The 56,281-nt window shown below is 76.8% G+C and carries 54 protein-coding genes and 1 riboswitch (2 of these 55 running past the window's edge); of the genes, 39 read left to right on the top strand and 15 right to left on the bottom strand.

Translation table 11 applies throughout. The annotated features are described in order from the left end of the window. Positions 1-624: the 3' portion of an FKBP-type peptidyl-prolyl cis-trans isomerase gene (locus tag AC3WUG_RS01470; protein ID WP_492326008.1), read on the top strand. 306 nt of this gene lie to the left of the window's left edge; 624 of the gene's 930 nt are visible here — the last part of the coding sequence; its start codon lies off the left edge, out of view; its stop codon occupies positions 622-624. A 124-nt stretch (positions 625-748) separates the two neighbouring features. Then, on the top strand, positions 749-2,830 hold the full coding sequence (locus AC3WUG_RS01465) for an elongation factor G (protein WP_492326007.1): 2,082 nt from the start codon (positions 749-751) through the stop codon (positions 2,828-2,830). Between the two features lie 13 nt (positions 2,831-2,843). Here the strand turns inward: AC3WUG_RS01465 and AC3WUG_RS01460 are convergent, their stop codons facing one another. Both AC3WUG_RS01460 and AC3WUG_RS01455 read right to left on the bottom strand, forming a co-directional pair. Next, entirely contained in the window at positions 2,844-3,260 is a 417-nt protein-coding gene (locus AC3WUG_RS01460; RefSeq protein ID WP_492326006.1) for a MerR family transcriptional regulator, read from the bottom strand. Between the two features lie 19 nt (positions 3,261-3,279). Next, complete coding sequence (locus AC3WUG_RS01455; RefSeq protein ID WP_492326005.1) at positions 3,280-4,302, bottom strand: aldo/keto reductase; 1,023 nt, start codon at positions 4,300-4,302, stop codon at positions 3,280-3,282. A 107-nt stretch (positions 4,303-4,409) separates the two neighbouring features. Between AC3WUG_RS01455 and AC3WUG_RS01450 the strand changes: the two genes are divergently transcribed. The 4 genes from AC3WUG_RS01450 (at position 4,410) to AC3WUG_RS01435 (ending at position 7,071) form a co-directional block, all read left to right on the top strand. Beyond that, the gene (locus AC3WUG_RS01450) at positions 4,410-4,874 is read left to right on the top strand and encodes a hypothetical protein (RefSeq protein ID WP_492326004.1); all 465 of its coding nucleotides are present in this window, start codon (positions 4,410-4,412) and stop codon (positions 4,872-4,874) included. A 163-nt stretch (positions 4,875-5,037) separates the two neighbouring features. Further along, on the top strand, positions 5,038-5,637 hold the full coding sequence (locus tag AC3WUG_RS01445; RefSeq protein ID WP_492326003.1) for a class I SAM-dependent methyltransferase: 600 nt from the start codon (positions 5,038-5,040) through the stop codon (positions 5,635-5,637). Between the two features lie 58 nt (positions 5,638-5,695). Next, the gene (locus tag AC3WUG_RS01440; RefSeq protein ID WP_492326002.1) at positions 5,696-6,316 is read left to right on the top strand and encodes an L-threonylcarbamoyladenylate synthase; all 621 of its coding nucleotides are present in this window, start codon (positions 5,696-5,698) and stop codon (positions 6,314-6,316) included. Then, positions 6,313-7,071, top strand: a complete 759-nt coding sequence (locus AC3WUG_RS01435) for a uracil-DNA glycosylase (RefSeq protein WP_492326085.1) — start codon at positions 6,313-6,315, stop codon at positions 7,069-7,071. The genes AC3WUG_RS01440 and AC3WUG_RS01435 overlap by 4 nt, the downstream gene beginning before the upstream one ends. Positions 7,072-7,153: 82 nt before the next feature. Here the strand turns inward: AC3WUG_RS01435 and AC3WUG_RS01430 are convergent, their stop codons facing one another. Further along, a complete protein-coding gene (locus AC3WUG_RS01430; protein ID WP_492326001.1) occupies positions 7,154-8,047 on the bottom strand; it encodes an SDR family oxidoreductase in 894 nt (297 codons plus the stop codon). A gap of 226 nt (positions 8,048-8,273) precedes the next feature. Between AC3WUG_RS01430 and AC3WUG_RS01425 the strand changes: the two genes are divergently transcribed. From AC3WUG_RS01425 to AC3WUG_RS01365, 13 genes are all read left to right on the top strand, one after another. Further along, positions 8,274-8,534, top strand: a complete 261-nt coding sequence (locus AC3WUG_RS01425; RefSeq protein WP_147794986.1) for a hypothetical protein — start codon at positions 8,274-8,276, stop codon at positions 8,532-8,534. A gap of 97 nt (positions 8,535-8,631) precedes the next feature. Further along, positions 8,632-9,984 (top strand): tripartite tricarboxylate transporter permease, encoded by a 1,353-nt coding sequence (locus AC3WUG_RS01420; RefSeq protein ID WP_492326000.1) that lies wholly within the window; start codon positions 8,632-8,634, stop codon positions 9,982-9,984. After that, on the top strand, positions 9,981-11,003 hold the full coding sequence (gene mvk, locus AC3WUG_RS01415) for a mevalonate kinase (protein WP_492325999.1): 1,023 nt from the start codon (positions 9,981-9,983) through the stop codon (positions 11,001-11,003). The genes AC3WUG_RS01420 and mvk overlap by 4 nt, the downstream gene beginning before the upstream one ends. Continuing rightward, the gene (gene mvaD / locus AC3WUG_RS01410) at positions 11,000-11,995 is read left to right on the top strand and encodes a diphosphomevalonate decarboxylase (protein WP_492325998.1); all 996 of its coding nucleotides are present in this window, start codon (positions 11,000-11,002) and stop codon (positions 11,993-11,995) included. The genes mvk and mvaD overlap by 4 nt, the downstream gene beginning before the upstream one ends. Next, on the top strand, positions 11,992-13,116 hold the full coding sequence (locus AC3WUG_RS01405) for a phosphomevalonate kinase (RefSeq protein WP_492325997.1): 1,125 nt from the start codon (positions 11,992-11,994) through the stop codon (positions 13,114-13,116). The genes mvaD and AC3WUG_RS01405 overlap by 4 nt, the downstream gene beginning before the upstream one ends. Further along, positions 13,113-14,243: a type 2 isopentenyl-diphosphate Delta-isomerase gene (fni, locus tag AC3WUG_RS01400; RefSeq protein ID WP_492325996.1), complete on the top strand. Its 1,131-nt coding sequence runs from the start codon at positions 13,113-13,115 to the stop codon at positions 14,241-14,243. The genes AC3WUG_RS01405 and fni overlap by 4 nt, the downstream gene beginning before the upstream one ends. A gap of 69 nt (positions 14,244-14,312) precedes the next feature. Further along, positions 14,313-14,588: a hypothetical protein gene (locus AC3WUG_RS01395; protein WP_492325995.1), complete on the top strand. Its 276-nt coding sequence runs from the start codon at positions 14,313-14,315 to the stop codon at positions 14,586-14,588. Beyond that, positions 14,585-14,953 carry a type II toxin-antitoxin system PemK/MazF family toxin gene (locus AC3WUG_RS01390; protein ID WP_492325994.1) on the top strand — a complete coding sequence of 123 codons (369 nt, stop codon included), beginning with the start codon at positions 14,585-14,587 and terminating at the stop codon, positions 14,951-14,953. The genes AC3WUG_RS01395 and AC3WUG_RS01390 overlap by 4 nt, the downstream gene beginning before the upstream one ends. A gap of 92 nt (positions 14,954-15,045) precedes the next feature. Continuing rightward, positions 15,046-15,327 (top strand): metal-sensitive transcriptional regulator, encoded by a 282-nt coding sequence (locus AC3WUG_RS01385; RefSeq protein ID WP_147794991.1) that lies wholly within the window; start codon positions 15,046-15,048, stop codon positions 15,325-15,327. A gap of 32 nt (positions 15,328-15,359) precedes the next feature. Continuing rightward, positions 15,360-15,593, top strand: a complete 234-nt coding sequence (locus AC3WUG_RS01380) for a heavy-metal-associated domain-containing protein (RefSeq protein WP_492325993.1) — start codon at positions 15,360-15,362, stop codon at positions 15,591-15,593. A gap of 74 nt (positions 15,594-15,667) precedes the next feature. Further along, entirely contained in the window at positions 15,668-18,145 is a 2,478-nt protein-coding gene (locus AC3WUG_RS01375) for a heavy metal translocating P-type ATPase (protein WP_492326084.1), read from the top strand. A gap of 124 nt (positions 18,146-18,269) precedes the next feature. Further along, on the top strand, positions 18,270-19,022 hold the full coding sequence (locus AC3WUG_RS01370; protein WP_492325992.1) for a copper homeostasis protein CutC: 753 nt from the start codon (positions 18,270-18,272) through the stop codon (positions 19,020-19,022). Positions 19,023-19,111: 89 nt separating this feature from the next. Further along, complete coding sequence (locus tag AC3WUG_RS01365) at positions 19,112-19,999, top strand: CPBP family intramembrane glutamic endopeptidase (RefSeq protein WP_492325991.1); 888 nt, start codon at positions 19,112-19,114, stop codon at positions 19,997-19,999. Between the two features lie 4 nt (positions 20,000-20,003). Here AC3WUG_RS01365 and AC3WUG_RS01360 read toward each other — a convergent pair whose 3' ends face one another. Further along, positions 20,004-20,609, bottom strand: a complete 606-nt coding sequence (locus tag AC3WUG_RS01360; protein WP_492325990.1) for an HdeD family acid-resistance protein — start codon at positions 20,607-20,609, stop codon at positions 20,004-20,006. 190 nt (positions 20,610-20,799) lie between these two features. On the opposite strand from AC3WUG_RS01360, the gene AC3WUG_RS01355 reads away from it, so the two are divergent. Continuing rightward, positions 20,800-23,367 (top strand): lysylphosphatidylglycerol synthase transmembrane domain-containing protein, encoded by a 2,568-nt coding sequence (locus AC3WUG_RS01355; RefSeq protein WP_492325989.1) that lies wholly within the window; start codon positions 20,800-20,802, stop codon positions 23,365-23,367. A 109-nt stretch (positions 23,368-23,476) separates the two neighbouring features. Here AC3WUG_RS01355 and AC3WUG_RS01350 read toward each other — a convergent pair whose 3' ends face one another. Both AC3WUG_RS01350 and AC3WUG_RS01345 read right to left on the bottom strand, forming a co-directional pair. Next, positions 23,477-23,647 (bottom strand): hypothetical protein, encoded by a 171-nt coding sequence (locus AC3WUG_RS01350; protein ID WP_168216933.1) that lies wholly within the window; start codon positions 23,645-23,647, stop codon positions 23,477-23,479. 13 nt (positions 23,648-23,660) lie between these two features. Continuing rightward, positions 23,661-23,736, bottom strand: a riboswitch (cyclic di-GMP riboswitch). Between the two features lie 173 nt (positions 23,737-23,909). Continuing rightward, positions 23,910-25,820 carry a penicillin-binding transpeptidase domain-containing protein gene (locus AC3WUG_RS01345; protein ID WP_492325988.1) on the bottom strand — a complete coding sequence of 637 codons (1,911 nt, stop codon included), beginning with the start codon at positions 25,818-25,820 and terminating at the stop codon, positions 23,910-23,912. 328 nt (positions 25,821-26,148) lie between these two features. Here AC3WUG_RS01345 and AC3WUG_RS01340 point away from each other — a divergent pair, with 328 nt between their 5' ends. From AC3WUG_RS01340 to AC3WUG_RS01330, 3 genes are all read left to right on the top strand, one after another. Continuing rightward, positions 26,149-27,489: a hemolysin family protein gene (locus tag AC3WUG_RS01340; protein ID WP_492325987.1), complete on the top strand. Its 1,341-nt coding sequence runs from the start codon at positions 26,149-26,151 to the stop codon at positions 27,487-27,489. 86 nt (positions 27,490-27,575) lie between these two features. Continuing rightward, positions 27,576-27,983 (top strand): ATP-binding protein, encoded by a 408-nt coding sequence (locus AC3WUG_RS01335; RefSeq protein ID WP_492325986.1) that lies wholly within the window; start codon positions 27,576-27,578, stop codon positions 27,981-27,983. A 57-nt stretch (positions 27,984-28,040) separates the two neighbouring features. After that, the gene (locus AC3WUG_RS01330; RefSeq protein ID WP_492325985.1) at positions 28,041-28,628 is read left to right on the top strand and encodes a potassium channel family protein; all 588 of its coding nucleotides are present in this window, start codon (positions 28,041-28,043) and stop codon (positions 28,626-28,628) included. Positions 28,629-28,656: 28 nt separating this feature from the next. On the opposite strand, the gene AC3WUG_RS01325 is transcribed toward AC3WUG_RS01330, so the two are convergent. Continuing rightward, on the bottom strand, positions 28,657-29,106 hold the full coding sequence (locus AC3WUG_RS01325; RefSeq protein WP_492325984.1) for an SHOCT domain-containing protein: 450 nt from the start codon (positions 29,104-29,106) through the stop codon (positions 28,657-28,659). Positions 29,107-29,290: 184 nt separating this feature from the next. Here AC3WUG_RS01325 and AC3WUG_RS01320 point away from each other — a divergent pair, with 184 nt between their 5' ends. Then, the gene (locus AC3WUG_RS01320; protein ID WP_492325983.1) at positions 29,291-30,214 is read left to right on the top strand and encodes an NADP-dependent oxidoreductase; all 924 of its coding nucleotides are present in this window, start codon (positions 29,291-29,293) and stop codon (positions 30,212-30,214) included. A gap of 105 nt (positions 30,215-30,319) precedes the next feature. Here the strand turns inward: AC3WUG_RS01320 and AC3WUG_RS01315 are convergent, their stop codons facing one another. The 4 genes from AC3WUG_RS01315 to AC3WUG_RS01300 are packed head-to-tail and all read right to left on the bottom strand — an operon-like array spanning position 30,320 to position 35,719. Beyond that, the gene (locus AC3WUG_RS01315) at positions 30,320-32,080 is read right to left on the bottom strand and encodes an ATP-binding cassette domain-containing protein (RefSeq protein WP_492325982.1); all 1,761 of its coding nucleotides are present in this window, start codon (positions 32,078-32,080) and stop codon (positions 30,320-30,322) included. Beyond that, complete coding sequence (locus AC3WUG_RS01310; RefSeq protein WP_492325981.1) at positions 32,077-33,003, bottom strand: ABC transporter permease; 927 nt, start codon at positions 33,001-33,003, stop codon at positions 32,077-32,079. Before AC3WUG_RS01310 ends, AC3WUG_RS01315 begins: the two co-directional genes overlap by 4 nt. 5 nt (positions 33,004-33,008) lie before the next feature. After that, positions 33,009-34,070, bottom strand: coding sequence for an ABC transporter permease (locus AC3WUG_RS01305; protein ID WP_492326083.1), 1,062 nt, complete (start codon positions 34,068-34,070; stop codon positions 33,009-33,011). Then, positions 34,067-35,719 carry an ABC transporter substrate-binding protein gene (locus AC3WUG_RS01300; RefSeq protein WP_492325980.1) on the bottom strand — a complete coding sequence of 551 codons (1,653 nt, stop codon included), beginning with the start codon at positions 35,717-35,719 and terminating at the stop codon, positions 34,067-34,069. The genes AC3WUG_RS01305 and AC3WUG_RS01300 overlap by 4 nt, the downstream gene beginning before the upstream one ends. 143 nt (positions 35,720-35,862) lie before the next feature. Between AC3WUG_RS01300 and AC3WUG_RS01295 the strand changes: the two genes are divergently transcribed. The 5 genes from AC3WUG_RS01295 to AC3WUG_RS01275 all read left to right on the top strand — a co-directional run bounded on the left by AC3WUG_RS01295 (position 35,863) and on the right by AC3WUG_RS01275 (position 39,580). Then, positions 35,863-36,453, top strand: a complete 591-nt coding sequence (locus tag AC3WUG_RS01295) for a TetR/AcrR family transcriptional regulator (protein ID WP_492325979.1) — start codon at positions 35,863-35,865, stop codon at positions 36,451-36,453. A gap of 174 nt (positions 36,454-36,627) precedes the next feature. Beyond that, on the top strand, positions 36,628-36,885 hold the full coding sequence (locus AC3WUG_RS01290; protein ID WP_492325978.1) for a hypothetical protein: 258 nt from the start codon (positions 36,628-36,630) through the stop codon (positions 36,883-36,885). Beyond that, positions 36,882-37,163: a hypothetical protein gene (locus AC3WUG_RS01285; RefSeq protein WP_158376127.1), complete on the top strand. Its 282-nt coding sequence runs from the start codon at positions 36,882-36,884 to the stop codon at positions 37,161-37,163. The genes AC3WUG_RS01290 and AC3WUG_RS01285 overlap by 4 nt, the downstream gene beginning before the upstream one ends. 87 nt (positions 37,164-37,250) lie before the next feature. Then, a complete protein-coding gene (locus AC3WUG_RS01280; RefSeq protein WP_492325977.1) occupies positions 37,251-38,630 on the top strand; it encodes a UTP--glucose-1-phosphate uridylyltransferase in 1,380 nt (459 codons plus the stop codon). A gap of 26 nt (positions 38,631-38,656) precedes the next feature. Continuing rightward, positions 38,657-39,580 (top strand): cation efflux transmembrane domain-containing protein, encoded by a 924-nt coding sequence (locus tag AC3WUG_RS01275; RefSeq protein WP_492325976.1) that lies wholly within the window; start codon positions 38,657-38,659, stop codon positions 39,578-39,580. 11 nt (positions 39,581-39,591) lie between these two features. Here AC3WUG_RS01275 and AC3WUG_RS01270 read toward each other — a convergent pair whose 3' ends face one another. Continuing rightward, the gene (locus tag AC3WUG_RS01270) at positions 39,592-43,284 is read right to left on the bottom strand and encodes a hypothetical protein (protein WP_492325975.1); all 3,693 of its coding nucleotides are present in this window, start codon (positions 43,282-43,284) and stop codon (positions 39,592-39,594) included. A gap of 114 nt (positions 43,285-43,398) precedes the next feature. Between AC3WUG_RS01270 and AC3WUG_RS01265 the strand changes: the two genes are divergently transcribed. The 4 genes from AC3WUG_RS01265 (at position 43,399) to AC3WUG_RS01250 (ending at position 46,947) form a co-directional block, all read left to right on the top strand. Then, positions 43,399-43,755 (top strand): DUF6916 family protein, encoded by a 357-nt coding sequence (locus tag AC3WUG_RS01265; RefSeq protein WP_492325974.1) that lies wholly within the window; start codon positions 43,399-43,401, stop codon positions 43,753-43,755. Positions 43,756-43,770: 15 nt separating this feature from the next. After that, the gene (locus tag AC3WUG_RS01260; RefSeq protein WP_492325973.1) at positions 43,771-44,268 is read left to right on the top strand and encodes a phage tail protein; all 498 of its coding nucleotides are present in this window, start codon (positions 43,771-43,773) and stop codon (positions 44,266-44,268) included. Between the two features lie 9 nt (positions 44,269-44,277). Further along, entirely contained in the window at positions 44,278-45,312 is a 1,035-nt protein-coding gene (locus AC3WUG_RS01255) for a phage tail protein (RefSeq protein ID WP_492325972.1), read from the top strand. A gap of 339 nt (positions 45,313-45,651) precedes the next feature. After that, entirely contained in the window at positions 45,652-46,947 is a 1,296-nt protein-coding gene (locus tag AC3WUG_RS01250; protein WP_492325971.1) for an MFS transporter, read from the top strand. A 94-nt stretch (positions 46,948-47,041) separates the two neighbouring features. On the opposite strand, the gene AC3WUG_RS01245 is transcribed toward AC3WUG_RS01250, so the two are convergent. Then, complete coding sequence (locus AC3WUG_RS01245; protein WP_492325970.1) at positions 47,042-47,530, bottom strand: nucleotidyltransferase domain-containing protein; 489 nt, start codon at positions 47,528-47,530, stop codon at positions 47,042-47,044. Positions 47,531-47,678: 148 nt separating this feature from the next. Between AC3WUG_RS01245 and AC3WUG_RS01240 the strand changes: the two genes are divergently transcribed. Together AC3WUG_RS01240 and AC3WUG_RS01235 are read left to right on the top strand one after the other, a co-directional pair. Then, complete coding sequence (locus AC3WUG_RS01240; protein ID WP_492325969.1) at positions 47,679-48,944, top strand: APC family permease; 1,266 nt, start codon at positions 47,679-47,681, stop codon at positions 48,942-48,944. A gap of 49 nt (positions 48,945-48,993) precedes the next feature. Next, complete coding sequence (locus tag AC3WUG_RS01235) at positions 48,994-49,614, top strand: mycothiol transferase (protein WP_492325968.1); 621 nt, start codon at positions 48,994-48,996, stop codon at positions 49,612-49,614. Positions 49,615-49,623: 9 nt separating this feature from the next. Here the strand turns inward: AC3WUG_RS01235 and AC3WUG_RS01230 are convergent, their stop codons facing one another. Continuing rightward, positions 49,624-50,616, bottom strand: a complete 993-nt coding sequence (locus tag AC3WUG_RS01230; RefSeq protein ID WP_492325967.1) for a Gfo/Idh/MocA family protein — start codon at positions 50,614-50,616, stop codon at positions 49,624-49,626. 10 nt (positions 50,617-50,626) lie between these two features. Beyond that, the gene (locus tag AC3WUG_RS01225) at positions 50,627-52,927 is read right to left on the bottom strand and encodes an ATP-binding protein (protein ID WP_492325966.1); all 2,301 of its coding nucleotides are present in this window, start codon (positions 52,925-52,927) and stop codon (positions 50,627-50,629) included. 159 nt (positions 52,928-53,086) lie between these two features. On the opposite strand from AC3WUG_RS01225, the gene AC3WUG_RS01220 reads away from it, so the two are divergent. The 4 genes from AC3WUG_RS01220 to AC3WUG_RS01205 form a co-directional block, all read left to right on the top strand. After that, positions 53,087-53,908 (top strand): alpha/beta fold hydrolase, encoded by an 822-nt coding sequence (locus AC3WUG_RS01220; protein ID WP_492325965.1) that lies wholly within the window; start codon positions 53,087-53,089, stop codon positions 53,906-53,908. Between the two features lie 90 nt (positions 53,909-53,998). Next, entirely contained in the window at positions 53,999-54,856 is an 858-nt protein-coding gene (locus tag AC3WUG_RS01215; protein WP_492325964.1) for an LppM family (lipo)protein, read from the top strand. A gap of 32 nt (positions 54,857-54,888) precedes the next feature. Further along, on the top strand, positions 54,889-55,725 hold the full coding sequence (locus AC3WUG_RS01210) for a PhzF family phenazine biosynthesis protein (protein ID WP_492325963.1): 837 nt from the start codon (positions 54,889-54,891) through the stop codon (positions 55,723-55,725). A 79-nt stretch (positions 55,726-55,804) separates the two neighbouring features. Then, a protein-coding gene (locus tag AC3WUG_RS01205) for a hypothetical protein (RefSeq protein ID WP_492325962.1) crosses the window boundary here: on the top strand, positions 55,805-56,281 show its 5' portion. 243 nt of this gene lie beyond the right edge of the window; only the first 477 of its 720 coding nucleotides appear in the window; the start codon lies at positions 55,805-55,807; its stop codon lies off the right edge, out of view.

Below are 56,281 nucleotides of genomic sequence, written 5' to 3'. Positions count from 1 at the left end.
AGCGGCGAGGACGGCAGCACCCTCGGCGGCACGTACGGCGCCGAGCCGCAGCAGTACCTCGCGACCAGCGACAACCTGCCGCCGGTGCTGCTCGACGAGCTCGTCGGCCAGCAGACCGGCGCGCGCCTGCTGTTCGCGAACCCCGCGAACGGCATGACGTCGCTGCTCGCCGTCGAGGTGGTCAGCACCGAGGCGGTCCCGACCCGCGCCGAGGGCACCGCGGTGACCCCGCTGCCCGAGGGCCTGCCGACCGTCACCCTGGACGAGGACGGCGCGCCGTCCATCGAGCCGCTCGACACCGACCCGCCGACCGAGCTCGTCGTGCAGCCGCTGATCCAGGGCGCCGGCGCGGCCGTCGAGGCGGGCCAGACGCTCACCGTCCAGTACAGCGGCTGGCTGTGGGACGGCACGTCGTTCGACTCGTCCTGGGAGCGCGGCTCGGCCACGACCTTCCCGCTGACGAACGTCATCCAGGGCTGGCAGCAGGGCCTGGTCGGCCAGACGGTCGGCAGCCAGGTGCTGCTGATCATCCCGCCGGAGCTGGGCTACGGCGACCAGGAGTCGGGCAGCATCCCGCCGAACTCGACGCTGGTCTTCGTGGTGGACATCCTCTCCGCGTCCTGACCGCACCCGGCGGGGACACGCGCAGCACAGGGACCTCGGCCGCACCAGCGACCGAGGTCCCTGTCGTTCCCGCGACCCGCGTGGTTAGCCTGGCCGTCCCGGCACCGATCCAGAAGGACGTGCGATGGACGCGGCAACGACGCCGACGGTCCGGAACGTGGCGCTCGTCGGCCACGCCGGATCCGGCAAGACGACACTCGCCGAGGCCCTGCTGCTGCGCGCCGGGGCCGTCCCCCGCGCCGGCCGGGTCGAGGACGGCTCGACGGTGTGCGACCACGAGCCGGAGGAGGTGGCCCGCGGCTCCTCCGTGGCGCTCGGCGTGGCCGACCTCGACTGGACGTGCAGCCAGGACCGCCCGCACCGCATGACCCTCCTGGACACCCCGGGGGCGCCCGACTTCGCGGGCGCGGTGGACGCGGCCCTCGCGGTCGCGGACCTCGCGGTGGTGGTGGTGAGCGCCGTCGACGGGGTCCAGTCCGGGACGGAGGCGGCGTGGCGCCGGTGCGACGAGGCGGGGATCCCCCGCCTCGTCGTCGTCTCCCAGGAGGACCGCGCCCGCGCCGACTTCCACCGCGTGCTCGACCAGGTCCGCGACCTGGCGGTCCGCACCGGGCACGACGCCGCCGCGGTGCTCCCGCTGGAGCTGCCGCTCGGCGAGGAGCAGGCGCTGCACGGGGTCGCCGACGTGCTGTCCGACCGGGGGTTCGACTACGGCGCCGACGGCCGGCACCGCGACTGCGACCTGCCCGCCGACGTCGCCGACGAGGAGCACCGGCTGCACGGCGAGGTGACGGAGGAGATCGTCGCGCACGACGACGACCAGCTGGAGCGGTACCTGTCCGGCGACGAGCCCGGTCCGGTCGACCTCGAGCGCACGCTGGCCCGCGAGGTCGCGTCCGGCGGGGCCGTGCCCGTGCTGGTGGCGTCCGCGGCGACGGGGGTCGGGATCGACCGGCTCGCGGACCTGGTGTGCGAGATCGGCCCCGCGCCGACCGACCGGCCCGCGCGGCTGCGGGTCGGGGGCGGCGGCCCCGACGACGGCGCGGAGACCGAGCTGCCCGCCGACCCGGCCGGCGAGACGGTGCTGCAGGTGTTCCGCACTGTGGCCGACCCGTTCGTCGGCCAGGTGTCGGTGTTCAAGGTGCTGTCCGGCACGGTCCGCTCGGGCGACCGGCTGGTGACCACCGGAGGCGCCGAGGAGCGGCTGCACGGCCTGTTCCGGCTCCGGGGCCGGGAGCACCTGCCGGTCGACGCGGTCGCCGCCGGCGGGATCGCCGCCGTCGCCAAGCTCGGCTCCGCGCCCACCGGCACGCTGCTCGCGGCGCGGGCGCAGCCGGTCCGGCCCGCGACGCTGCCCGCCCGGCCGCCCGTGCTCGGCCTCGCGCTGGTCCCGGTCAGCCAGGCCGACGACGACAAGCTGTCCGGCGCGCTCACCCGGCTCGCCGCCGAGGACCCGACCCTGGTCGTGGAGCGCACCGCGCACCAGGCCGTCCTCCGGGGCCTCGGCGACGCGCACCTCGCGGTGGCCGTCGAGCGGCTGGCCCGGGTGTTCGGCGTGCACGTCACGACCGAGCCGGTGCGGATCGCGTACCGCGAGACGATCGCCCGTCCCGCCGAGGCGGAGGGCCGGCTCAAGAAGCAGTCCGGCGGGCACGGGCAGTTCGCCGTCGTGCAGCTGCGGCTCAGCCCGCTGCCCCCGGGGTCCGGCTTCGCGTTCGTCGACTCGGTGGTCGGCGGCGCGGTGCCGCGGTCCTACCTGCCCGCTGTCGAGCGCGGCGCCGCAGAGGCGCTGGCCGCCGGCGGGCCGCTCGGCCACCCGGTCGTCGACGTCCAGGTCGAGGTGCACGACGGCAAGGCGCACGCCGTCGACTCCTCGGACATGGCCTTCCGCACGGCCACCGCCGCCGGCGTCCGCGCCGCGCTCGCCTCCGCCGGCACCGTGCTGCTGGAGCCGACGCTGCGGGTCACGGTCCTCGTGCCGCCGGAGGCGCAGGGCGACGTGCTCGGCGACCTGTCCGGGCGGCGCGGGCGGATCAGCGCGAGCAGCACCACCGACGACGGCCGGGTGCGGATCGAGGCCGTCGTGCCCGAGGCCGAGGTCGTCCGGTACGCGCTCGACCTGCGGGCGCTCACCGGCGGGCGGGGCGAGGTGGTGCTGGAGCCCGGCGACTACGAGGTCCGGCCGGGGCACCTGGCGCCGGTGTGACGCGAGGCGCCGGTCAGCCCGCCGCCGCGGCCGCCTCCGGCACCGGGACCCCCGATCCCAACCGCCCCGCGTAGACGTCGATCTTCATCTCGATCGCCGCGAGGTGCTCGGTCACCTCGGCCAGCTGCGCGCGCACGGCGTCCCGGTGCGCCTCGAGGAGCGCCATGCGCTGCGGCTCGGTGCCCTCGCCCTGCCGGACCAGCTCCGCGTACTCCCGGATCTCCCGGATCGGCATGCCGGTGGCCCGGAGCCGGGTGAGCAGGTGGATCCAGCCGAGGTCGCGCTCGGTGTACCGCCGGTGCCCCGACGACGCGCGCTCGACCGCGTCCAGCAGCAGCCCGTCGCGCTCGTAGTACCGGAGCGTGTGCGGGGTCAACCCGGTCGCCGCGGCGGCCTCGGCGATGGTGAGGGTGCGGCTCTCCTCGGTCACGCCCCTCAGCATGCGCCGCTCACCGCCCGATGGTCGACATGTCGGGGTACCGGTCGCCGACGACGGCCTGCGGCGGCACGGCGTCCGCGAGCGCCGCGAGGTCCTCGGCGGTGAGCCGCACGTCGGCGGCCGCCACGTTCTGCTCCAGGTAGCGGACCCGGCGGGTGCCGGGGATCGGCACGACGTCCTCGCCCTGGGCCAGCACCCAGGCGAGCGCGAGCTGCGCCGCCGTGACGCCCCGCTCGGCCGCGAGCGCCTGCACCCGCTCGACGAGCGCGCGGTTGGCGTCGAACGCCTCCCCGGCGAACCGGGGGTTGGCGCGCCGGAAGTCGTCGGGCGCGAGGTCGTCCCGCGCCGCGATGGCGCCGGTGAGCATGCCGCGGCCCAGCGGCGAGTACGGCACCAGGCCGATGCCGAGCTCGCGCAGCGTCGGCAGCACCTCCGCCTCGACGTCCCGGGTCCAGAGCGAGTACTCGGTCTGCACGGCGGTGATCGGGTGCACGGCGTGCGCGCGGCGGATCGTCGCGGGTCCCGCCTCGGACAGCCCGAGGTGCCGCACCTTGCCCGCCTGCACGGCCTCGGCGAGCGCGCCCACGGTGTCCTCGACGGGGACCTCCGGGTCCATCCGGTGCATGTAGTACAGGTCCACGTGGTCGACGCCGAGCCGCTGCAGGCTCGCGTCCAGCGCCGCGCGGACGTACTCGGGGCGGCCGTCCACGCCGCGGCTGGTCACCGTCGGGTCGGGGTCGCGGACGATGCCGAACTTGGTGGCGAGCACGACCTCGTCCCGGCGGCCGGCGATCGCGCGGCCGACGAGGCGCTCGTTGGTGTGCGGTCCGTACACGTCCGCGGTGTCGAGCAGCGTGACGCCGAGGTCGAGCGCGCGGTGGATCGTGGCGACCGACTCGCGCTCCTGGTCGGAGCCGGGCGCGGAGGTCGCGCCGTAGAACTCGGACATGCCCATGCAGCCGAGCCCGAGGGCGGAGACGGTGAGGGCGGTGCCGTGCGCGGCGCTGCCCAGGGTGCGGGTGGTGAGGCTCATGTCCCCGACGCTCCTCCTTGGAGCGCGCTCGAAGTCAAGGCGTCGCCCTGCGGGCCGCGGCCCGCGGTCGTAGCGTCGAGGGACCATTCACCCCCGAGGAGGACCGCGTGAAGCTCCGCCACCTGCCGCTGCGCCTGGGCGCCGGCGCGTACATCCTGAACTCCGGCCTCGACAAGCTCGGTGCCGACGAGGAGACCGCGAAGGGCCTGCACGGCACCGCGGCCGGCGCGTACCCGTTCCTGTCCGGCGTGGACCCGAAGACGTTCACGACCGGGCTCGCCGCCGCCGAGGTCGGCCTCGGCACCGCGCTGCTCGTGCCGGTGCTGCCGCGCGTCGTCGTCGCCACCGGGTTCACCGCGTTCTCCGCCGCGCTCGTCGGCATGTACCTGCGCACGCCGGGCCTGCACCGCGGCGAGGGCGACCCGCGGCCCAACCCGGACGGCGTCGGGATCGCGAAGGACGTCGTCATCCTGGGCGCCGCGGCGTCGTACCTGATCGACACCCTGACGTCGTCGGCCAAGAAGGCGGGGGCGAAGGCGGCCAGGAAGGCGACGAAGGCCGTCCACCGCTGAGGCCCGGCGGCCCCACCTACGCTCTCCGGCCCCGCCCGCCACGATCGTCGCGGGTCGGGCCGGAATGCGTAGGCGGCGTGCTGACGCCCGGCGGTCCCGGACGGCGGGGCGGCCCGGCCCTAGGCTCGGTGCCGCCCGCGTCGTCCGCGTCCGAAGGAGCGTCATGCGCCAGCCCACCCGGTGGGAGCAGATCGGCCGGCAGAACCCCGACCGGTCCGCCTGGTACGTCGAGCGGTTCCGCACGATGGCCGCCGAGGGCGCCGACCTCGCCGGCGAGGCGCGGATGATCGACGCGATGGTGCCCCGCGGGTCCCGCGTGCTGGACGCCGGCTGCGGCCCGGGCCGGGTCGGCGGGGAGCTCGCGCTCCGGGGCCACACCGTCGTCGGGGTCGACGTCGACCCGCTGCTCGTCGAGGCCGCGCGCGCCGACCACCCCGAGGGCGACTGGCACGTCGGCGACCTCGCCGAGCTGGACCTCCCCGCCGTGGGCGTCGCCGAGCCGTTCGACGTGGCGGTCATGGCGGGCAACGTGCTGACGTTCGTCGCGCCGGGGACGGAGGCCGAGGTGCTGCGGCGGATCCGCGCGCACCTCACGCCCGGCGGGCGGCTGGTCGTCGGGTTCGGCGCGGGGCGCGGGTACGCGTTCGAGGCGCTCGACGCCGACGCCGCGGCCGCGGGGTTCGTCGTGCAGCACCGGTTCGCGACCTGGGACCTGCGACCGTTCGGGCCGGACGCGGACTTCCTGGTGGCGGTGCTGGGCTGAGCCGCGGCCGCCGATCCCGGGGTGGTCGGCGCGCGGGCGGCGTGCCACCCTCGTCCGCATGGCCCGGTTCTTCGACGTCCACCCCCACGACCCGCAGGCCCGGTCGATCGGCCAGGTCGTGCAGCTGCTGCGCGACGACGCCCTGATCGCCTACCCCACCGACTCCGGGTACGCGCTCGGCTGCCGGATGGAGAGCCACACCGGCGCCGAGCGGATCCGCGCGATCCGGCACCTGACGGACAAGCACCACTTCACGCTCATGTGCACGGACTTCGCCCAGCTCGGGCAGCTCGTGCGGCTCGACAACGCGCCGTTCCGGGCGATCAAGGCCGCGACGCCGGGGCCGTACACGTTCATCCTCCCGGCGACCAAGGAGGTCCCCCGGCGGCTCGCGCACCCCAAGAAGAAGACCGTCGGCGTCCGGATCCCCGACTCCCGGGTGGTGCAGGCGATCCTGCACGAGCTCGGCGAGCCGCTGCTGTCCTCGACGCTGATCCTCCCGGGCGACACCGAGCCGCAGACCGACGGCTGGACGGTCAAGGAGGAGCTGGACCACGTGGTCGACGCCGTGATCGAGGCCGGCGAGGTGTCCGCGGAGCCGACGACGGTCGTCGACTGGTCGGAGGGCTACCCCGAGGTGGTCCGCGCGGGCGCGGGCGACCCGGACCGATTCGCCTGACGCGCGTGGTCCCGCCCGACCTGCCCGACGACCCCGGGTTCCCCGCCGCCACCGCCCCCGGCGCGCGCGACCTCGTCGAGCTCGACGGCGCCGTGGTCGAGTGCCGCGCGTGCCCGCGGCTCGTCGCGTGGCGGGAGCACGTCGCGACCGTGAAGCGCGCCGCCTACCGGGACCAGGAGTACTGGGCCCGGCCCGCCCCCGGGTTCGGCGACCCGCAGGCCCCCGTGCTGGTCGTGGGCCTCGCGCCCGCGGCCCACGGCGCCAACCGGACGGGCCGGATGTTCACCGGCGACCGGTCGGGCGACTTCCTGTTCGCCGCCATGCACCGCGTCGGGATGGCGTCGCAGCCGACGTCCGTGCACGCCGGCGACGGGCTGACCCTCACGGGGGTGCGGATCACGGCCCCGGTGCACTGCGCTCCGCCCGACAACAAGCCGCTGCCCGAGGAGCGGCACCGCTGCGGGCCGTGGCTGGCGCGGGAGCTGGAGATCGTGCGCCCGCGGGTCGCCCTGGTGCTGGGGGCCTTCGGCTGGGACGCGCTGCTCCGCACGCTCGCCGAGCAGGGGTGGGCGGTGCCGCGCCCGCGCCCGCGGTTCGGCCACGGCGCCGAGCAGGTGCTCGACCACCCCGGCACCGGCGAGCGCCTGACCCTGCTGGGCTGCTTCCACGTCAGCCAGCAGAACACCTTCACCGGCCGCCTGACCCCGGACATGCTCGACGCGGTCCTGCTCCGCGCCCGCGCCCTGGCCGCCTGACGCCGAGGTCGAGGGTTTCGGCGCGTGAGCCGGTCGGAAACCCTCGACCTCGGCGGAAACGCTCGACCTCGGCGGACCGGGCTCAGGCCAGCGAGCGGCCGCCCGTCACGCCGATGCGCTCGCCGGTGATGTAGCTGCTCTCCTGGCTCGCGAAGAACACGTACGCCGGGGCGAGCTCCGCCGGCTGGCCCGCGCGGCCCAGCGGGGTGTCCGCGCCGAACTCCTTGACCTTCTCCGCCGGCATCGTCGCGGGGATCAGCGGGGTCCAGATCGGCCCGGGCGCGACGGCGTTGACCCGGATGCCCTGCTCGGCGACCTGCTGCGCCAGCGCCTTGGTGAAGTTGAGGATGCCGGCCTTCGTGGTGGCGTAGTCGATGAGCTGCGGGCTGGGCTCGTAGGCCTGCACCGACGTGGTGTTGATGATGCTCGACCCCGGCTGCAGGTGCGGGAGCGCGGCCTTGGTGATCCAGAACATCGCGTACAGGTTGGTCTTGAAGGTGCGGTCCAGCTGCTCGGTCGTGAGGTCCAGCAGCCCGTTCTCCTGGGACATCTGGAAGGCCGCGTTGTTGACCAGCACGTCCAGCCCGCCGAGCTCGGACACGGTGCGCTGCACGAGCTCGGAGCAGAACGCCTCGTCGCGGATGTCGCCGGGCAGGGTCAGCGCGCGGCGGCCGGCGTCCTCGACCAGCCGGACCGTCTCCTGCGCGTCCTCCTCCTCGTCCGGGAGGTAGGAGATCGCGACGTCCGCGCCCTCGCGGGCGAACCCCAGGGCGACGGCGCGGCCGATGCCGGAGTCGCCGCCGGTGATCAGGGCGCGCTTGCCCTCCAGCCGGCCGGAGCCGACGTACGACTCCTCGCCGTGGTCGGGCTGCTGCTGCATGTCGTCCGTGAGGCCGGGGTGCGGGATGTTCTGCGCCGGCTGCTCGGGCTCCGGGTGCTGGGTCTGCGGGTCCTGGGGCGTCGTCTGGTCGCTCATGCTCACCCATCGTCCGCACCCCGCGGCGGACCGCCACCGGAGCGGGTGAACCTCGGCGTGTCGGCTCCCGGCGCGTCGTCCCGAGTTGCCGCCGCGGGCCTGGTCACCCCACAGTGGCCGTCGGCCACCCGCGCTCCGACCCGCACGTCCACGTCGCGCGCACAACCGCAGCACAGGCTCCCCGCAGCGGGAGTCCTAGGGTGGCGGTCCGGACCTGAGGAGGAACGTGAGCCAAGGCGACGAGCAGTACGTCGAGATCTGGGGCGACCGCGTGTCGATGCGCGACCTGCTGCTGGCGCTCGCGGTCACCGCCGCCGCGACGGTCGGCGCCGTCGTCGTCGGGCGCGCCCTCGGCTCGTCCGAGTTCTTCTGGGGCCTCGGCGGCTCCGTCGTCGGGTTCGTCGCCGCGGTCGCGCTGATCCGGCCCAAGCGGGACGTGCGGATCGTGGCCGACGAGGACGTGGACGCGGGGCCGCCACCGGCCTGACGCCGCCCGCACCCCGCCGCGCGCCGCACCCCCCGCGCGCCAGCCGCCGCGCCCGCCGCCACCCATCCGGACGGGCGCCCCGCACCGAAAGACCTCCGTGGACCTCTCCCTGCTGCTGCCGATGGTCGCCGCCGCCCTCGCGGCCGTCGCGCTGTACACGCTGATCGGGTTCATCCCCGGCACCGACGAGACCTCGGTGCTGCTGCCCGTGACGCTCGCGCTCGTCCTGGCGGGCACCGACCCGCAGGTCGTGCTGGCGTTCTTCATCGCCGCGGTCGTGACCCTCAACCTGACGAACTCGATCCCGACCGCGCTCGTCGGCCTGCCCGGCGGGGTGCTGTCCGCGCCGATGATCGACCACGCCCTGCTGCTCAAGCGGGAGGGCCGGGCGGCGGAGACGATCCGCAAGATGGCCGCCGGGTCGGTCGTCGGCACGCTGATCTCGGTGCCGCTGGCGCTGCTCATCGCGAGCGCCATCACGCCGTTCGCCGACCAGCTCCGGGAGTACGGGGCGCTGCTGTTCGTCGGCGGCGCGGTCGTCCTGGCGCTGATCGGGAAGAACAAGGTGCTGTCGCTGCTGGCGATCGTCCCGCTCGGCCTGCTGTTCCAGGGCGTGCAGGCGCTGTACCGGCAGACGGGCGTGCTGCCCGAGGACGGCACGATCACGGTGTCGTTCTTCCTGTCGATCACCGCCGGCCCGCTGCTGCTCAGCCTGGCCACGCTGCTCAACCCGACGCTGCGCGCCGCGCTCCCCCGCGCCGGCCGGACGCCGGTCGTCATCACGCGGTCCGAGCTCAAGGGCGCGCCGCTCAGCCCGCGCCGGCTGCTGACCCGCGCCGAGCTCGGGGCCTCCGCGACGGTGTCCGCCGCGTCGACGCCGCTGTTCTTCCTCAGCCCGGTCGCGCTGACCCTCCTCATGGGCGAGGCGTCCGGCGCCCGCGCCCAGCAGCCCGTCGAGCGGTCGTCCCGGGCGATCACCTCGATGGCCGCGCTCGCGCACTCGACCTACCTGGCCGGCGTGATCATCCCGCTGCTCGCGGTCGGGCTGCCGCTGTCCCCGGTCGCCGTCGGCCCCGCGAACGCGCTGTTCAACGCGCCGCCCGTGCTGACCCTCGACAACAACCTGCACCAGCTGCTGTCGACGTCGCAGTTCGTGGTGGCCGTCGTGGTCGGCGGCGCGCTCGCGCTGGTGCTGTCCTACGTGCTGGCGGTCCGGTACTCGTTCCGGCTCACCGCGCTGGTGACCCGGTACGTGCCGCACGAGGCCGTGCTGGCGCTGTTCATCGTGTTCGTCCTGCTCCTCGCCTACCTGGACGCGGGGCTCGTCAACGTCTTCGCCGTGCTGCTGGTCGGGCTGACCTGCGGCACGCTGAACCGGTTGGGCGTCAACTTCGGGGTGCAGTTCATGTCGCTGTACGCGGCCCCGTGGTTCGTGGCGCACCTGATGTGAGGAGTCGGACCATCTCGAGCTCGAACCCGCGCAGCACCGGCCCGGGCGCCCCGCGCGCCACCGGGACGGGGCACACCCGCGCGAAGGCGATCCTGGTCGGCGAGCACGCCGTCGTGTACGGCGAGCCCGCCATCGCGCTGCCGCTGGCCAGCCTGCCGATGCGCGCCGTCGCCCGGCGCGAGGAGGGCCCGCTGGCGCTCGAGTCCGTGCTCTACTCCGGCGCGCTGTCCGACGCCCCCGAGCAGCTCGCCGCCCCGGTCGCCGCCGTCGAGGCCACGCTCGACCACCTGGGCCTGCCGCACCGGGACGTCGTGCTGTCCACCGAGTCGACCATCCCCGCCGCCCGCGGGCTCGGCTCCAGCGCCGCCACCGCCGGGGCGCTCGCGCTCGCGCTGGCGGACCTCGCCGGGCGCACCCTGACGCCGCAGGAGCACTTCGACCTGGTCCAGGTCGGCGAGCGGGTCGCGCACGGCAACCCCAGCGGGCTCGACGCCCGCACCACCGCCTCCACCGAGCCCGTGTGGTTCCAGGCCGGGGAGATCCGGCCGCTCGACCTCGCGCTGCGCGCGCACCTCGTCGTCGCCGACACCGGCGTGCACGGGCGGACCCGGGTCGCGGTCGCCGACGTGCGGTCGTTCCGGGACCGGCACCCCGCGCGGGGCGCGGAGCTGATCGCGGAGCTCGGCGCCATCACCCGGGACGTCGTCGACGACCTGGCCCTCGACCGCCCCACGGAGCTCGGCGCCCGGATGACCCGCGCGCACGGCGCCCTCGCGGAGCTCGGCGTCTCCTCCCCCGAGCTGGACCGCCTGGTCGGCGCGGCCCTCGCGGCCGGCGCCCTGGGCGCCAAGCTCACCGGCGGTGGCCAGGGCGGATGCATGCTGGCGCTCGCGGCCGACGCCGCCTCCGCTGGTACGATCGCCGCTGCCCTGCGCCGCGCGGGAGCGGCGCGCACGTGGCTGCACCGGACCGACGCGCGGCGCCCCGTCGCCCCCTCCGCCCAGGTGCCCCTCGGATGACTGACTCCGCGACCGCCGTCGCGCACGCGAACATCGCGCTCGCCAAGTACTGGGGCAAGCGCGACGAGGCCCTGGCGCTGCCCGCGACGTCCAGCCTGTCGCTGACGCTCGACGCGTTCCACGCCACGACCACGGTGACGCCCGACCCCGCCGCGACCGAGGACACCGGCACCCTCGACGGCCGGCCGATGTCCGACGGTGAGCTCGTCCGGGTCCGGCGGTTCCTCGACCTGGTGCGCTCGCTCGCCGGGTCCGCCGTGCACGCGTCGGTCACCTCGGTGTCGACCGTGCCGACCGGCGCGGGCCTGGCCTCGTCCGCGAGCGGGTTCGCCGCGCTCGCCGGGGCCGCCTCGGCCGCGTACGGGCTGGACCTCGACCCCCGCGCGCTGTCCCGGCTGGCCCGCCGCGGCTCCGGCTCGGCGGCGCGCTCGGTGTTCGGCGGCCTCGTCGTGTGGCACGCCGGCACCGACGACGCGTCGTCGTTCGCGGAGCCCGTCCCCGGCGGCGAGGCCGGCGGCGCGCTCGACCCGGCGATGGCGGTGGTCGTGCTGGACGCCGGCCCCAAGTCGATCTCGTCGCGCGAGGCCATGCGCCGCACCGTCGAGACCTCCCCGTTCTTCCCGTCCTGGACCGAGTCGACCGAGGTGGACGTCGCGCTAATGCTCGACGCCGTGCGCGCCGGCGACCTGCCGACCCTGGGCGCGCTGGCCGAGTCGAACGCCCTGCGGATGCACGCGACGATGCTCGGTGCGCGCCCGCCGGTCCGGTACTGGACCGCGCACACCGTCGGCGTGCTCGACCAGGTGCAGGCGCTGCGCGCCGACGGCCTGCCCTGCTGGGCGACCATCGACGCGGGACCGAACGTCAAGGTGCTGTGCGCCGGGCGCCACCTGGCCGCCGTCGCCGGGGCGCTGTCCGAGGGCGGCACCCGCCGCGTGGTGACCGCCCGCCCCGGGCCGGACCTGCGCGTGACGACCGGAGGTGCCGCGTGACCGCGCCCGACGCCATCGAGGTCAGCGCCCCCGGCAAGCTGTTCGTCGCGGGCGAGTACGCCGTCGTCGAGGCGGGGTACCCCGCGGTGCTCGTCGCCGTCGACCGGCACGTGACCGTGCGGCTGGCCCGCGCCGAGGGCGCCGGGTCCATCGCGTCCGACCAGTACGGCCGGCTGCCCGTCGTCTGGCGGCGGGACGGCGGCCGGGTCGTGCTCGACCACGACAGCCGCCCGTTCGACTACGTGCTCGCGGCGATCGACGTCGTGGAGCGGTTCGCCGCGGAGCAGGGCCGCGAGCTCGGCTTCTACGACATCACGATCACCTCCGAGCTCGACGACCAGTCCGGCCGGAAGTTCGGCCTCGGGTCGTCGGCGGCCGTCACCGCCGCGACCGTGCGCGCGCTCGACCGGTTCTACGCGCTCGACCTGCCGACCGACCGGCTGCTCCGCCTGGCGCTGCTGGCGACCGTCGCGGTGAACCCGATGGGCTCCGGCGGCGACGTCGCGGCGAGCCTGTACGGCGGGTGGATCCGGTACGCCGCGCTCGACCGCGACTGGCTGCGCACCGCCCAGGCGGCCGCGGAGTCCTCGGGCGCGCTCCGGCCGCTGTCCGCGCTCCTCGACGCCGACTGGCCGGGCCTGTCCGTGCGCCGGCTGCCGACCCCCCGCACGATGCGCCTGGTCGTGGGGTGGACCGGCGTCCCGGCGTCGACCACCCGGCTGGTCGAGCGCATGCAGTCCCGCAAGGGCGCCGCCGAGGCCCACTACCCCGACTTCCTCGCCGCCTCCCGGGAGTGCGTGGATGCGCTGGCCGACGCCATCGAGCGCGACGACGCCGCCGCCGCCAAGGCGCAGATCCACCGCGCGCGCGGGCTGCTCACCTCGCTCGCCCGCGCCGCCGGCGTCGACATCGAGACCCCCGCGCTGCGGACGCTGTGCGAGACGGCCGAGAGCGTGGGCGCGGCCGCCAAGTCGTCCGGCGCGGGCGGCGGCGACTGCGGGATCGTGCTGGTCGACGCCGACACCGACCTGGAGCCGATGCTGCGGGACTGGGCGCTGTCCGACGTGCGGCACCTGTCCCTGCGGGTGCAGCAGCCGTGCGACAGGGAGGACGTGCGATGACCCGCGACGACGTCCCCCTGTCGGGCCAGGACCAGCCCGTCGCCGACGCCGACGTGGCGACGCCGGCCGAGCAGGACGCGCGCCGCAAGGACGACCACGTCCGCCTCGCCGTCGCCCAGCACGCCGAGCCCGGCCCGAGCGACTTCGACCACGTCCGCCCCATGAACCACCCGCTCGCGGCGGGCGACCGGGCGCAGGTCACCCTGCGGACCACCGGCCGGGTGCTGGACTGGCCGGTGCCGCTCTACATCAACGGCATGACCGGCGGCACCGCGCACACCGCGACCATCAACCGCGCCCTCGCGATCGCCGCGCGCGAGACCGGCGTGCCCATCGGGTCCGGCTCGACGGGCATCCTGCACCGCGAGCCCGCGGCGATCCCGTCGTTCCGGGTGCTGCGCGACCTCAACCCCGACGGCTTCGTGCTGGCGAACGTCAACGCCAACCTCACGCCCGCCCAGGCGCGCCGCTCCGTCGAGATCCTCGGCGCCGACGGCCTCCAGGTGCACGTGAACCCGGCGCAGGAGATCGTCATGCCCGAGGGCGACCGCGACTTCACGCGCTGGGCCGACAACATCGCGGCCATCGTCGACGGCGTGGACGTCCCCGTGGTCGTCAAGGAGGTCGGCGCCGGCATGAGCCGCGGCACCGTCGAGCGGCTGCGCGACCTCGGCGTCGCGGCCGTCGACGTCTCCGGCCGCGGCGGCACCGACTTCACCGCCATCGAGTCCGCCCGCCGCACCGACGGCGGCATGGACTACCTGGCCTCGTGGGGCCAGTCCGCCGTCGAGGGTCTGCTCGACGCCTCGTCGGTCGACGGGGTCGACCTCCTGGCGTCCGGCGGCGTGCGTCACCCGCTCGACGTCGTGCGCGCGCTGGCGCTCGGCGCCACGGCGGTCGGCGTCGCCGGCGGGTTCCTCCGCACGCTGCTGACCGACGGCGAGGCGGCCCTCGTCGCCCGCATCGAGTCCTGGCTCACCCAGGTCGGCGACATCATGACGCTGCTCGGCGCCCGCACCGTCGCCGACCTCCGGCACGTGGACCTGCTGCTGACCGGTCCGGTGCGCGAGTTCTGCGACCTCCGCGGCGTCGACGCCCGCGGCTTCGCCCGCCGCAGCGGCCTCTAGCCCGCCGGCGGTCCCCCGGCCCGGGAGGTGCGTCTTCCGCCCCCGGTATACCGATCGTATCCTCGGCGCATGACCATGACGACGATCAAGATCGACTCGGACCTGCGGGACCGGATCAACGGCGCCGCGCGCGAGCAGGGCGTGACGGCGGGGTCGTTCGTCGAGCTGCTGTTCGAGCGGTGGCTCCGGGACCAGCGGTTCGCCGCGATGCGCGAGGCGATGGCGCAGACGCCGACCGAGCAGCTGGACTCGTACCGCCGGGAGGTCGCGCTCTGGGACACCACCGCGGCGGACGGGCTGGCCGACGAGCCGCCCTACGGAGCCGGGCAGGACGACGCCCGATGACGCCGGACGCGGCGGGAGCCGCGGACGTGGCGACCGTCCCCGGCGAGGTGGTGTGGGCCGCGCTCGGGCCCGTCAGGGGCCGGGAGCAGGACGGGCACCGGCCGGTGCTGGTCGTGGCGTCCGAGCCGTACCTCCGCGTCGTCACCACCCTGGTCGTCGTCGTGCCTCTCACCACCGCGCACCGGGGATGGCCGAACCACGTCCCGGTGCGGGGCGCACTCCGCCTGCCCGCGCCGAGCTGGGCGATGACCGAGCAGGTCCGGGCGATCGACCGGGCCCGGATCACCGGGAGGGCCGGCTACGCCGACGACGCCACGACGGCGGCCGTGGCGGTGTACCTCCGCGACTTCCTCGCCCTCGGCTGACCGGGGACCTCGGTCCCGGCGGAATACCCCCAGGGGGTATAGCGTTGCTCTCCTGACGGGGTGCGGTCGCGCCTCGCCCGGAGGGAGCGGACATGCACGGGTACAGCGGCGACAAGGACGACTACCTCAAGCGCCTCAAGCGCATCGAGGGTCAGGTGCGCGGCATCGCGCGCATGGTCGACGAGGACGTCTACTGCATCGACGTCCTGACCCAGGTCGCCGCCGTGACCAAGGCGCTGCAGGCCGTGAGCATCGGCCTCGTCGAGGACCACCTGGGCCACTGCGTCGTCGACGCGGCCCGGCAGTCCGAGGAGGCCGGCGCCGAGAAGGTCCGCGAGGCCTCCGAGGCCATTGCCCGGCTCGTCCGCTCCTGATCCCCCCGACCCGCACCGCGAGAGGAACCACCATGAGCCAGACCACCCGCTTCTCCGTCGACGGCATGACCTGCGGCAACTGCGTCCGCCACGTCACCGAGGAGCTCACCGCGCTGCCCGGCGTCACCGACGTGCAGGTCGACCTGGTCGCCGGCGGGTCGTCGCCCGTCACCGTCACCTCGGACGCGCCGCTGACCGACGAGGCGATCGCCGCCGCCGTCGACGAGGCCGGCTACGCCGTCACCCCGCGGAAGTCGCTGCTGTGACAGCCGACGACCCGCGCACCACCGCCGACCTGCCCGTCGCCCCGGTCGGTACCGTCGACCTCGCCGTCGAGGGCATGACCTGCGCCTCCTGCGTCGCGCGCGTCGAGAAGCGGCTCAACCGCGTCCCCGGCGCACGGGCGACCGTGAACCTCGCGCTCGAGAGCGCGCACGTCGAGGTGTCCCCCGCCGAGGACGGCAGCACGCCGGACGTCGACGCGCTGGTCGCCGCCGTGCGCGCAGCCGGGTACGACGCGACGGTGACCGGGAGCCGCGACCTGACCGCACCGACGGCGACGGCCGAGCGTGCCGCGCACGGCACGGCCGCGCGCCACGGGGCGGAGCACGCCGGGCACGACATGGCCGGCATGGACCCGACCGAGCACGCGCTGTCCGGCCACAGCATGGCGCCGGGCCACGACATGGACCCCGACGAGGACACCTCCGCCCCGACGGACGCGCGCGGCACCGACCTGCGCCGCCGGCTCCGCGTCGCGGCCGTCCTGACGGTCCCGGTGCTGCTGCTGTCGATGGTGCCCGCGTGGCAGTTCACCGGCTGGCAGTGGCTGGTCACCGCGCTCGCGCTCCCGGTCGCGACCTGGGCGGCCTGGCCGTTCCACCGCGCCGCGGTCCGGGCTGCCCGGCACGGCGCGTCGACGATGGACACGCTCGTCTCGATCGGCATCGTGGCGGCGACCGGCTGGTCGCTGTGGGCGCTGCTGCTCGGCGGCGCGGGCGAGCTCGGCATGACCATGACGCCGACGCTCTGGCCCGCCGCCGACGACGGCATGGGCGCGCACATGCCCGAGCTGTACTTCGAGGTCGCGGCCGTCGTCACGACGTTCCTGCTGGCCGGCCGGTACGCCGAGCACCGCTCGCGCCGCCGGGCGGGGGACGCCCTGCGCTCGCTGCTCGACCTCGGCGCCAAGGACGTCGCGCTCCTCGTGACCGGCCCCGACGGCCGGCGCACCGAGCAGCGCGTCCCCGTGGACCGGCTCGGCGTGGGCGACGAGTTCGCCGTGCGCCCGGGCGAGAAGGTCGCCACGGACGGCGTGGTCGTCTCCGGCACCAGCGCCGTCGACACCAGCCTGCTGACCGGCGAGCCCGTGCCCGTCGACGTCGGCCCGGGTGACGACGTGACCGGCGCGACGATCAACACGGGCGGGCACCTGGTCGTCCGGGCGACGCGCGTCGGCGAGGACACCCGGCTGGCCCAGATCGGCCGGCTCGTCGCCGCCGCGCAGACCGGCAAGGCGCCGGTGCAGCGCCTGGCGGACCGGATCTCGGCGGTGTTCGTGCCGATCGTGCTCGTGCTCGCGGTCGGCACCCTGGCCGTCTGGCTGCTGTCCGGCGCGTCCGCGCAGACGGCGTTCACGGCCGCGGTCGCGGTGCTGATCATCGCCTGCCCCTGCGCCCTCGGGCTCGCCACCCCCACGGCCCTGCTCGTCGGGACCGGTCGCGGGGCGCTGCTCGGCGTGCTCATCAAGGGCCCGGAGATCCTCGAGCAGACCCGCGCGGTCGACACCGTGGTGCTCGACAAGACCGGCACCGTCACGGAGGGCCGCATGGCGCTCGTGGACGTGCTGACCCCCGGTGACGCCGACCGGCCGGGGGCCGACGGCCCGGCCCGCACCGCCGCGCAGCGGGAGGTGCTCCGGTACGCCGGCGCCGTCGAGGCGCTCGCCGAGCACCCCATCGCCCGCGCCGTCGCCGAGGCCGCGACCGGGCTCGCCCCGGAGGCGGCGGGCGTCGGCGGCGACGGGTTCGGGATCGGCACCGACGAGGTGCACGAGTTCCGCGCCGAGGCCGGCCGCGGCGTGAGCGGCGTCGTCCGCGCGGCGCACGCCGGCGTCGGGCTGTCCCGGCGGGTCCTGGTCGGCCGGCCCACGTGGCTGGCCGAGCAGGGGGTCCCCGCCGACGCCGACCTGGGCGCGCGGTTCGCCGCCGCCGAGGCCGACGGAGCCACCGCCGTCCTGGTCGCCTGGGACGGCGCCGCGCGCGGCGTGCTCGTGCTGCGCGACCCGGTGAAGGAGGGCTCGCGGCGCGCCGTCGAGGACCTCCGAGCCCTCGGGCTGCGCCCGGTCCTGCTGACCGGCGACAACGCGGGCGCCGCCCGCGCGGTGGCCCGGGCGGTCGGGATCGCCGAGGCGGACGTCGTGGCCGAGGTGCTGCCCGCCGACAAGGTGGACGTGGTCCGTCGGCTGCAGGGCGAGGGCCGGCGGGTCGCGATGGTCGGCGACGGCGTGAACGACGCCGCGGCGCTCGCCACCGCGGACCTGGGGCTCGCGATGGGCACCGGCACGGACGTGGCCATCGAGGCCGCCGACGTGACCCTCGTCCGCGGCGACCTCCGGTCCGCCCCGCAGGCGGTCCGGCTCGCGCGCCGCACGCTGCGGGTCATCAAGCAGAACCTGTTCTGGGCGTTCGCGTACAACGTCGCGGCGATCCCGCTCGCGGCGCTCGGCCTGCTCAACCCGATGATCGCGGGCGCGGCCATGGCGTTCTCGTCGGTGCTGGTGGTCGCGAACTCGCTCCGGCTGCGCCGGTTCGCCTGACCGCGGCCGCGCAGCCGCCCACCGCACCCGGCCCCGGGGCGTTCTTCCGGACGTCCCGGGGCCGGCCCGCGTCGAGGCGCTACCGTCAGCACCGACCGCCGCCCCGGCCCCGGAGGAGCAGCCCGTGCCGACCCGTCCCGTCCTCGAGATCGCCGTCCAGGACCTGGCGGGCTACCGCGTGGCCGCCGACGCCGGGGCCGCGCGCGTCGAGGTGTGCGCCGCGCTCGCCGCGACCGGCGGGCTCACCCCGGGCGCCGGCCTGCTCGCCGCGCTGGTCGCCGAGCGCGAGGCCCGCGCCGCAGGCGGCGCCGCCCCGACGGGCGTGCACGTGCTGGTCCGGCCCCGGCCGGGCCCCTTCGTCTACGACGCCGACGAGCTCGAGGTCCAGGTCCGCGAGGTCCGTGCGGCGGTCGGCCTCGGCGTCGACGGCGTCGTGGTCGGCACCCTCACCGCGGACGGCCGCGTGGACGAGAAGGCGCTCGACGCGCTGGTCGCGGCTGCGGACGGCCGCGAGGTGACGTTCCACCGGGCCGTCGACTCCGTGGCGGACCCGCTGGCCGTGCTGGACGCCCTCGCCGCCGCGGGCGTGACCCGGGTGCTGTCCTCGGGCGGCGAGGCCCGGAGCATCGACGGCGTGCGCCGGCTGGCCGCGATGGTCGAGCACACCGCGGGCGCCGTCCAGGTCATGGCCGGCGGCGGCGTGCGCCCCGTCGACGTCGGCGCGCTGGTCGCGGCCGGCGTGGACGCCGTGCACCTGTCCGCGAGCCGGGTGGTGGCCGGCGACGGCGGCCCCGGCGGCGGGGGCTCCGCGGGTGGCTGGACGGTCACGGACCCGGAGGTCGTCGCCCAGGCGGCCGCGGCGATCGCCCGCGCCTGACGCCGCACGAGGCGGCCGCCGCGAGCACACGGTGCCCCGCTCAGTCGACGTCCAGGCGACGGTCAGCGGCGGGGCCTACGCTGCCGGGCGTGACCGCCCGCGACCCGCGCCCGCCCGCCGAGCCCGCCCCGGACGCGTCCGGCGCCACCGCACCCGGGGGCGTCGCCGCCGCCACCCCGGACGCGCCGCAGCCCGCCGGCGCCCCGCCGGTCTCCGAGCGCGCCCGGCGCCGCCGCCTGACGGCCGAGATCTGGATCGTCCTCGGCCTGTCCCTCGGCCAGTCGGCCGTGTACGCGGTGGTCAACATCGCCGCGCGGCTCACCGCGGGCACCCCGCTCGCGTCGCAGAGCGCCACGCTCAACGCCAGCCGCTCCGCCCGCCCGTACCTCGACCTGACGTACCAGCTGCTGTCGATCGGGTTCGCCCTGGTGCCGGTGGCGCTGGCGCTGTACCTGCTGTCGGCGAACGGGCGGAGCGCCACCCGCCGGATCGGCCTGGACGGGTCGCGGCCCGGCCGGGACCTGGGCGTCGGGTTCGGGCTCGCCGCGCTGATCGGGCTGCCCGGCCTCGCGCTGTACGTCGTCGGCCGGGCGGTCGGCATCACGGTCGAGGTGCAGGCCGCCGCGCTGAACGCCGCGTGGTGGACCGTCCCGGTGCTGATCCTCTCCGCGCTGCAGAACGCCCTGCTCGAGGAGGTGGTCGTCGTCGGCTACCTGATGGAGCGGCTGCGGGAGCTGCGCTGGCGGACGCCCGCGATCCTCGTGACCTCGGCGGTGCTGCGCGGCTCGTACCACCTGTACCAGGGCATCGGCCCGTTCCTCGGCAACGTCGTCATGGGCCTGGTGTTCGCCGAGTACTACCGGCGGAAGCGGCGCACCATGCCGCTCGTGGTGGCGCACACGGTGCTCGACGTCGTGGCGTTCGTGGGCTACGCCCTGATCCCGGCGGCGTGGCGCGAGGCGCTCGGGATCCGCTGACGCCTCAGAGAGGCGTCGACCCGGCCGCCGCCCGGCCGCCCGCCGCCAGCTGCCGGCTGAGCGACCGGGTCGCGAACCCCGACACCAGCATGACCACGCCCGCGACGAACGCGAACAGCCCGTACACGGTGAGGATCACGTCGACGGTGCCCTGCGGCTTGATCGCCAGCAGCAGGCCGAACAGGAACCCGATCAGCCCGAACACCAGCGTCCCGGACCACGCCAGGTCGCGGGCACGGTACTGCGTGACGGCGACGACCACGGCGGTCACCCCGAGCACCAGCACCCAGAGCGCGAGCAGGTAGAACAGCACCAGCGCGGTGACGTCGGGCCACAGCATGATGAGCGCGCCGAACCCGATGCTGACCAGGCCCTCGGCGACCAGCCAGCCGAACCCGGGCCGGCCGCGCGCGAGCAGCGCCTGCATCAGCACGACGGCCCCGTCCACGACGGCGAACACGCCGAACACCCAGACGAGCGCGACGAGGGTGCCGAGCGGCTCGACCAGCAGCAGCAGGCCGAGCACGATCATCAGCACGCCCCGGAGCACCGGCAGCCACCAGACCGACCGCAGCGCCGCCGCGACCCGGCCCTCCACGTCCTGAGCCACGCGCGCCTCCCGGTCGTCGAGCGGTCCGGCCGCCGCCCGTCCGGCGGCGTCCTCGCCGGTCACGCTAGTCCCCGGGGGTCATCCTCGCGACGGAGACGGCGCCCGGAGCGGGTCATCCTCCCGGACGGAATCCGCACGGCACGCACGCAGCGGCCACGAGGGGCGACCCGCGCTGCCTAGACTCGCGACCATGCCCGACGCCTCGACCAGCGCGCCGGCGGCGCCCGGTCGACCCGACGGGCCCGCCACGAGCGCGCGCACGCGGGTGCCGCTGGACGGGCTCGGCCGCCCGCAGGTGCTCGACACCCCCGCGGTCCGCGTGCACCACCCGAGCGACCTGCTGGGCGTGGTGCTGAGCCTCGTCGGCGCCGTCGCGGTCATGGCGCTCGCGACGTACGCGCACAACACGACGTCCGGCGTCGCCGAGGACGTCCAGGGCTTCGCGTCGCTGCTCCGGCAGATCCTCGTCGTGCCGGTCACGCTGCTCGAGACCGTCGTCACCTACCTGGTGCCGATCGCGGTGCTCGCCGAGCTGGCGCTGCGCCGGCTCGGCCGGCAGATGGTCGAGGCCTCGATCGCCGCGATCGTCGCGGTCCTCGCGGCGGCGGGCGTGGCGTGGCTCGTCGACCACCTCGGGTCGGACCAGCTGGTCGCCGGGCTGTCGGTGCGCCTGAACGGGCAGCTCACGCTGTCGATCCCCGAGTACCTCGCGCTCATCGCCGGGCTGCTGACCGCGACCGGCCCGCGCACCCGCCGCCGGACCGTCTCCTGGTCGTGGAACCTGGTCTGGGTCGCGGTGGGCGTCATGGTCATCACCGCGGGCGCCTCCCTGCCGGGCGTGGCGGTCGCGCTGCTGCTCGGCCGCGCCTCCGGCCTCGCGGTCCGGTACGTCTCGGGGGTCCGCTCCGAGCGGGCGTACGGCGCGAGCCTGCTCGCCGGCGTGCGCCGCGCGGGCTGGGAGCCGCGCGTCCTGGTGCGGGTGCCCGACGAGGACGACGACGCGGCGGACGTCGCCGACCACCGCCCCGCGGCGCTGCAGGCGACCCCGGGGACCCCCGCCGTCGCCCCCAGCGCGGGCGCGCGGGCCGCGGTCCGGTACGCCGAGCACCGCGCGTACGAGATGGTCACCGAGGACGGCCAGGAGCTGGACGTGCTCGTGCTCGACGGCGACCGCCAGGTGATCGGCTTCCTCAGCCGGCTGTGGCGGTCCCTGCGGCTGCGCGGCCTGGACGGGCGGTCGGTCGTGTCGCTGCGGCAGGCCGCGGAGCGCGCCGCGCTGCTGTCGTACACCGCGACCGCGGCGGGCGTCCGCAACCCCGCCCTGCGCGGCATCGCCGAGGCCGACTCGTCGATGCTGCTCGTGCAGGACCCGGTGCCGGCCGCGACCTCCCTCGCGGACCTCGACCCCGAGGTGATCACCGACGACGTCCTGCGCGCGATCTGGGGCCAGCTCGGCACGGCGCACGAGGCGGGGCTCGCGCACCGCGCGCTGACCAGCGACGTGATCCTGGTCGCCGACGGCCCGGACGACCCGACGGTGTGGCTGGTCGGCTGGGACCAGGGCGACGTCGCCTCCTCGGAGCTCGCGCAGCGCATGGACCGGACCCAGATGGTCGCGCTGCTGGCGCTCCGCGTCGGGCCCGCCCGCGCCCTGGAGTCCGCCGTGGCGGTGCTGCCGGAGGGCGACATCGCCGCGATCGGCCCGCTGCTGCAGACCATCACGCTCCCGCGCCGCACCCGCGAGGAGCTGCGCGCGCACAAGGAGGTGCTCGCCGAGCTCCGGTCCGCCCTGGTGGCGCGGCTGCCCGAGGCCGACGTCGAGCCGGTCCAGCTGGTCCGGTTCGGCGCGCGCGCGGTGCTGACGATCCTGCTCACCACGGCCGCCGTCATCATCCTGCTGACGTCGATCAACCTGCAGACGATCCTCGACGCGCTGTCGACGACCGACTGGCGGCTGAGCGTGCTGGCGTTCCTGCTCGGCATGGCGACCCTGTTCGGGGCGGCGCTGTCGCTGGTGGCGTTCTCCCCCGTCAAGCTGTCGCTGTGGCGCGCCTCGGTCGCGCAGTCGGCGTCGACGTTCGTGGCGCTCGCCGCGCCCGCGGGCATCGGGCCGGCCGCGATCAACCTGCGGCTGCTGACCCGCCGCGGCACCTCGACCTCGCTGGCGACGGCGACCGTGGCGCTCGTGCAGGTGTCGCACTTCGTCGTGACGCTGCCCATGCTGCTGGTCCTGTCGGTGGCCTCCGGGACGAACCAGCTCGAGCGGTTCACGGTGTCCCCGACGGTGGTCGTCGTGATCGGCGCGCTCGCGGCGCTGGTCGGCGCCGCGCTGCTCGTGCCGAAGGTGCGGCAGTGGGTGGCCGCGAAGACGCTGCCGACGGTGCAGCAGACCTGGCCCCGGCTCATCGAGGTGGTCGGGCAGCCGTTCCGGCTCGCGGTGGGCCTCGCCGGGAACCTCATCACGACGTTCGGCTACATCCTCGCGTTCGAGGTCTGCCTGCTGGCGTTCAACCAGCACCTGTCGCTGGTGCAGGTCGCCATCGTCTACCTGGCCGGCAACACCGCCGGCTCGATCGCCCCGACCCCGGGCGGCATCGGCACCACCGAGATCGCGCTCGCGGGCGCGCTGACCGTCGTCGGCGTGAACCCCGGCGTCGCCACCTCGGTCGCGGTGCTGTTCCGCGTGCTGACCTACTGGTTGCGCATCCCGGTCGGCTGGGCCTCGATGCGGTACATGCAGCGCGTCGGCGAGCTCTGACGTCCCCTCCCGGGCCCTCCGCCCGGACGCCCCGGGCGCGGCCACCGGCCCCCGGGCACGCCGACGGGCGCCCGGCGCGCGGCGGCGCGGGCGCCCGTGGGGCGTGCGATCAGGAGGCGGAGGTGCACTCGCGCTGCGCGGGCACCAGGTCCCCGTGCGTGGCGAGGGTCGCCGCGATGCGGGACCAGGAGGACAGGCGCGTGGCGCTGCGCCCCGTCACGTCGGAGCGGAGGTCGGAGCCCTCACGCTCGGCCGGCTCGTAGAAGCCGCGCTGTTCCATGGCAGATCCTTCGTTCGGCAGCCCGGCTGACCTGCGGGGGTCCCGTGGCTTTGCGTCCCCTCCTCGCGGAGGGTTTGCCCTTGTCGCTGACACGGCGACTGTAGGCCCGGCGCCGGGCCGAGCGGAAGGGGGCGGAGGCGAACGGTCCACCCAGAACGCGCATTTCACCCACTCGGGCCAAAGCGGACAAAACGCGCGGAGGGCGCGCACCCGGTCCGCCGGACGGCGCATTCCGGTGAGTGCGCAGGTCACGCATCGTTTCTCAGGCGGCTGGCACCGCCACCGCCCGCAGGAACGACTCCAGCAGCGGCCCCGAGGTCGTCGAACCGAAGTCGCCGGTCTCGACGAACACCGCGACCGCGACGTCACCCTGCGCCGCGATCATCCACGCGTGGTTCTGCAGGTCGTCCCCCGACCCGTACTGCGCCGTGCCCGACTTCGCGATGACCTCGGGGCCGGGGACGTCCTGGAGGAAGTCGCCGCCGCCCTCCGTGACGACGGCCCGCATCATCGACCGCAGCGCGTCGGCCTCGGCGGTCGTCAGCGGCTGCGCGGCCTCCGGCGCGGGCGTCGCGGTCTCCCCCGCCGCGTCCAGCAGGAGCCGCGGCGTGACCCGCGCGCCCGCCGCCACCGACGCCGCGACCGTCGCCATGCCGAGCGGCGTCGCCTGGACCCGGGCCTGGCCGATCATCGACGCGGCGTGGTCGGTGCCGCCGGTCGCCTCGGCCGGCACCTCGCCGAGCGTCGCCGCGAAGCCGAGGTCGGCGCCCGCCACCAGGCCGAGCGCCTCCGCCGCGGCCGCGAGCGCCTCCTGCGGCGCCACGTCCGCCGCCGTGAGGAACGCGGTGTTGCACGACTCGGCGACCGCCGTCCGCAGCGTGATGTCGCCGAGCGCGTCCGCGGGGTACCCCGGGTAGTTCTGGAACGACCGGCCGTCGACGGTGGCGGTCTCCGGGCAGGTGACGGTGCTGTCCGGCGTCAGCCCGGCGCGCAGCAGCGCCAGCGACGTCGCGACCTTGAACGTCGACCCGGGTGCGTACAGGCCGAGCGTGGCGGTCGACATCCCGCCGCCGCCCGGGCCGCTCGCCGCGGCGAGCACGTCGCCGGTGGACGGCCGGATCGCCACGATCGCGCTGGCGCTGCCCGTCACGGTGGCGACCAGGTCCTCCGCGGCCTGCTGGACGGCGGGGTCGAGCGTCGTGCGCAGCGGCGCGCCCACCTGCGGTTCCACGTGGAACAGCTCGCGCTCCTGCGCGCCTCCCGCGGTCGCGACGACCGTCAGCCCCGGCTCGCCACGGAGCTGCTCGTCGAACTGCGCCTGCAGGCCGCTCAGGCCCGTGAGGTCGCCGGCGACGACGGCGCCGTCCGAGCCCTCCACGATCTCGGCGGTCGCCTGGCCGACCGTCCCGAGCACCGGCCGGGCGAACGCGCGGTTCGGCGCCAGCGGCAGCTCGGTGGCGACCATGTTGACGCCCGGCAGGGCGCCCAGCGCGCCGCGGTCGTAGGCCGGGTCGTCCTCGCGCACCACGATCGCCTCGACGAACGCCTTCTCCCCCGCCGCGGCGACCTGGGCCGCGTACGCCTCGGCGTCGAGGCCGAGGGCCGCCGCGAGCGCCCGCGCCGCCCCGTCCGCCTGCTCGGCCGGGACCCGGGTCTTGTCGATGCCGATCCGGAAGACGGACCGTGACTCGACGAGCACCGCGTCCCCGGCCCCGAGCACGTCCGCCCGCTCCGCCTGCACCCGGTGCACCTGCAGGGTCTCGCCCGGGGCCAGGTCCGGCGCGAGCAGCATCGTCGACCAGCGGGCGCGCCACTCGTCGTCGGCCTTCGTCAGGTTCGCGTGCGTCGTGTACGTCCAGGCGGTGGCGCTGCTGCCGACGTCCCAGGTGAAGGTCAGCTCGACCGACGCCGCCGCGTCGTCGTCGGCCGCCGCGACCACGTCGCCGGCCGCCACCTCGGGCTGCCACGGGTCCAGGCCCGCGTACGCGGCCGTGCGCGCCTCGCCCGCCTCCGCCGCGGTGGCCCCGTCGAGCGGGACGTCCGCGAAGTCGCCCGAGGCGAGCGCGTCGGCGAGGGCGTCCGCGGTCCGCTGCCGGTCGTCCTGCCCGCCCGAGCACGCCGCCAGCACCCCGACCAGCGCGAGCACCACGCCGGCCGCGACCCCGCGCCGCACCGCGCCCCGACCCCCTGCGACCCGCACCGACCTCACACGCCTCACCCCGTCGTCCGCCGCCTCACCGGGGGCGACGCGCCGCCGGCACCGTCAGCCTAGGGATCCCGACCTGCACGGACGGGCCGTTCCGCGTGCCGATCCGGGGACGTGCTGTGCGCGTCCTGTGCGCGCCGCATCCGGCGGCGGCAGCGGTTGACGATCGTCCCCGGCCCCTCTGGAATGGTGCGATGTCGCCTCCCGACCAGCCCTGCAGTCCCGTGCGGCGAGCCCGCACCACCCCGCGCAGCGGCCCGACGGCCCGCGCCGACCGCCCGGGGGCTCGCCGCTGATGGACTCCGAGACCTGGGGCAGCATCGCCCTCGTCCTGCTCTTCATCCTCATCGGCGGCGTGTTCGCCGGGACGGAGATCGCGCTCGTCTCGCTCCGCGAGAGCCAGATCAACCACCTCGAGCGGCAGAGCGCCCGCGGCGCGCGGGTCGCGTCCGTCGCCCGGGACCCGAACCGGTTCCTCGCCGCGGTGCAGATCGGCGTGACCGTCGCGGGCTTCTTCTCCGCCGCGTACGGCGCGTCGACGATCGCCCCCGACTTCGCGCCCGTCATCGAGGCGCTCGGGGTGTCCGAGGGCCTCGCGGGCACCATCGCGCTCGTCGTCCTGACCCTCGTGATCGCCTACCTGTCGCTGGTGCTGGGCGAGCTCGTGCCCAAGCGCATCGCGCTCCAGCAGTCCGGCCGGGTGGCGCTGGCCGTCGCCCCGCCGCTCGACCGGTTCGCCACGCTGATGCGCCCGGTGATCTGGCTGCTCTCCGCGTCCACGAACCTGCTGGTCCGGCTGTTCGGCGGCGACCCGCACGCCACCAGCGAGGAGATGTCCGAGGCCGAGCTCCGCGACCTCGTCATCGCGCACCAGGGGCTGCCCGAGGACGAGCGCCGCATCCTCGGCGACGTGTTCGCCGCGACCGACCGCTCGGTGGCGGAGGTGATGCGCCCGCGGCCCGAGGTGCACTTCCTGGAGGCCGACCTCACCCTCGCCGACGCCCTCGTCGAGGTCCGCGAGCAGCCCTGGTCCCGGTACCCCGTGATCGGCGAGGACTTCGACGACGTCCTGGGGTTCCTGCACATCCGCGAGCTGCTCGAGGCCACCGACCGCACCGGCGTCCGGGTCCGCGACGTCATGCGCGAGATCGTCGTGCTCCCCGGCACCAACAAGCTCCTGCCGTCGCTGTCGTCGATGCGCCGCGAGGGCGTGCACATCGCGGTCGTCGTCGACGAGTACGGCGGCACCGACGGCATCGTGACGCTCGAGGACCTGGTCGAGGAGCTCGTCGGCGACATCCGCGACGAGTACGACATGCCCGGCTCCTCGGGGGCCGAGGCCCGCGAGGGGGCGCCCGGCTCCTACGACGCCGGCATCACCATCGAGGAGTTCACCGAGCTGACCGGGGTGCCGCTCGCCGACGGGCCGTACGAGACCGTCGCCGGGTTCGTGATCGCGCGGCTCGGCCGGCTCGGCGAGGTCGGCGACGCCGTGGAGGTCGACGGGCACCGGGTCGAGGTCACCGCGGTCGACGGCCGGCGCATCGCGCGGGTGCGGGTCGTGCCGCCGCCGGAGGAGCCGACGGCGGGCCCGGGCGCGCCCACCACCGACGGGACCGGGGACGGCCGCGGCTGAGCCGCGCTCGGGATGCGCGTCGCGCCCTCCTGCCCCACCCTGGGTGCCAGCCACCCGGGACCGGGGACGACGAGGAGGGAGCGCGCGTGGGCCACCGACCGCACCGCCTCGTGCTCGACCCCGAGCCGGGATCCGTCGCGACCGGCCGCCGCTGGGCGGCGCACGAGGCCGAGCTCGGGCACGCGACCGCCGAGGCGGCTCGCACCGTGGAGCTGCTGACCAGCGAGATCCTCACCAACGCCGTCGTGCACACCCGGGCGCACCGGCACATCGCCCTCACCGCCGAGTGCCACGACGACTGCGTCCGGGTCGAGGTCACCGACCCCGACCCGACGCTGCCGCTGGTCAAGCCGGGCAGCGCGCGCCGGATCGGCGGTCACGGCATGCGGCTCGTCGACGCCCTCGCCACCCGCTGGGGCATCGAGCTGCACCCCGGCCGCGGCAAGACCGTCTGGTTCGAGACCCCCGCGGGCGCCCACGGCCTGACGGCCTGACGACACCGCCCGCTGCGGGCGATGCCGGCGGGCCTGCGCGGCCACGACGATGGCCGGATGGAGGTACAGCCGGCCCCGTCCGCACCGTCCGGACCGCACGACGCCGCGCGGCCGTCGGGGCGCCGCGCCCGGCTGCGCACCGCCCTGCGCACCGTCGGCAGCACGGTGCTGATCGTCGGCCTGTACCTGGGCCGGCCGCTCGACCGCGCGACCCCGGCGACGCTCGTGCTGCTCGTCGCGGGCCTCACGCTGCTGGTGCTGCTGCTCGGCTGGCAGATCCGCAGCGTCGTGCGGTCCCCGTACCCGGTGCTGCGCGCGATCGAGGCCTTCGTGACGGCGACGGTGCTGTTCATCGTCCTGTTCGCCGCCGGGTACACCTCGCTGTCGGAGTCGACGCCGGGCGCCTTCACCGAGCCGGTCGACCGGCTGGACGCGATCTACTTCACGATGACCGTGCTGGCGACCGTGGGGTTCGGCGACATCACGCCCGTCACCGGCCCGGCGCGCGTCGTGGTGACCCTGCAGATGATCTGCGGGTTCGCGTTCGCGGCGCTGGTCGGGCGGGAGTTCCTGGCCGCGGTGCGCCGGGCGCAGGACGGCGACAGCGCCCGGCCCCCGGGCGGGCCGGGCGACACCGGCGCCTGACCGCGCGCGACCGCCAGCCGCGCGACCGTCAGGCGGGCGCCCGGTGCACGCCGGTCCCGTCCGACCCCGCGGGGGCCGCCGCGCGGGCCTGTCCCAGGGCGTGCTCCTTGAGCGCGGCGAACTCCTCCGCGGTGATCGCGCCCTCGTCGAGCAGCGTCCTGGCCTGGGCGATCTGCTGCCCCGGCGACGCCGACCCGGCGACGTCGCGGATGTACGCGTCGCCCGCCTGCCGCGCCGCGACCGCCGAGCGGGCGCTGCGCTCGGCCATCCCGCGCCCGCGCGCGATCAGGTACACCAGCGCGGTCACGAACGGCAGCACCAGCAGGAAGATCAGCCACACCGCCTTCCACCACCCGCTCAGCTCCCGGTCCCGGAACAGGTCCGTGATGATCGAGAACAGCGCGAACAGGTAGGCGATGAAGACGAACGCCCAGACGAACCACCAGATGATGTCCCAGAAGTCGGACCAGAACTCCACCGCCACCACGCTCCTCACGCGACAGGCCGGTGCCCCGGCCGGGACGTCGGGCGGCGCCGGGCGGCGCCCGCCCCTCGCGCTCACGCTAGGGCGGGCCGTCGCGGGCCGGACCACCCGGTCGGGATGAGCCGTGACCCGCGCCACGCCGCGGAATGCCGCGGCGGGGCGGCCGGTTCGCACCGGTATGAGAGCTGTCGTGTACGAGGAGTTCGGCGGGGCCGACGTGCTCCGGGTCGTCGATCGTCCGGAGCCCCACATCGGGGCGGACGCCGTGGTCGTGAAGGTCGCCGCCGCGTCGCTGAACCCGGTCGACTACAAGATCCGCGAGGGGTACCTCCGCGGCCTGATGGACGTGCACTTCCCGGCGGTCCCCGCCTGGGACGTGTCCGGCACCGTCGTGAAGGCCGGGCTCGACACCCCTGAGCTGCAGGTCGGCGACGAGGTGCTGGCGTACGCCCGCAAGGACGTCGTGCAGGACGGCACCCTCGCCGAGTACGTGGCGGTCCCCGTGCGGACCGCGGCGAAGAAGCCGGCCGGGCTGTCGTTCGAGGAGGCCGCCGCACTGCCGCTGGCCGGCCTCACCGCGCTGCAGAGCATCCGCCGCGCCGGGCTCGCCGAGGGCCAGACCGTCCTGGTGCACGCCGCGGCCGGCGGCGTCGGCTCGATCGCCGTGCAGCTCGCCGTCCACGCCGGGGCCCGGGTCGTCGGCACCGCCTCCGAGCGCAACCACGACTACCTGCGCTCGCTCGGCGCCGAGCCGGTCGCGTACGGCGACGGCCTGGTCGAGGCCGCGCGCGCCGCCGTCCCGGACGGGTTCGACGTGGTGCTCGACTACGTCGGGGGCCAGGCGGTCGAGACCGCGCCGGCGCTCCTGCGCCCCGGCGGCACGATCGCGTCGATCACGGACGCCCGCGCCCGCGACGAGCTCGGCGGCCAGTACGTGTGGGTCCGCCCCGACAGCGCCGACCTGGCGCACCTGGCCGACCTCGCCGCGCGCGGCGTCGTCAAGGTCGAGATCGCGGCGACCTACCCGCTCGAGGAGACCGCCGAGGCGTACCGCGCCCTGGAGACCGGACACACCCGCGGCAAGATCGTCGTCACCGTCTGACCCGGCTCGCCGAGCGCGGTGGCTCGGGCCGACCGCGGTGCCTGGCGCCGAGCGCGGTGGTTCGGGCTGCCGCGCTCGGCGGGGGCGACCGCGCTCGGCGGCGCCTCAGACCGCGCGGGCCGCGAGCAGGTCCCGGGTGACCGGGTGCGCCGGGGCGCCGAAGACGTCCGGCACCGGCCCCTGCTCCACGACGCGCCCCGCGCTCATCACGAGCACCCGGTCGCACACCCGCCGGATCACGCCGAGGTCGTGGGACACCAGCACCATCGCCACGCCCGTGTCCCGGCGCAGCTCGACCAGCAGGTCCAGGATCGCCGCCTGCACCTGGACGTCGAGCGCGGACACCGGCTCGTCGAGCAGCAGCACCCGCGGCTCCGAGGCGAGCGCCCGCGCGATCGCCACCCGCTGCCGCTGCCCGCCCGAGAGGGTCCGGGGCCGGCGGTCCAGGACCGCCGCGGGCAGGTGCACCCGCGCGAGCAGCGCGGCCGCCGCGGCGTCCCGGTCGGCCCGCGCGGGCGGCCGGGGACCCGTCGCGAGCGCCGCCGCCAGCACCGCGCGCACCGTCAGCCGCGCGTCGACGGTGCCCAGCGGGTCCTGCGGCACCAGGCGGACGCCCGGCCGCAGGGCGCGCCGCTCCCGCTCGGGCAGCGCCGACCAGGGCCGGCCGTCCAGCAGCACCTCCCCGGCGTCCGGGGCGTCGGCGGCGAGCAGCAGCCGGGCCAGCGTCGTCTTGCCCGACCCGGACTCGCCGACCAGGCCCACGGCCTCGCCCGCGCGGACCGCGACGTCCACGCCGTCGACCGCCGTCACCGACCCGCCGCCGGGCAGCGGGAACTCCCGGCGCAGCCCGTGGCCCTCGAGCACCGCCGCGCCCGGCTCCGGGACCGCTCCGGGGCCCTCGCCCAGCCGTGCGGCCGCGACCAGCTCGCGCGTGTACCCGTGCCGGGGCGCGCCGAGCACGGCGGCCGTGGTGCCCTCCTCGACGACCCGGCCGTCCCGCAGCACCACGACCCGGTCCGCGACCCGCGCGACGGCGCCGAGGTCGTGCGTCACCAGCACGACCGCGGTGCCCGCGTCGCGGAGGTCGCCGAGCAGGCCCAGCACCCGGGCGGCGACCGTGGCGTCGAGCGCCGTCGTGGGCTCGTCGGCGACGAGCAGCGGCGGCCGGGCGACGACGGCGGACGCGATGAGCGCGCGCTGGCGCATGCCGCCGGACAGCTCGCCGGGGCGCTGCCGCGCGCGCACCGCGGGGTCGGGCAGGCCGGCCTCGTCGAGCGCGGCGAGCACCCGCTCGGCGCGGTCGACCCGGGACGGCCGCGGCGCCCCCGGATCCCCACCGGATCCTCGCGCGGCACCCTGATGGATCGGGTGGCGGCGCGAGAACCGGCGGGGGAACGAGAAGCCGCGCGCGCCCGACGCGCCACCCGCACCCGGCCGGCGCACCGCGAGCGCCTCGCCCACCTCGGCGCCGACGGTGCGCAGCGGGTCCAGCGAGCCCAGGGCGTCCTGCAGCACCAGGCCGACGTCCCGCCCGCGCGCCGCGCGCCAGTCCCGCTCCGAGAACCGCAGCGCGTCCCGGCCGAGCAGGGCGAGCCGGTCCGCCCGGACGTCCGCGCGCGCGCCCTCGCCCGCGAGCCCCACGAGCGTGCGCGCCAGCACCGACTTGCCCGCGCCGGACCCGCCGACGACCGCGACGCACTCGCCCGCCGCCACCCGCAGGTCGACGCCGTGCAGCACCTCGGCGCCGCCCGGGAACGCGACGCGCAGCCCGGCGACCTCGAGCACCGGCACCCCGTCGCCCGCGATGCCGCCGCCCTCGCCGAGCGCCGCCCCCGGCCCGCCGACCTCCCCGACCCGCCCCGTCACGACGCCACCGCCCCGACCCGCCGGCCCAGCACCGTCAGGGCCGCCGCGGTCGCCGTGATCGCGAGGCCGGGGAACACCGTGAGCCACCACGCCGTGTCGATGTACACCCGGCCCGCGTTGAGCATCGCGCCCCACTCCGGCGACGGCGGCAGCGTCCCCAGCCCGAGGAAGCTGAGCGCGCACACCCACACCACGGCCTGCCCGATCCCGAGGGTCGCGATCGACACGAGCGGCCACAGCGTGTTCGGCACGACGTGCCGGCGCAGCACGGTGAGGGGCGGGTGCCCCTCGAGCCGCGCCGCCTCCACGTACCCGCTGGTCGCCACCGACCGCACCCGGGCGCGCAGCATCCGGGCGTACCCCGGCGCGGTCGCCGCGCCGACGGCCAGCACCGACGCCTCCACGCCCGCCCCGAGGACCGCCACGAGCAGCAGGGCGAGCACCAGCGTCGGCAGCGCGAACAGCACCTCGAGCACGCGCCCGATCCCGGCGTCGAGCCAGCGCGGCCCGAGCCCCGCGGCGAAGCCCAGCACCAGCCCGGCGCCGACGCCGATCGCCGTCGCCGCGGCCCCGATGCCGAGCGACGCCGCCGCGCCGTGCACGACGCGGGTGTAGACGTCGCGGCCGGACTCGTCGGTGCCGAACCAGTGGCCCGGGCCCGGCGCGGTGAACGCCGCGCGCGCGTCGATCGCGTTCGGGTCCCCCGGGGCCAGCACGTCGGGCCACAGCACCGCGACGGCCATCCAGAGCACCGCGAGCGCCGCGAGCACGCCGGGGACGCCGAGTCCGCGCACGACCCGGGCGGCACCGGCGACCAGCCGCGCCCCGGCGCCCCCGGCCCCGGCACGTCCCCCGCCGCCCGGGCCACCCCCGCCCGCGCCGCGCCCGCCGTCGTCCGCGGCGCCCCGGCGCTCCGCCGCCACCGCCGTCACCCCAGCACCGCCGGCTCCCCGGCGCGCGTGGCCGGCGCCGCCCCGCCGACGAGCGCCGGCACCTCGGCGGCCCCGCGCAGCCGCGGGTCGAGCAGCCGCTCGGCGACGTCGACCAGCAGCATCACCACGACGTACGCCAGCGCGACCACGACCACCGCCCCGACCACCACGGGCACGTCCCGCTGCATCGTCGCGTCGAGCAGCAGCCGGCCGAGCCCCGGGCGGCCGAACAGCGTCTCGACGACGACGGCACCGCTGAGGAGCGAGCCGAACGCCCACCCCGACAGCGACACGGCGGGCAGCACCCCGTGCCGCAGCGTGTGCCGCCAGAGCACCCGCACCGGGGACGCCCCGCGTGCCCGCGCGCTGGTCGCGAACGGCGCCGCCGCGGCCTCCTCCAGGGAGTCGCGCATCACCTGCCCGAGGAACCCGGCGACCGGGACCGCCAGGGTCACCGTCGGGAGCACCAGGCCGGCCGGGTCGGTGCCGCTGCTCGTCGCGGGGAACCAGCCGAGCGTCGACGAGAACACCACGATCAGCACCGCCCCGAGCCAGAAGTGCGGCAGCACCGCCGCCACCACCTCGGCCCCGCGCAGCGCCGCCGCGCACGCCCGGCCGACCGGCCCGGTGGCCCGCACCGCGAGCGTCGCGACCGCGAGCGCCAGGACCCACGCCAGGGCGAGGGCCAGCACCGCGAGCAGCATCGTCCCGGGCAGCTGCTCGGCGAGCAGGTCGGACACCGGGACCCGGCGCGCGTACGAGTCGCCGAGGTCGAACGTCGCCACCCGCCAGAGCTGCACCAGGTACTGCACGACGAGCGGCTGGTCGAGCCCGTACTGCGCGCGGGCCGCCGCGACCGCCTCCGGCCCGGCCTGCGAACCGGGTCCGCCGAGGATCGCCTCGGTCGGGTCGCCGCCGGCCGCACGCAGCGCGAAGAACACGACGGTCGCGACCACCCAGGCGACGAGGGCCGCCGCGCCGAGGCGCGCCAGGAGCCACCGCAGCCACGGGCGGCGGGCCGCCCGGCCGGCCGCGGCGACGGCGCGCACGGCGGTCAGGACCCCAGGCGGGCGTCGAGGAACGTCGGCGTGGACACGGTGTCCAGCGTCCGCATCCCGGTGACGCCGCGGGTGAGGAAGTGGTTCTGCTGGTCGTAGAGCGGGAGGATGTAGTAGCCCTCCAGCACGATCTGCTGCGCCTGCTCGTACAGGTCGGCCCGCTCGGCGTCGTCGGCCGTCGCGGAGGCGCGGTCCAGCAGGTCGTCCAGCTGGGGGTCCTTCACCTGCGCGTGGTTGGCGAAGTAGCCGCTCGGGGCCGGGACCGTGCCGTCCGAGTGGTAGAGGATCCGCAGCACGTCCGGCCCGACCTTCGTGTACGGCGCGGACACGGCCTCGTACTCGTTCGCCCCGAGCGCGGCGTACCAGGCAGACAGGTCGGACGGCGTCAGGACGACCTCGAAGCCCACCGCCTTCGCGTTGGCCTGGATCTGCTCGAACAGCGACTGCTCCGCGGCCACCGACTGGTTGGTGCTGACGGGGAACCGCACGGTGAGGCGCTGCCCGTCCTTGGTCCGGTAGCCCTCGTCGTCCGTGCCGGTCCAGCCGGCCTCGTCCAGCAGCTGCTCCGCGCGGTCGGTGTCCGTGGCGAACAGGTCCTCGTCCGAGTACGCGGTCGGCTCCACGCTCGACAGCGGGGAGTACGACCGGGTCGCGGTGCCGGCGAACAGGGTCTCGATGCCCGGGTCCGGGTCGGCCGCGCGGACGAACGCCTCGCGCACCCGCACGTCGTCGAACGGCGGCTGCGCGCTGTTCAGCTCGATCCGGTTGGACGAGCCGGGCCGCGGGGCGTCGACGTGCGTGAGGTCGCCGCCCGCCTCCGCCTGCGCGATCGCGTCGGGCTGCGGGTTGTCGACCACCTGCACCTCGCCGGAGCGCAGCGCCGCGTACCGGGTGGCCGCGTCCGGGATGAACCGCCAGACGATCTCGTCCAGGTACGCCGGGCCGTCGTGCTCCGCCTGCGGGTCGAGCGGCACGTACTCGTCGTTGCGCACCAGGGTCACCTGCTGCTGCGGCACCCACTCGTCGACGACGAACGGGCCGGTGCCCACGGGGGCCGCGCAGTTCTCGTCCGTCCCGCGCTCGATGCCCGCGGGCGACTCCATCGCGGTCCACTGCTGGCTCAGCGACTCCAGCAGCGCGGAGTCCGGCTCGGTCAGGTGGAACCGGGCGTGCGTCGCGTCCACGACCTCGACGGACTCGACCTTCTGCACCGCGAGGTAGCCGGTGGACGACCCGGTGTCCGGGTCCTGCAGGTGCTCGATGTTGGCCTTGACCGCCGCGGCGTCGAACGGGGTGCCGTCCGTGAACGTCACGTCGTCGACCAGGGTGAAGTCCCAGGTCAGCAGGTCGTCGCTGACGGTCCACGCGCTCGCGAGCCACGGCAGGATCGTGCCGTCCGCGTCCCGGCCGACCAGCGGCTCCAGGTACTGCGTGCTGATCAGCGCCTGCGGGTAGTTGCCGCCGACGTGCGGGTCGAGGCAGGTGGGCTCGGCGTCGCCGGTCGCGTACACCAGCGTCCCGCCGTCCCGCGGGGTCGCGGCGTCGTCGGCGTCGCCGCCGGAGCCGGTGCAGGCCGCCAGCGCGAGGGCGGCGGCGGCGGCCAGCGCGGCGCCGGTGCGCACGCGGGTCGGACGGAGGGCGTGGGGCACGGGTCCACCTCGGGCGTCGGGGTCCGGCGGCGGCTCGTCCGCCGACCGGTTGTTGCACTGCGTCCAACAATAGGCGCAGGTGGCGCACGCCTCCCGCCCCAGCGGCTGTGATCCCCGTCCCACGGCCCGCCTAGCATGGGCGCGTGCCCGCTCCCGCCCCGCGCCGATCCGGCCGCCCGCACGCCTCGTCGCGGGCGATGCTGGAAGAGGCCGCCGGCGAGCTGTTCCTCGAGCGCGGGTACGCGACCACCTCGGTCGCCGACATCACCCAGCGCGCGGGCGTCTCGCGGAGCACGTTCTTCAACTACTTCACCGCGAAGTCCGACCTGCTGTGGGCGGCGTTCGACGAGCGGGCCGAGGCGCTCCGCGCGGACCTCGCGGGCGCGGCCACGGACGCGACCCCGGGCGCGGTGGTCGAGGCGGCCCTGCGGGAGCTCGCCGCCCGGCTCCCGGCCGAGCACGTCGCCCTCGCCTTCACCCAGGCCGACACGATGGGCCTCGGCGACGACCTCCGGCTCGCCGCCGCACGCCGCACCGCGGACCTGGGCGCCGCGATCGCGGCCTACGCGGCCGGGCGGGGCGTCGACCCCCTGCACGCGCGGGTGGCCGGGGCGGCCTGGGCGGGGGCGCTCGTGGCGGCGGTCGAGGCGTGGGCCCGCGCAGGGGCGGAGCGGACGCGGCTGCCGGACCTGCTCGACCGCGCGCTGGCGCCGGTGCGGGGGGCGCTGGGCTGACGGGTCCCGGGGGACGGTCCGGGGCGTTCGGGACATCTCCGGCGCGCTCCGGGAGCCCCCTGTGGATGACGCCGGCGGCCGGGGCTGCGCGGCGCCTGGCGACTCGCGCATGACCAGCCACCCCGCTCCCGGGCACTCCCACCGACGCCCCGACGAGGGGGTGGCGGGATCGAGATGAGCAAGATAACTTGGCTGCACGGCGATGAGCCGCTGATCCTCGGCAGCGCGCACCGCCACCGGGTACCCGAGGAGGACGTCCGTCACGCCATCGACCACCCGGTCGCCGGCTTCGACGTGGGCGAGGGCATGACCATGGTGATCGGTGCCGACCGCACCGGCGCGCTGATCGAGGTCGGTGTCGTCGCGATGTACGGCGGCTGGTGCGTGGTCCACGCCATGCGCCCCGCGCGCCCGAAGCTCCTGAGGAGATGACCACCGTGCCCCGATCGCTCGACGAGATCATCGCGAGCGCGGACGCGCTCGCCGACCGGTTCGAGGCCTACGAGCCGGCCGAGGCGGACCGCGACTCCGTCGACCCGACGACGGCCCTCTGGCTGGCGGCGTCCCGGCGTGCCGCCGCCGAGCGGGACCTGGCGGCGGCCGTGGTGGAGGCCCGGCGGGCAGGCGTCCCGTGGAAGGTGGTGGGCGAGCTGGTCGGCACGTCCGGCGAGGCCGCCCGGCAGCGGTACGGACGGCACGCGGCGCGCTGACGACGTCGCCCGCCGTCCACCTGCTCGCCACGCGCCGGAGCCCGCGCGTGTGGCCCCGCCTCACCCGGTGTTCCTAGGATCGACCCCATGAGCGACACCGGACTGCGGCAGGCCCAGGACAAGATGGCGGCGGCCGGGGTGGCCCCGACCGCGATCGACGTCTTCACCCACTACTACCGGGAGCTCGAGGCGGGGGCCACGGGCCTCATCCCCGAGGACACCATCGACCCCCTGCTCGACCCCCCGCAGCTCGCGGACGTCGACATCGACCCCGAGGCCGCGCGCGAGGCGTTCGCGAGGACGGCGATCATCAAGCTCAACGGCGGCCTCGGCACCTCGATGGGCATGGACAAGGCCAAGTCCCTGCTCCCGGTGCGCGACGGCAAGTCGTTCCTCGACCTCATCGTCGAGCAGGTGCAGCACGCCCGCTCCGAGACCGGCGCCCGCCTGCCCCTCATCCTGATGAACTCGTTCCGCACCCAGGCCGACTCGCTCGAGGCGCTGGCCCGGCACGAGGGCCTGGCCGTGGACGACCTGCCGCTGGACTTCCTGCAGAACCAGGAGCCGAAGCTCCGCACGGACGACCTGACCCCGGTGACCTGGGAGGCCGACCCGACGCTGGAGTGGTGCCCCCCGGGCCACGGCGACCTCTACACGGCGCTGCTCGCGTCGGGCGTGCTGCGGCAGCTGCTGGACGCGGGCTTCCGGTACGCGTCGGTGTCGAACTCCGACAACCTGGGCGCCGCGCCGAACCCGACGATCGCCGGCTGGTTCGCGGCCTCCGGCGCGCCGTACGCCGCCGAGCTGTGCCGCCGCACCGCCGCCGACCGCAAGGGCGGCCACCTGGCGGTCCGGAAGTCCGACGGCCGGCTGATCCTGCGCGACACCGCGCAGACGCCCGCGGACGAGATGGACTACTTCACCGACGAGCACCGGCACCCGTACTTCCACACGAACAACCTGTGGTTCGACCTGGAGCAGATCGCGGCGGCGCTGGAGGCCCGCGGCGCGGTGCTCGGCCTGCCGCTGATCCGCAACGTCAAGACCGTCGACCCGACCGACTCCTCGTCGCCCGAGGTGTTCCAGATCGAGACGGCCATGGGCGCGGCGATCGAGGTGTTCGAGGGCGCGACCGCCATCGCCGTGGGTCGCGAGCGGTTCCTGCCGGTCAAGACGACGAACGACCTGCTGCTGCTCCGGTCCGACGCGTACGACCTCGGCGAGGACTCGACGCTGCGGCTCGCCGTCGACAAGGCGCCGCTCGTGGACCTCGACACGAAGGTCTACAAGACCGTCGGGAAGTTCGAGCAGCGGTTCCCCGCCGCCCCGTCGCTGCGCGGCGCGTCCTCGTTCACCGTGCAGGGCGACTGGACCTTCGAGCCGGGCGTCGTCGCGACGGGCGAGGCCGTCGTCGAGGCGGACGGCGCCCCCGGCACCATCCCGTCCGGCACCACGATCGGCGGCTGACCCGCACCGCACCGAGGGGGCCGCCCGTGGCGGACGTCGCGCCGACCGAGCAGGCCGGGGCGCGCCACGAGCGGTCCGCCCTGCTGGAGTCCGCGGTCGCCGCGGCGGTGCTCGGCACCGCCGCGGTGGTCGCGGGCCTGGTCTCCGGGTCGGCGGTCGTGCTCTTCGACGGCCTCTACACGCTCGCCGGGATCGCCCTCGTCGGCGTCTCCGCGCTGGCCTCGCGCGCCGCGGCCTCGCGACCCGGCGGGCGGTACCCCTTCGGGCGGCACGCCGCCACGCCGCTGGCGGTGGTCGTGCAGGGCGCCGCGCTGGTCGCGACGCTGCTGTACGGGGCGGCCGACGCGGTCGGGACGCTGCTGGCCGGGGGCTCGGACGCGAGCCCGACGACGATGCTGGTCTACGGCGGCGCCTCGGCGGTCGTGAGCGCGCTCGTGGCGTGGCGGCTGCGCCGGCGGTCCGGGGGCTCGGCGCTGGTCGACGCCGAGGTCGTGTCCTGGTGGGCCGGCGCGGCGATCAGCGTGGGCGTCGGCCTCGGCGGCGCGCTCGCCGCCGTCCTGCAGGCGGCCGGGCGGGACGCCGCCGCGGGCTACGTCGACCCCGTGCTGCTGCTGGTCGTGGTGCTCCTGGTGGCGCGCCTGCCGGTGCGGCTGCTGCGCGACGGCATGCACGAGCTGCTCGAGGGCGCGCCGCCGCCCGAGGTCGACGCGGCGGTCCGCGCGGCCGTCGACGCCGCCCGCACCGCGTTCGACCTGCCCGAGCCGCTGCTGCGCGCGACCAAGCTCGGCCGGCGGCTGTACGTGGAGGTGGACTTCGTCGTCGAGCCGGGCCGGTGGGACGTGGACGACGAGGACGACGTCCGGCGCGCCGTGGTCGGCCGGCTCCGGGACCTGCCGCTCGACGTCTGGGCGACGGTCGAGCTCACGGCGGACCCCGGCCTGGCGGCGTAGCCCGGGGCGGCTCAGCCGCGGCGGCGCCGGGCAGCGAGCAGGAGAGCGCCACCGGCCGCGAGCAGGAGCGCCGCCGCGGCCGCGAGCGCCCCGGCGTCCGCGCCCGTCACACCGAGCGCCGCACGGGCGCCGCCGGCCGCCGGGGACGCGCCGCCCGACCCACCCGGGTCCGCGCCGGGCGCCGTGGCCCCCGGCGCCGTCGCACCGGGCGTCGTCCCGCCGCCCGGCGCCGCCACCCGCAGCGTCACCGCGTCGGTCGCCACCGTGGCCGCCGCGTTCGCGACCACCAGCCGGATCATCAGCCCGTCGTCGGCAGCGACCGGCGTGTAGCTGACGGTGTGCCGCACCGTGCCGGAGGTCGGGGCGGCCGCGACCCGGAGCGCGAGGGCGCGCGGTGCGCCGACGCCCGCCTGGGACACCTGCGCCCCGTCGGGCAGGTCGCCCCAGGTCCGTCCGCCGTCGCGCGACGACTGCCAGGTGGCGGTCCCCGCGTCCGCGTCGACCACCCAGGACAGCGTGACCGGCCGGCCGGCGACGACCGGGAGGACGCCGTCGGCGCCCACGCCGCCGGGCTCGGACACCACCTCCGGGGCCGTCACGACGGTGAGGAGGGCCGGTGCGCTGGTGGCGGTCGCGGGCCCGGCGACCAGCGTCGACGCGGCGACCGCCCGGACGAGGGTGCCGTCGTCCGCCGCCGTGACCGGGAGCTCCAGCACGGGGCCGGTCGCGCCCGGGACCGGGAGCCACGCGGTGCCGTCCGCCGACCGCTCCCACGTGACCGTGGGCGCCGGGGAGCCGCTCGCGGCGACCTCGAACCGCGCGGTGCCCCCGTCCGGCACCGTGACGTCGGCAGGATCGCCCACCTCGGGCGGGGTGAGGACGCGCAGCACCGCGATCCCGCTGGCGACGTCGGCCGCCGCGGCGTTGGTCGCGAGCGCCCGGTACGACGACCCGTCGGCCTCCGCGGTGGCCGGCACGGTCAGGGTCCCGGACGTGCCGCCCGCGACGTCGGTCCACGCGCCGCCCGGGGCGCGGACCTGCCACCGGAGCGCGGGCGTCGGCGAGCCGGACGCGGCGACCGTGAAGGTGGCGGTGCCGCCCGCGTCCGCGGTCGCGTCGGCCGGCTGCGCCGTGAAGGTCGGCGCGGTGTGCACCGTCAGCGTGGCCGCCGCGCTCGGCACCTCGCCCGCCGCGCCCGTGGCCACGGCCCGGACGAGCAGGCCCTGGTCGCGCGGGTCGGCCGTGCGCTCGTAGACGGGGCCCGTCGCGCCGGGGACGTCGGTCCAGCCGCCGCCGTCGTCGGTCTGCCAGCGCACGGCCGGCGCGGGCTCGCCGGCCGCCTCGACCTCGAACCGGGCCAGGTCGCCCGCGACCACCGTGGCGTCGGCGGGGTCGCTGACCTCGGGACCCCACAGGACGGTCAGCGTGGCGGCGGCGGACACGACCGAGCCGGCGGCGCTGGTGGCCACGGCGCGGTAGCGGGTCCCCTGCGCGGCGCGCTCCGCCGGGACGACGAGCGTCGGGGAGCCGGCGCCCGGGACGGCCACCCACCCGGAGCCGCCCGGGGCGAGGACGTCCCAGCGCACCGTGGGCGCCGGGGTCCCCGAGACCGCGACGGTGAAGGTCGCGTCGGCGCCCTCGGGCACCGCCTGGTCCTGCGGGTCGGCCGTGACGACCGGGGCCGCGTGCAGGGTGATCGTGGCGGCGGCGCTCGCGACCTCGCCGACCGCGCCCGTCAGCACCGCCCGGACCCGCAGCCCCGCGTCGCCGGAGCCCAGCACGCGGTCGTAGGTCGGGCCGGTCGCGCCCGCGACGTCGGTCCAGACGTCCTGGCCGGCGGGCGCCGTCTGCCAGCGGACCGCGGGCGCGGGCGACCCGGCCGCGCCGACCGCGAACCGCGCCGTGGTCCCGGGCAGCCCGGCGGCGTCGGCCGGCGGGTCGGTGACCTCGGGTCCCCAGGTGACGGCGAGCGTGGCCGGGGCGCTGGTCGCCGTCCCGGCCGCGTTGCCCGCGACCACCCGGTACCGGGAGCCGTCGTCCGCGCGGGTGGCGTCCACCGCCAGCACGGTCCCGGTCCCGCCGGGCACGTCGACCCAGGACGAGGAGCCGGGGGCGGCGCGCTGCCACCGGACGGCCGGCGCCGGCGACCCGGCGACGGTCGTGGCGAAGGTGGCCTGCGTGCCCTCGAGCACGGTGGCGTCCGTCGGCGCGGAGACCGTGGGCGGCACGGGCTGCTCGAGGGTCGCCGTGGCGGTGCTCTGGTCGACGGTGGCCCGGACCGCGAGCGTGGCCCCGGCACCCCGGGTGAACCGCGCCGTTGCCGTGCCGTCCGCGGCGAGCGCCGGGTCGGCCTGGACCCCGGCCGCGTCGTCGACCGGGTCGAACGCCCAGGCCACGGCCCGGTCCGCGAGCGCGCCCAGCAGCGCGGCGGGCGCCGGCGCGCCGTCGGCGAGCGCCACCCGGGCGGTCGCGGTGACGGCGTCGCCGGTGACCGGCCGGTCCGGGGCCGCGTCCAGCGCGAGCGCGGCCCGCGGGGCCGTGGTGGTGACGCCCAGCGCACCGCACGCCGCGTCGGTCGCGCCGGCGGCGCAGCCCCACCAGCTCGCCGTGGCCGGCACCGGGCCCACCACGGACGCGGGGCGCGCGGCGCCGGTGACGCCGTCGGTGTTGCCCACCAGGACCGAGGACGCGACCGAGCCCGCCGCGAGCCAGAGCGCGCCGCCGTCGGCGTCCCCGCCGGACCCGGTGACGACGTTGCCCTCGACCCGGGACCCCGCGACCGCGGTGCTGCCCGTCGCCAGCACCGCCGCGCCGCGCGCCGCCGCGACGGACGCGGAGGTCACGGTGTTGCCGGTGAAGGTCGAGCCCTGCACGGTCAGCGCGGCGCCGTCGACGTACAGGGCGCCGCCGCCGAGCACGCCGGACCCGCTCCCGCCGGTCACCGTGTTGCCGTCGAACGTCGACCCGGTGACGACGACCGTGTCGGCGTCGTCGACGCCGAGCACCGCGATCGCACCGCCGGGCGCCCCGTCGGCCGTGTTCCCGCGGAACGTGCAGCCGTCGATCGTCAGCGCGCCGCCGGACATCTGCACCGCACCGCCGGGAGCCGTGGCGTCGCCCGCGCCGGCGGCGTTCGCGCTGCCGGTCACGACGCAGTCGCGCAGGGTGAGCGCGTCGGGCCGGTCGGGGTCGCCGGTGCCGGCGAGGACCGCGCCGCCGCCCCCGACCACCGCCGCGTCGGCCGCGCTCGGCACACCCCCGCGCAGCTCGACCTTCTCGACGGTGACGTCCACGCCGCCGACCAGGCCGGGGTCGAGGTCGAGGATCCGCCGGCCCGAGGCCGTGACGGTCCAGGTGCCGGGGGACGAGACCACGAGCGTCGCCGGCGCGGTGGGCGCGAAGGTCAGCGGTCCCGCGGCGAGGACGACGTCCGTGCCCGCCGGGACGGTCACGACCGCGTCCGTCTCGCCGGCGGCGCGGCAGAGCGCCTCGCGCAGCGTGGTGCCCGCGGAGCCGTCGTCGCACCCCGCGGTGAGCGCGGCGTCGGCGGCCGACGTCACCGCGATCGCCACCGGCTCGGCGGCGAGGGCCGCGGGCGCGCCGAGCGCCGGGACGCCGGGTGCGACGGTGCCGGCGCCGGCCGCGACGGCGGCGAGCACGAGGGTCGCCAGGGCGCGCCGGAGGGCGGGTCGCGGGGGGTGCACGCCGGAAGACTAGGTGTTTCACCCGAGCGGCGGACCCGTCGTCCGGGTGAACCCTCGTAGGCTCACCCCGCTCGTCGTCCCCGCTCGCCGCCCCCGCAAGGTCCAGGAGTCCCCGTGCCCACCCGCCGCACCGTGCTAGTGGCCGCCACCGCGGCCGCCGGCGTCGCCGCCGTGGGTGGCTCGGTGCTCGCGACGCGGCGCCCGACCATCCCGCTGACCCTCGCGGCGCTCCGGCCCCTCGTGGGCGACCGGTTCGAGGTCGACGGCCGCACCGTGACGCTCGCGGCCGTGACCGGGCGGGGTGGCGCCCCGGCCACCGAGACGGCCTTCGCGCTGCGGTTCACCGGGGCCGGCGACCTGCCCGGTGCCACGCGGTCGTTCGCGCACGCGGACGGCGACCTGGTCCTGCACGTCGAGCCGGTCGGGCCCGAGCGCAGCACGCTCGAGGCCGTCGTCGGCCGGACGGCCTGAGGCGAGGAGGACGACGTGGACCCGTACCTCGGCGACATCCGGCTGTTCGCGGGCACCTTCGCGCCCGAGGGCTGGGCCGCCTGCGACGGCCAGGTCCTCCGGATCAGCGAGAACGAGGCCCTGTTCACGCTGCTGGGCACCCGGTACGGCGGCGACGGGACCTCGACGTTCGCGCTCCCCGACCTGCGCGGGCGGTGGGCCGTGGGCCGCCGCGGCGCGAACCTCGGCGAGACCGGCGGCGCGGAGACGGTCGCGCTCACCGTGCCGCAGCTCCCGGCGCACACGCACGCCCTGCACGCCTCCGCCGCGGCAGCCACCCGCACCTCGCCGGGTGTGTGGGCCGCCGCCGCCGGCCCGGCGTACCTGCCCGGCGAACCCGGTGCGGGCGGTCAGACGATGGCCGGCGACGCCCTGGCGCCGAGCGGGTTCGGCGTCCCCCACGAGAACCTCCCGCCGTTCCTCGGGATGATCCACATCATCGCGACCGTCGGCATCTACCCGACCCGAGACTGACGGCAGGACATGGACCCCTACCTCGGCGAGATCCGCCTGTTCGCGACCGACTTCGTGCCGCGCGGCTGGCTGCCCTGCGAGGGCCAGACCGTGGCGATCAACCAGAACGCGGCGCTGTACTCGATCCTGGGCACGCAGTACGGCGGCGACGGCGTGTCGACCTTCCAGCTGCCGGACCTGCGGGACCGCTCCGCGGTGGGTGCCGGCGCGGAGGTCGCCGTGGGCCAGGCCGGTGGCACCGCGAGCACCGTCCTGACCGCGGCGCAGATCCCGCAGCACGCGCACCAGGTCCTCGGGTCGGCGGCGCCCGCCGACGCGGCGGAGCCGGCCGGCGCGCGCTGGGCGGCGACGGCCGAGCCGCAGTACGGCTCGGCCGCCCAGGTCGTCATGGCGCCGGGGACCGTGCAGGCCGCCGGGGGGTCCCAGCCGCACGAGAACCGGCCCCCGTACCTCGCGCTGACCTACGGCATCGCCGTCCAGGGCATCTTCCCCAGCCGGGGCGACGACGGCGGGCCCGCGTCCACAGCCCTCGTGGGCGAGGTGCGGCTGTTCGCGGGGAACTTCGTCCCGAGCGGCTGGGCGGCGTGCACCGGGCAGCTCCTGCCCCTCACGCAGAACACCACGCTGTTCGCCCTGCTCGGCACGACGTTCGGGGGCGACGGGCGCACCACGTTCGCCCTGCCGGACCTCCGCGACCGCACCCCGGTCCACGTCGGCCAGGGCAACCCCGGCCGGCGGGACACCGCGATCGGCGAGCCGGGCGGGGCCTCGCAGGTCGCGCTCGGCCCCGAGCACCTCCCGGCACACACCCACGCCGTCCGCGGGACCGGCGCACGCGGCACCACGGGGAACCCGTCCGGGGCCTCCTGGGCGGTCGCCCAGCAGGGGCGCGCGCGGCGCGATCAGTACACGACGGCCGGACCGACCGTGGGGATCGGCACGACCGGCCCGGCCGGCGGCTCCCAGCCGCACACGAACCGCTCGCCCTACCTCGGCGTCACGGCGATGATCGCGCTGAGCGGCGTGTTCCCGGCCCGTCCCTGAGCGACGCGGGCCGTCGACGCGCCACGACCGCCGCGACCCCGGAGGTCGTCCGCCCCGCGCCGTCCGACGCGCCCACCGCCCTGGCGACCCGCGCCCGGGAACCTCGCCACAATGGCCCCGCACCCCCGCGCGCCGCGTGATCGCGCGGATCCGCGGCGCCGGGACGCCGCCGTCCGGGCCGTCGCCGCAGGCCACGCGCGTGGAGTTGACATCCCGACCGACCGGTCGTAATTTCTCCCGTACCTACCAAGCGGTAGGTAGTGGTGACGCCGGCAGCGTCGGCGCCACGACGTCTCAACGTGGAGCCGTCCGACTCCCATGACGCCGAAGAAGGTACGCATGGACGCCCAGGCCACCGTCGCCGCCGAGGGCACCCCCTCGACGCGGGACGACATCGCCCCCGACACGGGAGCCCCGTTCACGCGGGCCCGCACCCTGCGCTTCGGTGCCGGGTTCTTCGCGTACGGCCTGCTCTGGATCGTCGGCCTGCAGATCGTCGCGGCCGTCCTGCTCCCGCAGCGCCTGCGCGACATCGGCGTCGACTCCCCCGAGACCCTCCTCGGCTCCATCAGCGCGATCACCGCGATCGTCTCGCTGGTGTCCAACCTGGTGTTCGGCAACCTGTCGGACCGCACCCGCAGCCGGTTCGGCCGCCGCACCCCGTGGATCCTCGCGGGCGGCATCATCGGCGGCGCCTCGCTGTTCGCGATCGGCGTCCTCACCAGCCCCGGGCTGATCACGCTGTCCTACTGCATCAGCATGGTCGGCCTGAACATGATGCTGGCGCCCGCCGTCGCGGTCCTCGCCGACCGCGTGCCCGGCAAGGTCCGCGGCACCATGTCCGCGTTCTACGGCGGCGGCCTCGCCGGCGGTGCGCCGATCGGCTCGCTGGTCGGCGCCGCGTTCATCACGCACTCGCTGCCGGGCTTCGTCCTCGGCGGTGCCCTGATGGCCGTCTCGGCCGTCATCGCGCTGGTGGTCTGGCCGCGGGAGCGGTCCGCCGTGGACCTGCCCCCGGCCGCCGCCGGCCTCGGCGAGCTGCTCAAGTCGTTCCGGCCGCCGCGCAAGGCGCCCGACTTCTACCTGGCCTTCGCGGGCCGCCTGTTCATGCTGGTCTCGTACCAGATGATCATGGCGTACCAGCTCTACATCGTGCAGGACCACGTCGGGCAGACCACCGCGGAGTCCGCCGCCACCATCGCCACGATGGCCGTCATCACGCTGGTCGTGTCCCTGGTCGGCTCCGTCGCCGCGGGCCCGATCTCCGACCTGATCGGCCGCCGCAAGCTCCCGGTGGTGCTGTCGAGCGTGCTGTTCGCCGTCGGCATCGCGATGCCGTGGATCTGGCCGACCCCCGCCGGCATGTTCCTGTTCGCCGGCATCGCCGGCCTGGGCTACGGCGTCTACACCTCCGTCGACCAGGCGCTGAACGTCGACGTCCTCCCGAACGAGGAGGAGGCGGGCAAGGACCTCGGCATCCTCAACCTCTCGACCACCGCCGGCCAGACCGTCGGCCCGCTCATCACCTCGGCGCTGGTCGTCGCGACCGGCGGGTACGGGCTGGTGTTCCCGGTGTCGATCGTCGCGGCGCTGCTCGGCGCGTTCTTCATCACGCGCATCCGGTCGGTCCGCTGACCTGACCCCCCGCGGCCGCGTGCCGCACGCCCGCCACGAGGCCCCGGGTCGGACACCACGTCCGGCCCGGGGCCCTCGTCGTGCGGTCCCGCGCTCACCCCGCCCCGCCGCCCTCGGCCAGCCGCGCCAGCGCGCCCAGGTCCGCGAGGTCCACCGCGCGCGGCGGGTAGCCCGTGTGGAACGCGACCTGCTGCGCGACGGACAGGCACCCGACCTCCCGGCCGCCGACGACCCCGGTCACGAGGCACCCCACCGGGTAGTCGAACGTCCCGCCGCCGAGGTCCGCCTGCGTCCCGCGCCCTGCCGCGTCGAACGCCACCGGGTGCAGGTCCACCCACCGCGCGCCCGGGGCCGCGAGCTCGACGCGCACCGGCCGCCAGTCGGTCTCCACGACGTAGCCGAGCAGGGCCAGCGCCCCGAGGGCGGCCGCCTCGCCCGCCGCGTCGACCGCCAGGTCGAGGTCGCGGTGCGGCCGGGTCTGCCGCCCGACGAGCGCGTCGACGCCCCAGCCGCCCGCCACCCACGCGCGGCACCCCGCGGCGTCGAGCGCGTCCAGGACGCGGTGCACCTCGGCCGGGTCCACCGGCGCCACCTCCCTCGGGTCCGCCGTCGACCCCCACTGTGCCAGCGCCGCGCGGGCCACGCCGTACACCCCCCGGACACCTCCGTCGGCCACACTGGCCCGCGACGGCCGGGCACGCGCCGCGACGACGGCACCCCGGGAGGGCGGCATGAGCGGCAGCACCGGCCTCGTCCGGCGCCTGGGCCTCGGCGACGCGGTGGTGATCGGTCTGGGCTCGATGGTCGGCGCCGGGGTGTTCGCCGCCTTCGCGCCCGCCGCGCAGGCCGCCGGCTCCGCGCTGCTGGTCGGCCTCGCGCTCGCCGCCGCGGTGGCCTACGCCAACGCGACGTCCTCCGCGCAGCTCGCGGCGCAGTACCCGGCGTCGGGCGGCACGTACGTCTACGGGCGCGCGCGCCTGGGCCCCTGGTGGGGGTTCCTCGCGGGCTGGTGCTTCGTCGTCGGCAAGACCGCGAGCTGCGCGGCGATGGCGCTGACGTTCGCGGCGTACGCCGTGCCCCCGGGCTGGCAGCGCCCGGTCGCGGCCGGCGCCGTCGTGGCCCTCACCGCCGTCAACCTCCGCGGCATCACCCGGACGGCGCGGCTGACCCGGGTCGTCGTGGCTGTGGCCCTCGGCGCGCTGGTGACCGTCGTGCTCGCCGGGCTCGCGGCCGGCGACCCGTCGTGGGCCCGGGTCGCGGTGGGTGCCGACCCGACGTGGTCCGGCGTCCTCGGGTCGGCGGGTCTGCTGTTCTTCGCGTTCGCGGGGTACGCGCGGATCGCCACGATGGGCGAGGAGGTCCGCGACCCGTCCCGGACGATCCCGCGCGCGATCCAGCTCGCCCTCGGCCTCGCCGTCCTCGTGTACGCCGCGGTCGCGGTGACGCTGCTGACGGTGCTCGGCCCGGACGCGCTGGCGGCGAGCGCCGCCCCGCTGGCCGACGCCGCGGCGGCGACCGGCTGGTCCTGGGTCGGCCCGGTGGTTCGGGTGGGCGCGGTCGCCGCCTCGCTGGGCGCGCTGCTCGCCCTGGTCGCCGGGGTCAGCCGCACCACCCTGGCGATGGCCCGGGAGGGCGACCTGCCCCGGCCCCTCGCCGCGGTGCACGAGCGGTACCGGGTGCCGCACCGCGCGGAGGTCGCGCTCGCCGTCGTGGTGGTCGCCCTGGTGCTCACCGTCGACCTGCGCGGGGCCATCGGCTTCTCGTCGTTCGGGGTGCTGCTGTACTACCTCGTCGCGAACGTCGCCGCGCTGACCCAGGACGGCGCGCACCGGCGGTTCCCGCGCGCGCTGCAGGTCCTGGGCGCGGTCGGGTGCGTCGCGCTCGCCGCGACGCTGCCGCCCGCGTCGGTCGCCGGCGGGGTCGCCGTCGTCGCGGCCGGGGTCGTGTGGCGCGCCGTCGCCCGGACCCGCGCCCGACGTGTGGGTGGCCCGGCGTAGCGTGCCGCGCACCGGCGCGCCGACCGGCGGCCCCGACGAGGGAGGCACCATGTCCGACGACGTCGCGCAGGACCGGCAGGACGGCGAGGACGCGCACGGCTGGTGGGGCCCGCCCGTCGCGGGTGACGAGGTCGCCTCGCTGATCGGCTCGCTCGAGCGGCAGCGGGCGACGTTCGCCTGGAAGGTCGGCGGGCTGGACCGCGAGGCGCTGTCCGCGACGCTCGGCCCGTCCGCGATCACGCTCGGCGGGCTCGTGAAGCACCTGGCCTTCGTCGAGGTGTTCCACCTGTGCACCCGCGTGGGCGGGCGGCGGCCGGGCGACCCGTGGGAGGCCGTCGACTGGGACGCTGCCCCCGACTGGCCGTGGACCTCCGCGGCGGCGGACGACCCGGCCTCCCTCTACGACCTGTGGCGGGACGCGGTGCTGCGCGCGCGGGAGTCGCTGGCCGACGCCGTCGCCGACGGCGGCCTGGACCGGCCGATCGCCTGGTCCGACGACCCGGGCGCCCGCCCGAACGTGCGCCGGGTGCTGGTCGACCTGATCGAGGAGTACGCGCGCCACGTCGGGCACGCGGACCTGTACCGCGAGGCGGTCGACGGCCTGGTCGGCGAGGACCCGTCGGAGGCGCCGGCGCTCTACCCGATCCCGGAGCGCGAGCGCCGGGGCTGACCCGGGCGGTCAGCCCAGCGGCGCGGGCTCGCGCGGCGCCATGCCCGCCGCGCGGTACGCGTCGTCCACCAGCCGCATCGCGGCCACGGCCTGCGCGGTCCCCGACACCGGGTCCCCGCCCCGTAGCACGGCGTCCGCGAACGACCGCAGCATCCACACGTACGACGCGGTCGGGTCGACCGGCTCCTCGACGACCCGCCCGTCGGCGCGCTCGACCACGATGCGCCCGCCGTTCTGCGGCCCGTACGGGCTGTGCACCGTGATCGTCCCGGCCGTCCCGACGATGCGCGCCCGGACGCTCTGGTCCTCCGACGCCACCATGCTGGCCCGCACGGTGCCGTCGACCCCGCCCGGCAGGTCCAGGTGCACGACGATCGACGCGTCCACCCCGTCGACCTCCACCGCCTCGGCCGACCGCACCGTGGGGGCGCCCAGCACGTGGGTGAGGAACCGCAGCGGGTACACGCCGAGGTCCATCAGCGCGCCGCCGCCCATCGACTCCTGCCACCGGATGTCCCCGCGGTCGGCGATCTCGACACAGAAGTCGGCCTCCGCGGACGTGACCTCGCCGATCGCGCCCTCCGCGAGCAGCTCGCGCAGCCGCGCCCACGACGGGTGGTGCTGCGAGTGGAACGCCTCCATCACGACCAGCCCGGTCCCCGCGGCGGCGGCCTCGACGTCCTCGGCCTCGGCGGCGTTCGCCGTGAACGGCTTCTCGCAGAGCACGTGCTTGCCGGCGGCGACGGCCCGGAGCACCCAGACCCCGTGCAGCGCGGCCGGGGTCGGCACGTACACCGCGTCGACGTCCGGGTCCGCGAGCAGGGCGTCGTAGTCGTCGAGCACGCGCGGGATGCCCTCGGCGTCCGCCATCTCCTGCGCCCGGGACCGGTCGCGGGCGGCGATGGCCGTCACCTCGACCTCCGGGACGGACGCGGCGGGCACGGCCACCGCGTCGTGCAGGATGCGAGCAGCACCGAGGACCCCGAGACGCACCGTCGACATGCCCCGCACCCTAGCCCGCGGGGGTCGGCTGCGGCGCGCGGTCCGCGGCGCCGACGGCCGCGCCGGCCGCCGCCCGCACCTCCTCCAGCGCCGCGACCGCCGCCGCGAGGGGCGCGTCGATGCCGAGCTCCCGGCGCGCGGCGACCGCGATCTCGATGTCCACCACCGCGGCGTCGGTGTTCCCGAGCGCGGCGTGCGCGCGCCCCCGGGCCAGGTGCGCCGTGGCCACGATCCGCGGCACGCCGAGCGGCGCGGCGAGGCGCAGCGCCTCGGAGGCCACCGCGCGCGCCTCCTCCCACCGCTCCGCCTCGACGAGGACCGAGGCGAGGTAGACGTGCGCGTTGGCCTCGGTGAACGGCGCGACCTGCGCGCGGGGCCGGGTGCGCGGGTCGGCGACCCGGGCGATCGTCGCCCGCACGGTCGCCGCGGCCTCGTCGAGGCGCCCGAGCCGCTGGCGGGCCTTCGCGAGCGACAGCATCGCCTGCGGCGCGCCCTCGTGGTCGCCCGCCGCCAGCATGCAGTCCACCGCCGCGGCGGCGTCCCGCTCGGCGTCCGCGAGGTCGCCCGACTGCGACGCGATCCAGGACCGGTAGCTCAGCGCCCAGCCCTCCTGGGTGGTGTCCCCGCACCGCCGCGCCGCGGCGAGCGCGCGGTCCGCCGCCGCGCGCGCCCGGGCCAGGTCCCCGCGGCAGATCGACTGCGCCCACGCGCGGTAGCCCTCGTGGACCGCGATCAACCGGTCGTCGCCCAGCGCGGTGGCCGCGTCGGCCGACAGGTCGAACACCTCCGCCCAGCGGTCCCACGTCGCCCAGAGGTCGGAGAACCAGTGCAGCGCGTCCGCCACCTCCGCGACCCGCGCGTGCGCGCCGGCGGCCGCCGCACGGCGGAGCGCGGACAGCCAGCTCACCGACTCGGCGCGCAGCCACGCCTGCGCGGCCTCCTGGTCGGGGAGGTCGACGTCGCGCTCCCCCGTGGGCGCGGGGGCCTCGTGGGCGTGGTCCGGCTCGAACCGGTACCCGGCGCGCACGGTCGTCCGGAGCAGCCAGTCGTCGGCGGCCGCGCGCGCCGCGGCGTGCGCGGCCGGCTCCTCCTGGTGCTCGAGCTCGGAGCGGGCGTAGAGCCGCAGCAGGTCGTGCAGCCCGTAGCGGTCGCCGGGCAGGTGCTGCACCAGGCTGAGGTCCACGAGCTCGTCGAGCAGGTCCTCGGTCCGCCAGACGGGCTCGCCCACCAGCGCGGCCGCGAGCCCGGCCCCGGTGGTGGGCGCGTCCACCAGGGCCAGCCGCCGGAACAGCCGCTGCGCGCCGGGGCCGAGCTGCTCGTACGACGAGGTGAAGGCCGCCCGCACCCGCAGGTCGCCCGCGGTCAGCGCGTCGAGGCGCCGCTCGTCGGCGGCCATCCGGCGCACCAGCCCGTCGATCGACCAGCCGGCCCGCGCCGCAAGCCGGTTGCCGGCGATCCGGAGCGCGAGCGGCACGTCGTCGCACAGCCGCGCGAGCCGCGCGAGGTCCTCGGGCGACCCGCGCCCGGGGAGGATCGCGTCGAGCAGGCCGACCGAGTCGCCGGGCGCGAGCCGGCCGAGCACCGCGCGGTGCTGCACGCCGTCGAGGCCCGCGAGCGCCCGCCGGCTGGTGACCAGGACGGCGGACGGCCCGTCGGCCGGGATGAGCGGCCGGACCTGCTCCTCGGACGCGGCGTTGTCGAGGACCAGCAGCACGCGCCGGTCGGTGAGCAGTCCGCGGACGTGCGCGCTCGCCTCGTCAGGGTCGGGCGGCACGGTCCCCGAGGCGAGCGCCTCCGCGACCCGCCGCACGGCGGCGTGCGGCGTGACGGGCTCGTGGTCGACGCCGCGCAGGTCCAGGAAGAGCCGCTCGGGGAAGTCGTCCCGCAGGTCGCGCGCCACCTGGGCGGCGAGGGTCGTCTTGCCGAAGCCGGGCGGCCCGGTCACGACGGCGACCGGGGCCGGGGCGTCCGGGCCGCCGCCCCGCAGCACCCGGCCGAGGCCCGCGCGCTCCCCGGCGCGGCCGGTGAAGTCGGGCACCCGGCGCGGGAGCGGCAGGGCGTGCGGGACCGCCGCCGCGGGACGACGGCGTCCCTCCCGGGCCAGGCGGAGCAGCGCGGCGCGGTCCTCCGGGCTCAGCCGCAGGGCGTCCGCGAGCGCCTCGACCGTCCGGTGCTGCGGGCCGCGGCTGACGCCGCGCTCGATGTCGCCGATCCCCCGGTCGCTCACCCCGGAGGCCGCGGCCAGGTCCTCGATCGTCAGGTCCGCGTCCTGCCGGTGCCGGCGCAGAAGCGCTCCCAGGTCGTCGTCCACCCTCGCCCGCCTCTGCCCCCGGCCGGCGAGCTCCCCGAGTTCTGCCGGACTTCTTCCTGGTCCGCGCGCGGCGCTGCGCGGTGCAATCGTCCCCGGGGGCGGACGCCGCGGGCAAGTGCCCGGGGCAGGTCGGTCCGCAGCCCCGACCGAGGAGGAACCATGCCCTACGTCAGCACGCCCGACGGTGCCGAGATCTTCTACCAGGACTACGGCCAGGGGAAGCCGGTCCTGCTGAGCCACGGCTGGCCGCTGAGCTCCGAGGCCTGGGCCTACGAGCTCAAGGTGCTCGCCGACGCCGGCTACCGCGCGATCGCGCACGACCGCCGCGGCCACGGCCGCTCGTCCCGCACCAGCGGCGGCAACGACATGGACACGTACGCCCGCGACCTCGCGTCGCTCGTCGAGCAGCTCGACCTGACGGACCTCACGGTCATCGGCCACTCCACCGGCGGCGGCGAGGTCGTCCGGTACGCCGCGCAGCACGGCAAGGGCCGCGTCACGAAGGTCGTCACCGCCGGCGCCGTCCCGCCGGTCATGCTGAAGTCCGAGTCGAACCCGGAGGGCACGCCCATCGAGGCGTTCGACGGCATCCGCGAGGGCGTCCTGCGCGACCGCTCGCAGTTCTACCAGGAGCTCTCCGTGCCGTTCTTCGGCGCCAACCGCGAGGGCTCGACGATCAGCCAGGGCCTGCGCGACGACTTCTGGCGGCAGAGCATGCTCGCCGAGCTCCAGGCCGCCTACGACTGCGTGGCGGTGTTCTCCGAGACCGACTTCACCGAGGACCTCAAGGCGCTCGACGTCCCGATCCTCATCGCGCACGGCGACGACGACCAGATCGTCCCGATCGCCGCGGCTGCGTACAAGTCGATCGACCTGGTCAAGCTCGGCACGCTCAAGGTCTACCCGGGCGCCCCGCACGGCATCTCCGGCGCCTACCAGGAGGCCCTGATCAAGGACATCCTGGCGTTCATCGCCGACTGACCCGCAGGCGTCGCCCGGTCCGCGCACCCGCTGTGCGCCGATCGGGCGACGCCCGTCAAGGCGCCGTCACGGCCCGCCGATGGGTGGGTCATGACGACCCGCCCGATCCGCGCGCTCGCCGTCGCCCTCCTCGCGGTCGCGACCCTGTCCGGCTGCTTCCGGTTCGACATGCGCGTGGAGGTCGGCGAGGACGACACCGTCGCCGGCTCGTACGTCGTCGCCGTCGACCGGTCGGTGCTGGAGATGACCGGTCAGGACGTCGACGAGCTGCTCGGCACCGGGGCGGACGGCCCGGGCGGTCTGCTCGGCGAGGACGGCGGGGTCCAGGTCCGCGAGGAGCCGTACGAGGACGAGGACGTCGTCGGCCGCCGGTACGTGTTCGACGCCGTGCCGTTCGCGGTGTTCAACGGCGAGGACATGACCCTCGCGCACGCCGACGGGCGCTACACGCTCGACGGCACGCTGCCCGCGTCGACCGCGGGGTCCGACCTCGGGACGTCCGTCCAGGCCGACATCCGGATCGCATTCACTTTCCCCGGCGACGTCCAGGAGAGCAACGGCCAGGTCGACCCGGACGACCCGCGCACGGTCTCGTGGACCGGCGACGGGACGCAGGACCTCGTGCTGCGGGCCGTCGCGTCGGAGCCCGGCGCCCCGTGGCTCGGGCTCGCGATCGCGGGCGGGGCCGGGGTGCTGCTGGTCGGCGGTGCCGTCGTGCTCGTGGTGCTGCTGGTGCGCCGCCGGCGGTCGCGGTCCGCCGCGGCCCTCGCCGGCCGGTACCCGCCGGGCGGCTCGGGCGGCCCCGCGGCCCCCGGCGTCCCCGCCGCCTGGCCGACCGACGGGGCGCCGCGCACGCCGCTCGCGTGGACCCCGGACCCGGCGCCGGGGGTGCCCCCGGGTGCCGTCCCGCGCCAGCCGCCGCCGGGGCTCCCGCCGTACGGCGGCTGAGCCGCCGGCCGGCCGCGCCCTACGCTGGACCCGTGCGCCCGTTCTCCCAGGTCGACGTCTTCACCGCCGAGCCCTACCGCGGCAACCCCGTCGCGGTCGTGCACGACGCCGACGGCCTCACCGACGCCCAGATGGCCGCGTTCGCCCGGTGGACGAACCTGTCGGAGACGACGTTCCTGCTCCGCCCCACCGACCCGGCCGTGGCGGACTACCGGCTGCGCATCTTCACGCCCGGCGGCGAGCTGCCGTTCGCGGGGCACCCCACGCTGGGGTCGTGCCACGCCTGGCTCGCCGCTGGCGGGCGGCCGGCGCGCGACGACACGATCGTGCAGGAGTGCGGCGTCGGCCCGGTCGTCCTGCGCCGCGGCGCGCGCGGGCTGCAGTTCGCCGCCCCCGAGCCCCGCGAGGACGCCCCCGTCGACACGGCCACCCTGGACCGCCTGCTCGCCGCGCTGGCCCTGCCCGCGGACGCCGTCGTCGACCACCGCCTCCTGGACAACGGCCCGCGGTGGCACGTGCTGCTCCTCGACTCCGCGGACCGCGTCCTGGGCCTGCGCCCGGACTGGGCCGCGATCGAGGGCGTCGACGTCGGCGTGGTCGGGCCGCACCCGGACGGCGGCGAGGCGGCGTTCGAGGTGCGCGGGTTCGCCCCGGGCATGGGGCTCACCGAGGACCCGGTCACCGGGAGCCTCAACGCCTCGATCGGGCAGTGGCTGATCCGCACCGGGCGCGCCCCGCAGCGGTACGTCGCGGCGCAGGGCACCGCGCTCGGGCGCGCGGGCCGGGTCCACGTCGAGCGCGACGCCGACGGCACCGTGTGGGTCGGCGGCGCCACCGTGACGTGCATCGAGGGGAGCGTCCGGGACTGACCGCGGGGCTCGGCGGGGGGCGCCCGGCGGGCCGGCGCCCGGCGCGCGGGCCTGCGGCATCGCTGCTTGGCTGGACGGCATGCGGACCACCACGCGGACCCTGACCGTCGCCGTGTGCGCCCTCGCCCTCGCGGGCTGCACGTCGGCGGACCCGGCCACGCAGGACCCGGGCGGCACGGCGGCGGAGCCGGCGCCGACGACGTCCGGCCCGGCCGCGACCGGCGACCCGACGACACCCGTCGCCACCGACGCCCCGCCGGAGGTCATGCTCCCGGAGACGTCCTGGCAGGGCACCGGCCCCGAGGGCCCGCGCGAGGAGTCGGCCGGCGTCGTGGCGTGGCGGCTGCCGGAGTCGTGCGACGCGGGCACGCCGACGGAGGCGGTCGCGATGCGCACGGTCGCGCAGGGCTCCGGCGAGGCGGAGTCGCCGGTCGGGGTGCACCAGGTGGTGCTCCTCCCGGACGCGGACGCCGCTGTGGCCGAGGTCGACCGGCTGACCGCCGCGCTCGCCGCCTGCACGCGGTACGCCTCCGACAGCGCCACCACCTCCGTGGTC

This window comes from Cellulomonas sp. EB106-03-03-XG116 (genome assembly GCF_058792015.1).
Note: the sequence above shows the minus strand (reverse complement) of the source record. Positions and strands in the feature narration are given on the sequence as shown.

What these genes read in the sequence shown, in the direction of transcription:
- AC3WUG_RS01330 (WP_492325985.1), top strand. Translation starts at nt 28,041, where the DNA reads ATGGAGGTACAGCCGGCCCCGTCCGCACCGTCCGGACCGCACGACGCC.
- AC3WUG_RS01385 (WP_147794991.1), top strand. Translation starts at nt 15,046, where the DNA reads ATGCACGGGTACAGCGGCGACAAGGACGACTACCTCAAGCGCCTCAAG.
- AC3WUG_RS01440 (WP_492326002.1), top strand. Translation starts at nt 5,696, where the DNA reads ATGGCCCGGTTCTTCGACGTCCACCCCCACGACCCGCAGGCCCGGTCG.
- AC3WUG_RS01235 (WP_492325968.1), top strand. Translation starts at nt 48,994, where the DNA reads ATGTCCGACGACGTCGCGCAGGACCGGCAGGACGGCGAGGACGCGCAC.
- AC3WUG_RS01280 (WP_492325977.1), top strand. Translation starts at nt 37,251, where the DNA reads ATGAGCGACACCGGACTGCGGCAGGCCCAGGACAAGATGGCGGCGGCC.
- AC3WUG_RS01395 (WP_492325995.1), top strand. Translation starts at nt 14,313, where the DNA reads ATGACCATGACGACGATCAAGATCGACTCGGACCTGCGGGACCGGATC.
- AC3WUG_RS01380 (WP_492325993.1), top strand. Translation starts at nt 15,360, where the DNA reads ATGAGCCAGACCACCCGCTTCTCCGTCGACGGCATGACCTGCGGCAAC.
- AC3WUG_RS01290 (WP_492325978.1), top strand. Translation starts at nt 36,628, where the DNA reads ATGAGCAAGATAACTTGGCTGCACGGCGATGAGCCGCTGATCCTCGGC.
- AC3WUG_RS01375 (WP_492326084.1), top strand. Translation starts at nt 15,668, where the DNA reads ATGACCTGCGCCTCCTGCGTCGCGCGCGTCGAGAAGCGGCTCAACCGC.
- AC3WUG_RS01320 (WP_492325983.1), top strand. Translation starts at nt 29,291, where the DNA reads ATGAGAGCTGTCGTGTACGAGGAGTTCGGCGGGGCCGACGTGCTCCGG.
- AC3WUG_RS01390 (WP_492325994.1), top strand. Translation starts at nt 14,585, where the DNA reads ATGACGCCGGACGCGGCGGGAGCCGCGGACGTGGCGACCGTCCCCGGC.
- AC3WUG_RS01240 (WP_492325969.1), top strand. Translation starts at nt 47,679, where the DNA reads ATGAGCGGCAGCACCGGCCTCGTCCGGCGCCTGGGCCTCGGCGACGCG.
- AC3WUG_RS01250 (WP_492325971.1), top strand. Translation starts at nt 45,652, where the DNA reads ATGGACGCCCAGGCCACCGTCGCCGCCGAGGGCACCCCCTCGACGCGG.
- fni (WP_492325996.1), top strand. Translation starts at nt 13,113, where the DNA reads ATGACCCGCGACGACGTCCCCCTGTCGGGCCAGGACCAGCCCGTCGCC.
- AC3WUG_RS01340 (WP_492325987.1), top strand. Translation starts at nt 26,149, where the DNA reads ATGGACTCCGAGACCTGGGGCAGCATCGCCCTCGTCCTGCTCTTCATC.
- AC3WUG_RS01285 (WP_158376127.1), top strand. Translation starts at nt 36,882, where the DNA reads ATGACCACCGTGCCCCGATCGCTCGACGAGATCATCGCGAGCGCGGAC.
- AC3WUG_RS01215 (WP_492325964.1), top strand. Translation starts at nt 53,999, where the DNA reads ATGACGACCCGCCCGATCCGCGCGCTCGCCGTCGCCCTCCTCGCGGTC.
- AC3WUG_RS01230 (WP_492325967.1), bottom strand. Translation starts at nt 50,616, where the DNA reads ATGTCGACGGTGCGTCTCGGGGTCCTCGGTGCTGCTCGCATCCTGCAC.
- mvaD (WP_492325998.1), top strand. Translation starts at nt 11,000, where the DNA reads ATGACTGACTCCGCGACCGCCGTCGCGCACGCGAACATCGCGCTCGCC.
- AC3WUG_RS01350 (WP_168216933.1), bottom strand. Translation starts at nt 23,647, where the DNA reads ATGGAACAGCGCGGCTTCTACGAGCCGGCCGAGCGTGAGGGCTCCGAC.
- AC3WUG_RS01465 (WP_492326007.1), top strand. Translation starts at nt 749, where the DNA reads ATGGACGCGGCAACGACGCCGACGGTCCGGAACGTGGCGCTCGTCGGC.
- AC3WUG_RS01455 (WP_492326005.1), bottom strand. Translation starts at nt 4,302, where the DNA reads ATGAGCCTCACCACCCGCACCCTGGGCAGCGCCGCGCACGGCACCGCC.
- AC3WUG_RS01430 (WP_492326001.1), bottom strand. Translation starts at nt 8,047, where the DNA reads ATGAGCGACCAGACGACGCCCCAGGACCCGCAGACCCAGCACCCGGAG.
- AC3WUG_RS01255 (WP_492325972.1), top strand. Translation starts at nt 44,278, where the DNA reads ATGGACCCCTACCTCGGCGAGATCCGCCTGTTCGCGACCGACTTCGTG.
- AC3WUG_RS01355 (WP_492325989.1), top strand. Translation starts at nt 20,800, where the DNA reads ATGCCCGACGCCTCGACCAGCGCGCCGGCGGCGCCCGGTCGACCCGAC.
- AC3WUG_RS01220 (WP_492325965.1), top strand. Translation starts at nt 53,087, where the DNA reads ATGCCCTACGTCAGCACGCCCGACGGTGCCGAGATCTTCTACCAGGAC.
- AC3WUG_RS01445 (WP_492326003.1), top strand. Translation starts at nt 5,038, where the DNA reads ATGCGCCAGCCCACCCGGTGGGAGCAGATCGGCCGGCAGAACCCCGAC.